The 57671-nt window shown below is 44.7% G+C and carries 55 protein-coding genes (2 of these 55 only partly in view); 23 read left to right on the forward strand and 32 right to left on the reverse strand.

Annotated features, from left to right (window positions below; translation table 11 throughout):
• From AC07M6_RS17710 to gcvH, 4 genes are all read right to left on the reverse strand, one after another.
• A protein-coding gene (locus AC07M6_RS17710) for an outer membrane beta-barrel protein (RefSeq protein ID WP_494891697.1) crosses the window boundary here: on the reverse strand, nucleotides 1-2718 show its 5' portion. It extends 111 nt beyond the left edge of the window; 2718 of the gene's 2829 nt are visible here — the first part of the coding sequence; its start codon is at nucleotides 2716-2718; its stop codon lies beyond the left edge, outside the window.
• Nucleotides 2719-3109: 391 nt separating this feature from the next.
• Nucleotides 3110-3247: a hypothetical protein gene (locus tag AC07M6_RS17715; RefSeq protein WP_494891699.1), complete on the reverse strand. Its 138-nt coding sequence runs from the start codon at nucleotides 3245-3247 to the stop codon at nucleotides 3110-3112.
• The gene (locus tag AC07M6_RS17720) at nucleotides 3234-3632 is read right to left on the reverse strand and encodes a VanZ family protein (protein ID WP_494891701.1); all 399 of its coding nucleotides are present in this window, start codon (nucleotides 3630-3632) and stop codon (nucleotides 3234-3236) included. Before AC07M6_RS17720 ends, AC07M6_RS17715 begins: the two co-directional genes overlap by 14 nt.
• Before the next feature lie 6 nt (nucleotides 3633-3638).
• A complete protein-coding gene (gcvH, locus tag AC07M6_RS17725) occupies nucleotides 3639-4019 on the reverse strand; it encodes a glycine cleavage system protein GcvH (RefSeq protein WP_494891703.1) in 381 nt (126 codons plus the stop codon).
• 300 nt (nucleotides 4020-4319) lie between these two features.
• On the opposite strand from gcvH, the gene AC07M6_RS17730 reads away from it, so the two are divergent.
• The 3 genes from AC07M6_RS17730 (at nucleotide 4320) to AC07M6_RS17740 (ending at nucleotide 6815) form a co-directional block, all read left to right on the forward strand.
• Nucleotides 4320-4916 carry a DUF4142 domain-containing protein gene (locus AC07M6_RS17730; protein WP_494891705.1) on the forward strand — a complete coding sequence of 199 codons (597 nt, stop codon included), beginning with the start codon at nucleotides 4320-4322 and terminating at the stop codon, nucleotides 4914-4916.
• Between the two features lie 264 nt (nucleotides 4917-5180).
• Nucleotides 5181-6197, forward strand: coding sequence for a Gfo/Idh/MocA family oxidoreductase (locus tag AC07M6_RS17735; protein ID WP_494891707.1), 1017 nt, complete (start codon nucleotides 5181-5183; stop codon nucleotides 6195-6197).
• Between the two features lie 42 nt (nucleotides 6198-6239).
• Nucleotides 6240-6815: a thioredoxin fold domain-containing protein gene (locus AC07M6_RS17740; RefSeq protein WP_494891709.1), complete on the forward strand. Its 576-nt coding sequence runs from the start codon at nucleotides 6240-6242 to the stop codon at nucleotides 6813-6815.
• Nucleotides 6816-6848: 33 nt separating this feature from the next.
• On the opposite strand, the gene AC07M6_RS17745 is transcribed toward AC07M6_RS17740, so the two are convergent.
• The 10 genes from AC07M6_RS17745 to AC07M6_RS17790 all read right to left on the reverse strand — a co-directional run bounded on the left by AC07M6_RS17745 (nucleotide 6849) and on the right by AC07M6_RS17790 (nucleotide 14422).
• Entirely contained in the window at nucleotides 6849-7112 is a 264-nt protein-coding gene (locus tag AC07M6_RS17745; protein WP_494891711.1) for a phosphopantetheine-binding protein, read from the reverse strand.
• A 7-nt stretch (nucleotides 7113-7119) separates the two neighbouring features.
• Nucleotides 7120-8403 (reverse strand): ABC transporter permease, encoded by a 1284-nt coding sequence (locus AC07M6_RS17750; RefSeq protein WP_494891713.1) that lies wholly within the window; start codon nucleotides 8401-8403, stop codon nucleotides 7120-7122.
• Nucleotides 8393-9154 (reverse strand): ABC transporter ATP-binding protein, encoded by a 762-nt coding sequence (locus AC07M6_RS17755; protein WP_494891715.1) that lies wholly within the window; start codon nucleotides 9152-9154, stop codon nucleotides 8393-8395. The genes AC07M6_RS17750 and AC07M6_RS17755 overlap by 11 nt, the downstream gene beginning before the upstream one ends.
• Nucleotides 9142-10158: a BtrH-related acyltransferase DarH gene (gene darH / locus AC07M6_RS17760; protein ID WP_494891716.1), complete on the reverse strand. Its 1017-nt coding sequence runs from the start codon at nucleotides 10156-10158 to the stop codon at nucleotides 9142-9144. The genes AC07M6_RS17755 and darH overlap by 13 nt, the downstream gene beginning before the upstream one ends.
• Nucleotides 10148-10555 (reverse strand): flexirubin biosynthesis protein DarG, encoded by a 408-nt coding sequence (gene DarG, locus AC07M6_RS17765; protein ID WP_494891717.1) that lies wholly within the window; start codon nucleotides 10553-10555, stop codon nucleotides 10148-10150. Before DarG ends, darH begins: the two co-directional genes overlap by 11 nt.
• Before the next feature lie 149 nt (nucleotides 10556-10704).
• The gene (darB, locus tag AC07M6_RS17770) at nucleotides 10705-11853 is read right to left on the reverse strand and encodes a dialkylresorcinol biosynthesis protein DarB (protein WP_494891718.1); all 1149 of its coding nucleotides are present in this window, start codon (nucleotides 11851-11853) and stop codon (nucleotides 10705-10707) included.
• 15 nt (nucleotides 11854-11868) lie between these two features.
• Nucleotides 11869-12768, reverse strand: coding sequence for a hypothetical protein (locus tag AC07M6_RS17775; RefSeq protein ID WP_494891719.1), 900 nt, complete (start codon nucleotides 12766-12768; stop codon nucleotides 11869-11871).
• A gap of 15 nt (nucleotides 12769-12783) precedes the next feature.
• Nucleotides 12784-13428 carry a nucleotidyl transferase AbiEii/AbiGii toxin family protein gene (locus AC07M6_RS17780; RefSeq protein ID WP_494891720.1) on the reverse strand — a complete coding sequence of 215 codons (645 nt, stop codon included), beginning with the start codon at nucleotides 13426-13428 and terminating at the stop codon, nucleotides 12784-12786.
• A gap of 6 nt (nucleotides 13429-13434) precedes the next feature.
• Nucleotides 13435-13740, reverse strand: coding sequence for a DUF6922 domain-containing protein (locus tag AC07M6_RS17785; protein ID WP_494891722.1), 306 nt, complete (start codon nucleotides 13738-13740; stop codon nucleotides 13435-13437).
• Between the two features lie 196 nt (nucleotides 13741-13936).
• The gene (locus AC07M6_RS17790; protein WP_494891723.1) at nucleotides 13937-14422 is read right to left on the reverse strand and encodes a hypothetical protein; all 486 of its coding nucleotides are present in this window, start codon (nucleotides 14420-14422) and stop codon (nucleotides 13937-13939) included.
• A 368-nt stretch (nucleotides 14423-14790) separates the two neighbouring features.
• On the opposite strand from AC07M6_RS17790, the gene AC07M6_RS17795 reads away from it, so the two are divergent.
• The 6 genes from AC07M6_RS17795 to AC07M6_RS17820 all read left to right on the forward strand — a co-directional run bounded on the left by AC07M6_RS17795 (nucleotide 14791) and on the right by AC07M6_RS17820 (nucleotide 19133).
• Nucleotides 14791-15603, forward strand: coding sequence for an SDR family oxidoreductase (locus AC07M6_RS17795; protein WP_494891724.1), 813 nt, complete (start codon nucleotides 14791-14793; stop codon nucleotides 15601-15603).
• Nucleotides 15604-15619: 16 nt separating this feature from the next.
• Nucleotides 15620-16081, forward strand: a complete 462-nt coding sequence (locus AC07M6_RS17800) for a 3-hydroxyacyl-ACP dehydratase FabZ family protein (protein ID WP_494891726.1) — start codon at nucleotides 15620-15622, stop codon at nucleotides 16079-16081.
• Nucleotides 16078-17346, forward strand: coding sequence for a beta-ketoacyl-[acyl-carrier-protein] synthase family protein (locus AC07M6_RS17805; RefSeq protein ID WP_494891728.1), 1269 nt, complete (start codon nucleotides 16078-16080; stop codon nucleotides 17344-17346). Before AC07M6_RS17800 ends, AC07M6_RS17805 begins: the two co-directional genes overlap by 4 nt.
• Before the next feature lie 3 nt (nucleotides 17347-17349).
• Nucleotides 17350-17604 (forward strand): acyl carrier protein, encoded by a 255-nt coding sequence (locus AC07M6_RS17810; protein WP_494891730.1) that lies wholly within the window; start codon nucleotides 17350-17352, stop codon nucleotides 17602-17604.
• Nucleotides 17601-18263, forward strand: a complete 663-nt coding sequence (locus AC07M6_RS17815; protein ID WP_494891732.1) for a 4'-phosphopantetheinyl transferase family protein — start codon at nucleotides 17601-17603, stop codon at nucleotides 18261-18263. The genes AC07M6_RS17810 and AC07M6_RS17815 overlap by 4 nt, the downstream gene beginning before the upstream one ends.
• 108 nt (nucleotides 18264-18371) lie before the next feature.
• On the forward strand, nucleotides 18372-19133 hold the full coding sequence (locus AC07M6_RS17820; protein WP_494891734.1) for a hypothetical protein: 762 nt from the start codon (nucleotides 18372-18374) through the stop codon (nucleotides 19131-19133).
• A 54-nt stretch (nucleotides 19134-19187) separates the two neighbouring features.
• Here AC07M6_RS17820 and AC07M6_RS17825 read toward each other — a convergent pair whose 3' ends face one another.
• From AC07M6_RS17825 to AC07M6_RS17860, 8 genes are all read right to left on the reverse strand, one after another.
• Nucleotides 19188-20561 carry a DUF418 domain-containing protein gene (locus AC07M6_RS17825; RefSeq protein ID WP_494891736.1) on the reverse strand — a complete coding sequence of 458 codons (1374 nt, stop codon included), beginning with the start codon at nucleotides 20559-20561 and terminating at the stop codon, nucleotides 19188-19190.
• A gap of 74 nt (nucleotides 20562-20635) precedes the next feature.
• On the reverse strand, nucleotides 20636-21277 hold the full coding sequence (locus tag AC07M6_RS17830) for a response regulator transcription factor (RefSeq protein ID WP_494891738.1): 642 nt from the start codon (nucleotides 21275-21277) through the stop codon (nucleotides 20636-20638).
• A 6-nt stretch (nucleotides 21278-21283) separates the two neighbouring features.
• On the reverse strand, nucleotides 21284-22075 hold the full coding sequence (locus tag AC07M6_RS17835; protein ID WP_494891740.1) for a sensor histidine kinase: 792 nt from the start codon (nucleotides 22073-22075) through the stop codon (nucleotides 21284-21286).
• Nucleotides 22076-22085: 10 nt separating this feature from the next.
• Complete coding sequence (locus AC07M6_RS17840) at nucleotides 22086-22739, reverse strand: hypothetical protein (protein ID WP_494891742.1); 654 nt, start codon at nucleotides 22737-22739, stop codon at nucleotides 22086-22088.
• 1 nt (nucleotide 22740) lies between these two features.
• Nucleotides 22741-23361 (reverse strand): hypothetical protein, encoded by a 621-nt coding sequence (locus AC07M6_RS17845; RefSeq protein ID WP_494891743.1) that lies wholly within the window; start codon nucleotides 23359-23361, stop codon nucleotides 22741-22743.
• Between the two features lie 185 nt (nucleotides 23362-23546).
• Complete coding sequence (locus tag AC07M6_RS17850; RefSeq protein ID WP_494891744.1) at nucleotides 23547-24749, reverse strand: Gfo/Idh/MocA family protein; 1203 nt, start codon at nucleotides 24747-24749, stop codon at nucleotides 23547-23549.
• Entirely contained in the window at nucleotides 24750-25769 is a 1020-nt protein-coding gene (locus tag AC07M6_RS17855) for an FAD:protein FMN transferase (protein ID WP_494891746.1), read from the reverse strand.
• A 138-nt stretch (nucleotides 25770-25907) separates the two neighbouring features.
• On the reverse strand, nucleotides 25908-26648 hold the full coding sequence (locus tag AC07M6_RS17860) for a 3-keto-disaccharide hydrolase (protein ID WP_494891747.1): 741 nt from the start codon (nucleotides 26646-26648) through the stop codon (nucleotides 25908-25910).
• Between the two features lie 312 nt (nucleotides 26649-26960).
• On the opposite strand from AC07M6_RS17860, the gene AC07M6_RS17865 reads away from it, so the two are divergent.
• Nucleotides 26961-30272 (forward strand): vitamin B12-dependent ribonucleotide reductase, encoded by a 3312-nt coding sequence (locus tag AC07M6_RS17865; RefSeq protein WP_494891748.1) that lies wholly within the window; start codon nucleotides 26961-26963, stop codon nucleotides 30270-30272.
• Nucleotides 30273-30412: 140 nt separating this feature from the next.
• On the opposite strand, the gene AC07M6_RS17870 is transcribed toward AC07M6_RS17865, so the two are convergent.
• Complete coding sequence (locus tag AC07M6_RS17870; protein WP_494891749.1) at nucleotides 30413-30844, reverse strand: SPW repeat domain-containing protein; 432 nt, start codon at nucleotides 30842-30844, stop codon at nucleotides 30413-30415.
• 169 nt (nucleotides 30845-31013) lie between these two features.
• Here AC07M6_RS17870 and AC07M6_RS17875 point away from each other — a divergent pair, with 169 nt between their 5' ends.
• Nucleotides 31014-31814 (forward strand): DUF3108 domain-containing protein, encoded by an 801-nt coding sequence (locus tag AC07M6_RS17875; protein WP_494891751.1) that lies wholly within the window; start codon nucleotides 31014-31016, stop codon nucleotides 31812-31814.
• Nucleotides 31815-31935: 121 nt separating this feature from the next.
• Here the strand turns inward: AC07M6_RS17875 and AC07M6_RS17880 are convergent, their stop codons facing one another.
• The 3 genes from AC07M6_RS17880 to AC07M6_RS17890 form a co-directional block, all read right to left on the reverse strand.
• Nucleotides 31936-32487 (reverse strand): NADPH-dependent FMN reductase, encoded by a 552-nt coding sequence (locus AC07M6_RS17880; protein WP_494891753.1) that lies wholly within the window; start codon nucleotides 32485-32487, stop codon nucleotides 31936-31938.
• A gap of 154 nt (nucleotides 32488-32641) precedes the next feature.
• Complete coding sequence (locus AC07M6_RS17885; protein ID WP_494891755.1) at nucleotides 32642-32797, reverse strand: lmo0937 family membrane protein; 156 nt, start codon at nucleotides 32795-32797, stop codon at nucleotides 32642-32644.
• A gap of 296 nt (nucleotides 32798-33093) precedes the next feature.
• Nucleotides 33094-34848, reverse strand: a complete 1755-nt coding sequence (locus AC07M6_RS17890; protein ID WP_494891757.1) for a M61 family metallopeptidase — start codon at nucleotides 34846-34848, stop codon at nucleotides 33094-33096.
• A gap of 249 nt (nucleotides 34849-35097) precedes the next feature.
• Here AC07M6_RS17890 and AC07M6_RS17895 point away from each other — a divergent pair, with 249 nt between their 5' ends.
• The 4 genes from AC07M6_RS17895 to AC07M6_RS17910 all read left to right on the forward strand — a co-directional run bounded on the left by AC07M6_RS17895 (nucleotide 35098) and on the right by AC07M6_RS17910 (nucleotide 38595).
• Nucleotides 35098-35919 carry an alpha/beta fold hydrolase gene (locus AC07M6_RS17895; protein ID WP_494891759.1) on the forward strand — a complete coding sequence of 274 codons (822 nt, stop codon included), beginning with the start codon at nucleotides 35098-35100 and terminating at the stop codon, nucleotides 35917-35919.
• 80 nt (nucleotides 35920-35999) lie between these two features.
• The gene (locus AC07M6_RS17900; protein ID WP_494891761.1) at nucleotides 36000-36539 is read left to right on the forward strand and encodes a 1-acyl-sn-glycerol-3-phosphate acyltransferase; all 540 of its coding nucleotides are present in this window, start codon (nucleotides 36000-36002) and stop codon (nucleotides 36537-36539) included.
• A gap of 42 nt (nucleotides 36540-36581) precedes the next feature.
• Nucleotides 36582-37670 carry a glycosyltransferase family 2 protein gene (locus tag AC07M6_RS17905; RefSeq protein WP_494891763.1) on the forward strand — a complete coding sequence of 363 codons (1089 nt, stop codon included), beginning with the start codon at nucleotides 36582-36584 and terminating at the stop codon, nucleotides 37668-37670.
• Between the two features lie 73 nt (nucleotides 37671-37743).
• The gene (locus tag AC07M6_RS17910) at nucleotides 37744-38595 is read left to right on the forward strand and encodes a 4-hydroxy-3-methylbut-2-enyl diphosphate reductase (RefSeq protein WP_494891764.1); all 852 of its coding nucleotides are present in this window, start codon (nucleotides 37744-37746) and stop codon (nucleotides 38593-38595) included.
• Between the two features lie 134 nt (nucleotides 38596-38729).
• Here the strand turns inward: AC07M6_RS17910 and AC07M6_RS17915 are convergent, their stop codons facing one another.
• Together AC07M6_RS17915 and amaB are read right to left on the reverse strand one after the other, a co-directional pair.
• Nucleotides 38730-40406, reverse strand: coding sequence for a S8 family serine peptidase (locus AC07M6_RS17915; protein ID WP_494891766.1), 1677 nt, complete (start codon nucleotides 40404-40406; stop codon nucleotides 38730-38732).
• A 108-nt stretch (nucleotides 40407-40514) separates the two neighbouring features.
• Nucleotides 40515-42056, reverse strand: a complete 1542-nt coding sequence (gene amaB / locus AC07M6_RS17920) for an L-piperidine-6-carboxylate dehydrogenase (protein WP_494891768.1) — start codon at nucleotides 42054-42056, stop codon at nucleotides 40515-40517.
• A gap of 232 nt (nucleotides 42057-42288) precedes the next feature.
• On the opposite strand from amaB, the gene AC07M6_RS17925 reads away from it, so the two are divergent.
• Entirely contained in the window at nucleotides 42289-43695 is a 1407-nt protein-coding gene (locus AC07M6_RS17925; protein ID WP_494891770.1) for a tetratricopeptide repeat protein, read from the forward strand.
• Nucleotides 43696-43807: 112 nt separating this feature from the next.
• A complete protein-coding gene (locus AC07M6_RS17930; RefSeq protein ID WP_494891772.1) occupies nucleotides 43808-44572 on the forward strand; it encodes a phosphosulfolactate synthase in 765 nt (254 codons plus the stop codon).
• Nucleotides 44573-44970: 398 nt separating this feature from the next.
• Here the strand turns inward: AC07M6_RS17930 and AC07M6_RS17935 are convergent, their stop codons facing one another.
• Entirely contained in the window at nucleotides 44971-45405 is a 435-nt protein-coding gene (locus AC07M6_RS17935; RefSeq protein WP_494891774.1) for a hypothetical protein, read from the reverse strand.
• Between the two features lie 26 nt (nucleotides 45406-45431).
• The gene (panC, locus tag AC07M6_RS17940) at nucleotides 45432-46265 is read right to left on the reverse strand and encodes a pantoate--beta-alanine ligase (RefSeq protein WP_494891776.1); all 834 of its coding nucleotides are present in this window, start codon (nucleotides 46263-46265) and stop codon (nucleotides 45432-45434) included.
• A 155-nt stretch (nucleotides 46266-46420) separates the two neighbouring features.
• On the opposite strand from panC, the gene AC07M6_RS17945 reads away from it, so the two are divergent.
• The 3 genes from AC07M6_RS17945 to glmS all read left to right on the forward strand — a co-directional run bounded on the left by AC07M6_RS17945 (nucleotide 46421) and on the right by glmS (nucleotide 50591).
• Entirely contained in the window at nucleotides 46421-47245 is an 825-nt protein-coding gene (locus AC07M6_RS17945) for a glycogen/starch synthase (protein WP_494891778.1), read from the forward strand.
• A 15-nt stretch (nucleotides 47246-47260) separates the two neighbouring features.
• Nucleotides 47261-48652, forward strand: coding sequence for a DUF4270 family protein (locus tag AC07M6_RS17950; RefSeq protein ID WP_494891780.1), 1392 nt, complete (start codon nucleotides 47261-47263; stop codon nucleotides 48650-48652).
• 103 nt (nucleotides 48653-48755) lie between these two features.
• Complete coding sequence (glmS, locus tag AC07M6_RS17955) at nucleotides 48756-50591, forward strand: glutamine--fructose-6-phosphate transaminase (isomerizing) (protein WP_494891782.1); 1836 nt, start codon at nucleotides 48756-48758, stop codon at nucleotides 50589-50591.
• Nucleotides 50592-50687: 96 nt separating this feature from the next.
• Here the strand turns inward: glmS and AC07M6_RS17960 are convergent, their stop codons facing one another.
• Complete coding sequence (locus AC07M6_RS17960) at nucleotides 50688-52178, reverse strand: catalase (RefSeq protein ID WP_494891784.1); 1491 nt, start codon at nucleotides 52176-52178, stop codon at nucleotides 50688-50690.
• Nucleotides 52179-52284: 106 nt separating this feature from the next.
• Here AC07M6_RS17960 and AC07M6_RS17965 point away from each other — a divergent pair, with 106 nt between their 5' ends.
• Together AC07M6_RS17965 and AC07M6_RS17970 are read left to right on the forward strand one after the other, a co-directional pair.
• A complete protein-coding gene (locus tag AC07M6_RS17965; RefSeq protein ID WP_494891786.1) occupies nucleotides 52285-53220 on the forward strand; it encodes a hydrogen peroxide-inducible genes activator in 936 nt (311 codons plus the stop codon).
• A gap of 172 nt (nucleotides 53221-53392) precedes the next feature.
• On the forward strand, nucleotides 53393-56287 hold the full coding sequence (locus AC07M6_RS17970) for a DEAD/DEAH box helicase (protein WP_494891788.1): 2895 nt from the start codon (nucleotides 53393-53395) through the stop codon (nucleotides 56285-56287).
• A 21-nt stretch (nucleotides 56288-56308) separates the two neighbouring features.
• Here AC07M6_RS17970 and AC07M6_RS17975 read toward each other — a convergent pair whose 3' ends face one another.
• Nucleotides 56309-56695: a hypothetical protein gene (locus AC07M6_RS17975; protein ID WP_494891790.1), complete on the reverse strand. Its 387-nt coding sequence runs from the start codon at nucleotides 56693-56695 to the stop codon at nucleotides 56309-56311.
• A gap of 267 nt (nucleotides 56696-56962) precedes the next feature.
• Here AC07M6_RS17975 and AC07M6_RS17980 point away from each other — a divergent pair, with 267 nt between their 5' ends.
• On the forward strand, nucleotides 56963-57671 hold the 5' portion of the coding sequence (locus AC07M6_RS17980) for a lysylphosphatidylglycerol synthase domain-containing protein (RefSeq protein WP_494891973.1). Its footprint extends 263 nt past the window's final position; 709 of the gene's 972 nt are visible here — the first part of the coding sequence; the start codon lies at nucleotides 56963-56965; its stop codon lies off the right edge, out of view.

A 57671-nucleotide genomic window follows, 5' to 3' on the forward strand; every position in this document is an offset into this window, starting at 1 on the left:
AGTAATAATACCCGTTGTACTTATGGAGCGATTTATGCCCGAATTTTGATCAAGCAAATCAAACGCATTTAGGGATGCGGTCAGGTTTTTGTTCTGTAATAAATAATGCTCAATACCGGCATTCCATAAATAGTACGATGTATTTGCGCTGGCTGGCTGGCCGCGGTAAAGGTTTTGGTTAACATCGGTAAATATGCGCCAGGTTTTAACCGGCAATACGCTTACGCTGGCATTGTTGTTAAAACTAAAGTAATTCCTGTCGGCCAGGTGCTGGAACGAGTTTTTGGCCGTATTGTAATTTCCGTAAAAGCGCAGGCTAAACTGCAGCGTTTCCCTGTCGTAACTACCGCCAATGTTGGCCCCTGGTGTTATGCGGGTCACGGCGTTACGGTTGCCGTTAATAAAGTTAATAGTGCGGTTAATAGACGAATATGAACCCACACTATATTTCAGGCCTTTAATTTTGGTAGGCTTACCAATGTTAAAGCCCAGGCTGCCGCTGTAATTACCATCTACATTGATAGGCTTTGAGGTAGTAATACCATTGGCATCAACCGTGCTGATGGTAGAAAAACCGTTTTGCGTAGTGTTAAAATTGCTGTAAAGGTTAATGTAATTATTATTCTTAAAATCGAAATAATTATAATTAAGGTTTACATAATAAGAGCGGGATTGAACCAGGTCGGGATTCCCTTGCCTGATATATAATGGGTTGGTATTATTAAACACCGTTTGCAGATCGGTTGCCGAGGGCAGCGCCACATTGGTGCTTACACTGAAGTTAAGGCTGCGGCCATTTTTTTTGCGATAATTAAAGCTGGCATTAGGTACAAAAGCCCAGGCATTGCGGCTTACATCGTTAACAATATTATTGGCAATTGAGGTGCCGTGCAGCCCAAGTTGCGCCAATGCCATATTAAACGATAGCGTATAGCTTTCGCCCGATTTGCTGATGCCGGCCGTGGTGGTATAACGGTGGTTGCGATTATCGGAATTACCGCTGTACAGCGGATTAAAGATCTCGTAATTACCGGTAACGGCATTATAATCTACCGTATACTGGTTGGCGTTTTGCTTGCGCAGATCGGCCGTTTCGCTCAGGTTAAAGCTTATCCTTTTAGCCTTGCTTAACTGGCGCACAAACGATGCCGTACTGGTTAAAAAGCTGGCATTATTATCCTGCGATGCCTGCTGGTTGATATTGGTATTTGGCTGGCTGCCCACATAATACCGGGTAAGCGACTGGTTGTTATAATCGGCGTTATTGGCCGAGTAATTTCCGTTTGTATAAAAGTTGATAGAGCCCTTGCCCTGATGAAAGCGGTGGTTAATAGTAAACTGGCCGCCAAAAGCCGGGCTATGGGTAGTTTGATCAAGCAGTTGGCGGATGTTGTTAACACTATCGGCTGTTTGGTTTAGCGTACCCGATGCCGACCGGGAGAAGTTCTTTTTATAGCTGAATGATACATTTGGCTTAAAGCTTAAATTATTTAAGCTGTCTATTTTATACTCGAAATTGGCAGCGAAGCGATAGCTGTTACTGGTATTGTTACCATTGCTAAACTGGTTGGTGAACAGGCTATTGGGTACATCCTGCAAATTGGATGAACGGGTGATGGTGTTATTAGATATCACCGTTACAAAGCTGCTGTTAAATTTTAATTTACCGGCCTTGCCTAACTCATCCGAATAATTGATACCCGCGGTATGGTTGGTGATCAGGCCGCCGCTTACACCAGAAAATGCGCCGTTAACATCGGCCCGGCCATTAGCGCTGATATTGATATTGTTTGAACCATCTGATGAACCAAAAGCGCTGAAGGCGTTCCCGCCGGCAAAATTGTTAATATCATCGAACGAGAAGCCACTCTCGTTAACATTATTGCTGAGGGATAGCAGCGATATCTGTTTTTTGTTATCAAAACGGTTCATATTAAACTGCCCCAGGTAGCGCTCGCTGTTGCCGCCCGCGGCCGACATATTACCAAACCAACCCTTCTTTTTGTCGGCTTTAAGCGTAACATTCATAATCTTGTTACGGTCGCCATCATCAATGCCGGTGTTTTTGGCTTTATCGGTTTTATCATCTATAATCTGTACTTTATCTATAGCATCGGCAGGCAGGTTTTTGGTTACGGCTTTGGGGTCGTTACCAAAAAACTCCTTTCCATCTACCAAAACTTTAGTGATCTCTTTCCCCTGCGCGGTAATTTTACCATCCTTATCCACATCCACACCCGGGATCTTTTTAAACAACTGCTCAACGTTATCATTCTTTTGGGTTTTGTACGATCCGGCGTTAAACTCAATGGTATCCTTTTTAATGGTTACAGGGGGCTTTTCGGCTACAATATCCACTTGCTTTAAGGTGCGTACTTCTACCTCCATCATTAAAGTGCCTAAATCAACAAATGGCTTTGCCGATGTTACTGTAAAATGTACCACCTTTGTTTTCAGGCCCAGTTGCGCTATCAGGATGCGGTAGTTGCCATTGCCGATATTGGGAATTTCAACCATGCCATTTTTATCGGTAACCGTACTGCCCACAACCGACGAATCGGGGCCGTTTAAAATAACCGAGGCGGTTGCAAATTCAACAGGTTGCTCCTTGCTATCAATAATATGGGCTTTAACCATGCGTTTTTGCGATTGGCCCAAAGCTGCTGATGTTAATAAGGTAAACAGGAAAAAAAATGTGATGTAAAATTGTTTCTTCATATACAGGATAAAGTGTTAATAGGTGCGCCAAGATAACTAAATAGTTAGTTAAGCCAAAAAGCCTTAACATAATTTAACACTCAATTGTTAAAATGGTACGGGTTAAGAGACGTAGCAGAAAATGAAGTGTTACAGTTTGGGTGGAGATATTTACTGTATCGTTAAGAATGTTACAATGACAGATGGGGCAGGATTTGGGCGTTATGGTTTGGCTAAAGCCAATACTTTGCCCTGTTATTCTGCTTCATCAATGGAGAGGCAATGAATTTGGGATGACGATAAAGTAGTGTTTCGCCGAAGTATGGGTATCTTACTATTTATTGCCGTTGGCTTTAGCCAACGGATTAGCCATCGTTTCAATAAGGCTTTAGCCTAAATCACTCATTAGTAATCAGCTTAAATAAGCCACGTTGCTCAACGTACTTTTCACCTTGCCAAAATGAGGGCAGCCGCAGTCTTTTTTAAAGATACCGCATGAGGTAAGGCCCAGGCAGGCCATGATGATCATCAAATATTTAATCTTTCTCATTTACTGATGCATATAACGTTACCAATATACCAAATATTGCCATACCGGTGCCTACGCTATCGCAAAACAGATCTGCCCATTCGGCACCGCGCCAGGTGAAAACATAAAGCTGCAGTAATTCAATAATGCCGCCATAAATAACCGCAACTATGAAAATCTTTGTAGCTACATACAAAGTAAACTGGCGTTTGCCGTATTGCCTGATGATGCCACTGCCTATAAAAATACTTAGCACAAAAAACAGCCCGCAATGGGTCAGCTTATCAAAACCGGGAAAAAATAAACCCGATTTCCCTACCGAGGGACTGAAATAAATATTGCACAGTACAAAAATAAATAAGGCCCACCATATAGCGGGCCTTTGATATTTTAAAGCTTGTTTCATTTAATATTATGCGCCAACAATAGCCTGGTAGGCATCAGCGGTAAGCAAACCGTCCACATCAGCAGGGTTTTGCAGACTGATCTTTACCATCCAGCCATCGCCGTAAGGGTCGGTGTTTACTAACTCGGGCTGGCTGTCCAGCATTTTATTTACTTCTACCACGGTGCCCGTTACCGGCATAAACAGGTCGGATACGGTTTTAACAGCTTCAACTGTACCAAAAACATCCTCGCTGGCCACTTCCTTACCTACCGAAGTAATATCTACATAAACAATGTCGCCCAGTTCGCGCTGTGCAAACTCGGTAATGCCAATATAAGCTTCGCTGCCTTCAAGGCGTATCCACTCGTGGTCTTTGGTGTATTTTAATTCGGCGGGAAAAGTCATAGTATGTGTTTAGTTTTTTGTCCGCTCAAAAATAATAAAAGTTGCGATTATTTAACCACGAATATCTGAGTATTTATCGGTGAGGTAAGTGACGATTTAATCACAAAGTTCACGAAGAGGGGGCCCACAAAGGACACAGAGATTTAATTGGCAGAAATAGGTTTTATATTTATTACTATGCCTCCGTGACCTCCGTGCAAATCTATGCGAACCCTGTGGTTAAATAACCACAATGGTTAAATAACTTTAATTAAAACTTAAAATAATCTGTTTGTAGTTAATAAATAACAAACATTAACCATGAAAAAACTAAGTTATTTAATGATGACGCTTGCCGCCGCCTGGATGATACAGGGCTGCGGAGGCGCAAAAACCAGCACCGACAAAGCCGACAGCGCCAATACGGCCAAGGCAGACAGTAGCAAAATGAGCGACAGCAGCGCTGTAAGCCCGGCCATTACGGTAACCAAAGATGACGCCGAATTTGCGGTTAAAGCAGCCGATGGCGGTATGGCCGAAGTGGCCCTGGCTAAATTAGCACAAACAAAAGCCACGAGCGCTAAAGTAAAGGAGTTTGCCGATATGATGGTGACCGACCACGGCAAGGCTAACGATGAGCTGACGGCCCTGGCCAAAGCCAAAAACATTACCCTGCCGGCTACCGTAAGCGCCGATAAGCAAAAGGAACTGGAAGACCTGAACAAAAAATCGGGCACCGATTTTGACAAGGCTTATGTAGATGCGATGGTGGACGGACACAAGAAAACCGTCGATCTGTTCAGCGATGAATCTAAAAACGCGAAAGATCCCGATCTGAAGGCCTTTGTTGATAAAACCCTGCCTACCATAAAAATGCACCTGGAGCATATACAGGGTATTAAGGCGGGTATGAAATAATAACGATCTCTGCAACCTATACTGGTTTAACGGGACGCTTTGCAAGAGGTGTCCCGTTTTCTTTTATACTCACCCGGTCGTTGCTTCGCCCGACCACCCTCTCTTCGGCTTCGCCGGAAAGAGGGTGCAAGGTTATTCGGTATTATTCCTGCCCTCTTTCCGCACAGCGAAGAGAGGACCGACCAGCGAAGGGTAGTCGGGGCGAGTAAACCGTTTGCTGAATTTTTTTTCTGCGCAAACGTAAAATCGTATAATTGCATATCTATGGCAACACCTATTGTAACTGGTTTAATGGCCTACGGTATGTCCGGCAGGATATTCCACGCCCCTTTTTTAAGCACGCACCCGGGCTTCAAATTAAAGGCAGTGGCCGAGCGCAGCAAAAAAGTGATGAGCGCCCATTACCCTGATATTGTTAGCTATGATAGTATTGATGAATTGCTGAATGATGAAGAGATCGAACTGATAATTGTTAATACCCCCAATCATACTCATTTTGACCTGGCGCAGCGCGCCCTGAAAGCCGGCAAACATGTGCTGATAGAAAAACCAGCCGCGCGCACCGTAGCCGAAGTACAGGCATTATATGATATAGCCCGCCAAATCGGCCTTAAAGTAATGGTATACCAAAACCGCCGCTGGGATAGCGACTTTTTAGCCGTGAAGCAGGTAATAGAGAGCGGCCGTTTGGGTAAACTGGTAGAGATCAGCTTCCGGTTCGACAGGTATAAGCCTATATTAAGCCCGAAGAAGTTTAAGGAGGATGCCACTTTAGGTACCAACGGTTTAGTGTATGATCTGGGCCCGCATTTGATAGATCAGGTGATCAGTTTGTTTGGCAGGCCTTTGTCTTTTCATAAAGTAACGGCTAACCATCGCGAAGATTCTGATGTAATTGATTATTTTAGCTTCCACATGGCTTATCCTAACCAGCTGAATGTATACTTAACATCGGGCTTGCTGATACCCGAACCGCTGCCGTCGTTTGTGGTGCATGGCAGCTTAGGTAGTTTTATTAAAGACCGTGTTGATGTGCAGGAAGAGCAACTGGATAAAGCGATGCTGCCCACTGATGCAAACTATGGCCGCGAGCGGGCAGGCTATGAAGGCAAACTGACACTGGCCGATACCGACGGTAACAAGCATACCGAACTGGTGCCGGCTATAAAAGGAGATTACACGCATTTGTTTGAGGCCGCTTACCAGGCCATCCGCAATAATGCTTTATACCCGATAACAGAAGAACATATAGCTTGGCAAACCGAATTGCTGGAGGCGTAATTTAATACCATGAGTACCCTTATTAAAAACGATATAAAAACCATGAAACGAATATTCCTTTTTTTACTGACACTGGCTGTTACCGTAAGCTGTACCAACGCTCAAAAAAGCAATAATGGCGCTAAGTCCAAAACTGATAGCGGCAACAAGCAAAATGCCGATGCCAGCATCCCGCCGCCCCAAACCGTTAAACCAAAACCTATACCAGCCTATCGTATTTTAACTACCGACAGCGTTTGGGCAACCCCCGCTAATTTGAAAAAAGGCGCGCCTGTAATGATCGTCTATTTCTCGCCCGATTGCAGCCACTGCCAGCGCATGATGTACGAATTAAAGCCCAATATGAAAGAATTGAGCAATATCAGGATAGTGATGATCACCTGGTCCCTGAATTATGATATCCGTGGCATCCGTGAGTTTAAACGCGATTATGGACTGAAGGACTATCCTAATTTCACCATCGGTACCGAAGGCTATACCAAAAAAGTACAGGACTATTTCGAAATTAAGACCACGCCATTTATTGCCATGTACGATAGTAAGGGCCAATGGGTAAAGTACTTTGATAAAGTTCCCGAAACCAAGGATATCTTAGCGGCGGCAAAGAAATTGAAATAACAGTATTCTTAGCCGAATAATAAAGCAGGGATGTTATTTAGCACTGTGCGCTGCAATATAATCGGCCATGGTATTTACGTCCACTAATATCTTGCGGCCATCTTTAGGGTCCTGGATGGTAATGCCATATTCTTTTTTCAGCAGCACAATCAGTTCAAGCGAGTCGATAGAATCCAATCCCAGGCCGTCGCCGAACAAGGGTTCGTCGTCCTTAATGTCTTCGGGGGTTAATTCTGTTAAGTTTAAGAATTGTATGATCTGGACTTTTAGCTGTTGCTTCAGTTCTTCTTTTTCCATGCTGTAATTATATCAAATTTTTTCGTTTCAAACCAATCACTGTTATTACTTGCAGCAATAGGGTAATGCCAATTAAGGGTATAATGTTTGTTACCACATCGGTAAATTTCCCGCCCTCTAAAAACAAGCCGTAGTAAGCCTCTATACACCAGTGCAGCGGCGAAAAGTTAACCAATGCCTTCATCGGCCCCGAAACCACATAGCTGGGCACCATCAAGCCGCCGATAGCGGCCAGTATCACAATAGATACGGCGCCAAAGCCGTTTGCCTGCTCCTGGGTTTTGGAAAATACGCCTACGCAAATGGCATAGCTTACCGCGCACCAACCGGTTAAGATGGTTACCAATATCAATCCCGCCACATCGGCCGGGATATTCAGCGCCGGCAAATTCATAAAGGGGAATAGCCATACACCTATGGTAAATATCACAAGGGCTTGTATCATGGTAACCCCCAGGTAAACAATTTGCTTGGATAATAGCCCTACCATATAATTAGTAGGCATGGTTTTCAGGCGGATAAAGCTGCCGCTTACTTTTTCCCTTACCACGCTGCCACCCAGGCTCATGATGATAAAAAACATAGCGAATATCGTCCAGGCTGGTACATTATGCTGTGTGGCGTTAGGTATCAGTCTATCGCCATTACGGGTGGTGGGGATTTGGTTAATGACGGTTTTACTGCTCAGCATTTCGTTTTCCAGCTTAGCTGGCAGAGGCTTATCGTTGATAGAAAAATACAGGTTGCGCAGTGTTTCGCGGCTTTCTACCAGTTGCAGCGCGCTGCGTAAAGCCCCTTGTACCGATAGCCTTAACGACTCCTGCAATACCGGGTTATAATACATGCTGAGGGGATTGGTTTCGCCAGTGTTTGTCTTAACCGAATCGCCCTCTAACCCAAAACTTTTTAACGCCTTATTAGCCGATGCCTTTGCACGCTCACTCACCTTTGCCGAAAAATCAGCAGGGATGATAATAGCCAGTTCGGCTTCTTTGGAATGTAGTTTGATGTTGATGGCCGCCGCATCCGTACCCTTAGGTAATTCGGATACCCTGAACATGCCGATATTGTTAATGGACTGTATGAGTTGCGGACTCAACTTACCCGTATCCTGGTTGCTGACTAATAGCATCAGCTTGTTTTTGTTCATCAGTTGGAACGTGCTGTTCTGGATACTGGTAACTACAATCACCAGCGCCACGGGCATGATAAACATCAGCAGGATGCCTACCTTATCGCGCAGCAGCACGCGGATATCCTTTATAATGGTGGCCCAAAGCTTAAATATCATCCCTAAAGTGTTTGCCGGTTAAATTCAAAAACAATTCCTCCAGGTTATCATGCTGATGCTGGCGCAGCAGCGTATCCAACGGGCCTTGTGCCATAATTTTGCCGTTATCCATCAGGGCTACCTCGTTGCACAGATCCTCGGCTTCGGTTAATTGGTGCGAGGTATAAATAAGCGTGGTGCCATTTTTATTCAGCTCTATCAAATAGTTAATGATAGCATGGCGGGTCTGCACATCCACCCCAACAGTAGGCTCATCCAAAAACAGGATCCCGGGGTTATGGATCACCCCAATGGCCAGGTTTACCCGGCGTTTCATCCCGCCGCTAAATTGCTGCACCTGCTTATCGCGCACATCTTCCAAACCCATGATCTGTAAAAGCTCGTCAGTTTTTTGTTTAATCTTGCGGCTGTTTAAACCGTACCAGGCACCAAAAAACTCCAGGTTTTCCTTCGGACTTAACTCCTGGTAAAATGAAAAATCCTGCGGAACAAAGCCAAACAGACGGTTTACCCGGTACTTATGCCGGCCAACTTTTACGCCCGATAAAGCGATGCTTCCCTCATCCGATTTCAGCAAGCCCGTCATCAAATTCATCAGCGTGGTTTTACCGGCCCCGTTCGGCCCAAACAGCCCGAAGCGGTCGCCTTTGCCAATCTTTAAATTCAGGTTCGTAAAGGAGGGTTCCTCGTTCCCCGGATATTGGAAACTCAGGTTATTAATATCAACAGCCGGGTAAGTTACGTTCGCCATTTTATGTTCTTCAAAGCTATAAAAGCTTTCTTTTCTAATTCGGCTATTTCCAGCAGATAGTTGCCCATGGTATCAAAATCTTCCTGACTGCCCAGCCGGCCCTTGTAAATCCCCGCCGCGTGCACGGCCGCCGTGCGCCATTTATCGCCGGCTTCGGTAAACAGTTTGGAGATCTCTAACAGGTCATCCTGCGGCAGGTAGGCGTGGGCCTCCTGCAAAAACGCCGCATAAATATAACGAAATCCACCACCACCGGTGCCAATTTCTTCCTGCATCCGTACCAGTTGGGCCAGATACAGTTTAGCTTTATCCAAGCCCAGCTTATCGCGCCAGTTTTTGATCTTGTTGCCGGTATATTTAATGCCATTTACCCCTGTAAACGGCCCGGGTAAGATGATCATATTTAATACCGTTCTTTTAATCCCGCTTTTAATCGCTTCGCGGATACGGTCGTCGGATATTTCACCTGCATATTTGGTATAGTACACCTGCCCCTTGGGCGCCAGGGCGCCTTTGGCAAAGCGTACGCGCTCTAACTCGTAACTGGTTAGCGTGGTCGGCGTTTCCATGATCGGGTCGCTGATGAGATAGTTATCGCCCTCCTTGCCGTAAACGATGAGGTTATGGGCATTGAAATGGAAACGGTATTCCTTTGGGAAATAGGAGAGGTAGTAAACCCCGACCTGGCAGCCTACAGGCTGACCGGCATTTAATTGCTCCATTAAAAAAGCCTCGGCGCTCTCTTTCGAGCTAAATTTTTTTCGGATAACCGGGATACCCAGCGAACGGCAGGTGCGTTTAAAGATCCACCCCGGCATGGTGCGGAACGCGATGGCCGGCCCGTTATTTATTTTAATAAAAGGGATATATACATAAAACAAACCCGCCCCAATACCAAAGGCCAGCGGCTCGGTGATCTTCCCGCCCGATGCTTCCCTCAATAAGTTGCTGGTAACGCCCGATTCGCAATGTGCCGACTGACGGTGTTCAAAATCAATTTTCATGCACGGTCAGGGTTTTCAGGTCGGCTATGCTGGTGTTAAAAGCTTCGGCGTATTTTTGCAATTTCTTTTCGGATAGGTTATTAAAAACTCCGGGGTTCAGGTGGCGTTTAATCTGCCATTGCCAAAAGCCGGTATAATCGGCCAGTATTTTTAAGTCCATCAGGCGGTATTCCATAAAAAACAGGATGGGGCTGGCTTCACCATTCAGTACCCGCTCGCGGGCTTTGGCTACCCGTTCCTTAATATCGTCCCAGGCCACATCCAGCGCGCTGATCTTTACATCCCAGCCATCACTGAGCTGGGTAACGTACTTACCGGATTCATCAGTGGCATAGCAAACCTCTTTGGTGAGTTTGCCAAGCGCGCTTAGGTCCTGTGGTACGTTTTCTTTTTTCATTTTAATTATTTCATTTGTCATTGCGAGCGATAGCGCGGCAATCCCATAGGACAAGCAACGAGGACCTGCCTATGAGATTGCCACGTCGCGCCACTTCACAGTCTCCCCACTTGCTCCTCGCAATGACAAGGGGATGAGGGGGCTGGTATCTACACCACCGTCAACATCGCATACATATAGCTGAACCTTGAACTCTCCGGCACCAGCAACAACAGTTTTTCTCCTTTTTTCAACTTCCCGCTGCGGAATAGCTCATTGATCATTAAATAGATGGATGCCGCGCCTACGTTACCTACGGTGTACAGGTTAATAAACCATTTCTCGTAAGGGATGCCGCCGCCGTATTCTTCTATCATATCAAAGATCTTGCCTTTGAAAAAGTTGCTGGAAATATGCGGCAGAAAATGGTCGATATCATCAACGGTTAAGCCCTTTTTCTCAAATATCTCCCTGATCTTTTTGCCGCCCAGCGGAACAATATTATCACTCAACAAAGCGATATCCTGCTTTACGCTGAAGATAGATTTGGTCATGATCTCTTCGGGCGTATAATCCATAAAGCCTTTAAAGCTGCCGTCAAGTTCCTTTTCGGCACCCATATACATACAGGGTTCCATCTCGTTAGCGTAGGATACACCCTCGATCCACTCAATACGCAGACTGATACCGTCCGGATTTGGCTGGTCGGACAATAAAAATGCCGAGGCGCCGTCGGATAACATCCAGCGCAGAAAATCTTTAGAGAAAGCGATGTAAGGGTTCTCGTTTAGTTCTATCAGCTTTTGTGCTTCTTCTTCAAACACATCGGCTACCAATAAGCCCGAAAATCTTTCAGATCCGGTGGCAACCGCTGTTTTTATTTCGCCTGCTTTTATAGCCAAATAAGCAAATTTTAACGCGTGCATTCCGGCGCAGCAAACGCCCGCGGGCGATACTACTTCTATACCACCGGCTTCGGGCAGCCAGCCGTGTGTCATTACACCGTGGCTGGGCATCATCTGATCGGGCGATGAGGTGCCGCAGCTTAACAATTCTATTTCCTTTAGCTTATCGGCATCGTTATTAAACAATGCGCGTACCGCCAGGGCTGTCATTTGGGCATTGGTATGAGTGGCTTTGCCGCCTTTTTCCAGCGCGTAATAGCGGTTGGTAATGGCATTATTGCGCAGAACGATCTTTTTTGACTTGGATGGTTTACCATTGATATAGCCCAGGTATTCCTCCATCTCGTCGTTAGCTACGGGGTTGTTGGGGAAATAAGCCGAGGTACTATTGATATAAACCTGGTGCAAAGACATATATTTAGATTAGTTTTAGTTTAACAATAAATAGTGCTGCTTTTTGGCCCGGATACCCTTCTGGGTGAACGGACGCAGAAAAATCGCATCTAAAGTAAGCAGTATTGGCGCGCCCAAAAACAATGCTATAAACAAGTAATACTTAAAAGCTGATATCCAGGGTATTTTGTTTTGCCGTTTTGAAATAAATTTTGCCCAAACCTTAAAAATCACTCCGGCCTTGCCTTCAATTACCATTAACGGGTATTTAATTTTAACAGCTCCGGCATCAACCAATTCCTGCTGCAGGCCATCCCAGTTGCCGGGTTCAAGCCGCCTGGCCAGCACTTCGCCGTACACGCCGGTGTGTTTAATATCATCGTCGGACACACCCGGTTTGGGAAACACGTTTAAATAACGTTCTTTTTTGCCGGTGAGCATCCAGTAAAATATGGTGATAAAGCTTACAAAGTTAGGGTTGGTATCAACCAGGGCTACGTTGCCTATAAACTTGGCACCGGCATCGGCCAGCAATAGCTTTATTTTATCGAAGGCGTTTAGCCACATATTGCGCCCTGCCGATATTGTCACCACTGGGGTATCCTTTACCACCGCCCTGAATTTGGGGTGCTGAATAATGGAGTTAGATGGGATACTTGGCGAAAGGAACCATGGCTGATAACCCAGGATAATGAGATCATAGCTATCATGCTTTAATTCAAATTCCTGCAACTCGGTAGGTACACCTAACTGGCAATCGGGCATTACGCTAAAAAAACGACTGCCGGTCCAGGGGAAATTATAATCAACCACCGGCTTCACCGAAATCAGGTCGACATCGGCGCCGCCTGCAATCAGGGGGGCCGTAAAATTCTCCATAATGTCGGTCATCTGCCCCGATTGGGTATAATAAATGGCTAATACCTTTTTACTCATCCGTTTTTCAGTTAATTAGTAATGGTTATTTAAGGCCTCTACCAAGTCAAGTTTTATAATTTCCCAGTATTTTCCGTTTAAACAAATCGGGTCAAAATCGTTGTCTGCTTTATCAAAGCTTTTTAAATTATTTAAAATAAGATCAGCATCATGGTTATACGGATGGCGTTCTGCATGAAGTAATAACATCTGTTTCAATGGATATTTATCCAATAATTCATGCAAATCCCAGAAATCCTTTTTTCGACCGCCTCTTTGTATCACATCTATTTTCATGGCAATCACATCTTCTATTGTTGCCATCCGAATGCCTTGAACATTTAATGCTTCGCGGATAAATGTATCGGCATAATACACATCCAATTTTACCGCTTCGCGATTGCTATTGCCAACAGCATAGGATTTGCCCATACCTACCGGCTCAATATTAGAGAACTCCGTATATGGGAAAATCTCTTTTAAGTAGCTATCAATCATTTTAAAATCAATACTCCCATAAGCTGCATCGGTAAACAAATCTATGTCATCCGACATCCGATGGCCGAGCTGCAAACTTAAAGAAGTGCCGCCAACTAACCTGAAAGCAGCAAAAACATCTGCATCCATTATTGTTTCGAGTGCCGTTTTTAATGCCGGGCTTACTGTGTTAAAATACAACATCAAACACTATTTATTAAGTAAAGCAGCGTTAATGCTTTCCTTACCGTAAAACCGCTCAATCTCTTTTCTTTCTTCTTCGTTTCCCCGTTCTAAAACACGCGCGATAACAGCCCTTTTTTGATCTACCCAATCAATTTTATCCATTTTTGTATCCCAAAAAAGCACTGGCCTAAGTTTAGACAAATCGGGGTGTATATTAAGGTGTTGCCGATGCTTTTCCTGTTTAATATCGTAAAACAATTGCAGCATCATTAAGTAGCCTTCTTCTAAACCCAAGGCCTGTTCTATTTTAAGCGCCAGGGGTATATTCATTTTTCTTTTTCCCTTGGTAATTTCTCCCAGTACTTGGGGGTATTCCTGTAAGGAAAGGGCAAAACGGCTTTTTGCAAGCTTTCTTTTTTTAAGCTCGCGCTCCAGTATTATTCCCGGATGTATACCTTTTATAATGTTTAAATTATCTAACACAATTCAAAAGTAAACAATTTTGTTTATTTATTATTGTTTATAATTATAAATCTTCGGGTCTTAATATCTTCGAATCCTTGCTGTAATCCTTTATGGCACGCTGTACTACAAGCGATAGCTTGTCAAAATGTTTGACAACAAATGCTTTATCGGTTTGCAGGTCGGCTTTATACTTTACAATTTTAGGAGAATGTTCCTGTATGCTGAGGCGCAAAAAGTGCAGTTCGGGGTTATCAGGATCGTTAGCCAGGGCAGCTTCCAGTTTGGCTTTTCCTTCCTTAAAAAGTTTTAACCGCGCTTTAACCTTTGGCAAACCGGCTTTACGGATCAGTAAGGCCCCGGCATAGCCTTGTTCATTATCGGTTAAAACGGCCAGCTCCCGCTCAATATCATCAATTTTACCCGAAGCCATGGTAGCATAAAAGGCGCTTTTGTCCATTTTTTGTGCAAAAACGCAATTTGCGGTAGTCCGGGCCGTCATCAGGATAAGCGTTATCACTGCCGCCTTCCAAATTCTCTTCATTTTCATAAGCAATCAAACATAATAAAAAAACATTAACCGCTACACCCATAATACAGTCGCTCGGCTCCAGCCGAGTGACACGGTATTACCCGGCCTCCGGCCGAAGTAAACCATAACCATATTCAACAGCGGCCGGAGGCCGGGAAATAGGCATCACTCGGCTGGAGCCGAGCGATTGCGGTTGTTTTTAATAAATCAACACATAAAACAATAAGGCCCGTAAATTGATTTATTATTTCAATAATATATCCGTTGCAACGTTTAGCCGGTATCATACACTAAAAATCAATTTATTTTGTTTATTTTGAGGTTATTTAATTAAGCATCCGGTAAGTATGACGGATGTTAACAGATATAGTTTAAAACGCTGCTGAGTGAATAAACAACTACCTTTTGGGGATTTATGGGCAATAATATTAGGCGGATCGAGCGGGTTTGGCCTGGCTGCGGTTGAAAAACTGGCGGCTAATGGCATGAATATCGCCGTGCTTTTCCGTGAACCATCTGCTACGGCAAGGAAGGCTACAGACACTTTTACCAAAATAGCAGCCGAAAATTCTGTCAGCATTTTACCCTTCAATTTAAATGTACTCGATATGGCATCGCGGCAAGCATTTGTCAACGATTTCAGCACACCCGATAAAGCCGGTAAGGTTAAACTGCTGCTGCATTCGGTAGCGCGGGGTAATCTGAAGCCCCTGGTGGCAGATCCGGATTCGGCTATGGAACAATCCCTGCTGAGTGTAGAAGATATCCAGATGACCACCTACGCCATGAGCAATAGCCTGCTGGACTGGGCCCGCGATATTTTAGCTGCCGGCTTGTTCCATACCGATGCCCGTATTGTAGGCCTCACCAGCGAGGGCGCTAATAAACATTGGGATGCCTACGCTGCAGTGGCCATTGCCAAAGCATCGCTGCAAAGCCTTACTACTTATATGGCGGTAGAGTTTGCGCCATACGGCATTAAAACAAATTTGATACAGGCTGGTATTACTAACACCGCGGCCCTGCAAAAAATACCGGGAAGCGAAAAACTGTTGGAAATAGCCCAAACACGCAACCCCTTAAAACGGATGACCGTGCCGCGGGATGTAGCCAACGTAATTTATTTACTATGTACCGATGAGGCCGCCTGGATAAACGGCAGCCTGATCCATGTTGATGGCGGCGAGCATTGCCGTTAAGCATTTAAAATACCGAATGAAGAACCATATATTAAACCATCTGCCCTATAAATCGTCTTTCCGTTTTGTGGATAATATATCCCGGCTAACCGAAGATGAAGTGATTGGCGATTTTACCCCCAAAGAGGACGCGTTTTTTTACGAAGACCATTTTGCAGGAAACCCGATAACACCGGGCGTGATCATTACCGAAATTATGGCGCAAATTGGCCTGGTGGTAATGGGTATATTTTTAATATTGAAAGATACCGAACTGAATTTTAGCGAGGATACCGATCTGTTTCCCTTGTTAACATCAACCGACGTGTCGTTTTTTAAAATGGTGCTGCCGGGGCAAAAAGTAACGGTAGTATCCAAAAAGCAATACTTCCGTTTTGGGAAGCTGAAATGCTATGTAGAGATGCTGGACAGCAGTGGGGAACTGGTGGCCAAGGGCATGTTCAGCGGGATTATTAAACATGTGGACGCATTAAAATGAACAGGCGCGTTGTAGTTACCGGTATAGGTGTAGTATCGCCCAACGGCGTAGGGGCGCCCGCGTTTTTAAATGCAATACAAAACGGCGTTTCGGGCATAAGGTTTATACCACAATACCAGGAACTGAATTTTAGTTGCCAGGTAGCGGGTGTACCCGCTTTTGAGTGGGACAGTTTGAAGAAATATATTTCGGAAGTTACTTTCCACGGCCTAAAGGGCACTAACATCGGCTACGGCATTACCGCCGCGCTGGATGCCTGGGCCGATGCAGGTTTTGAATACGATACCGATGAACCGCGCTGGGATACCGGCTGCATTTTTGGTAACAGCGTGGCCGATACCGAGGCCATGAAAAACGTGATCATCCGGGTAGATAATAAAGAGGCCCGCAAATTAGGGTCGCGGGTGGTGGAGCAGGCCATGAACAGCGGGGTAACCAGCTATATAGCCGGCCGCCTGGGTTTGGGGAACATGATCACCACCAACTCGGCCGCCTGTGCTACGGGTACACAGGCCATTTTAATGGGATACGAATATATTAAGCATGGATCGGCCAGGCGGATGCTGGTAGGCAGCAGCGAATATGTTGACCCTTACGTTTATGGCGCGTTCGATAGTATGCGGGTATTATCGCGTAAGTTTAATGACGAGCCTGAAAAAGCATCGCGGCCAATGAGTGCCACTGCCGGCGGCTTTGTACCCGGTTCGGGCGCGGCGGCTTTGATATTGGAAGATCTGGATTTTGCGTTGGGGCGCGGCGCCACTATTTATGCCGAGATATTGGGTGGCAGCAGCAACTCGGGCGGGCAGCGTGGCGGCGGCAGCATGACAGCGCCAAACCCAACAGGCGTGATAAAAAGTATTACCGACGCCATAATTTCATCTGGTATTCATGGCGATGATATAGATTTGGTGAGCGGGCATTTAACAGCAACCATGGCCGATAAGCAGGAGGTGCAAAACTGGGCTACGGCGTTAAAGCGCGAGGGTAAAGATTTCCCGCTGATCAATTCGTTAAAATCGATGATTGGGCATTGTTTAAGCGCGGCAGGGTCGATAGAATCGGTGGCGGCTATTTTGCAAATAAAGCATAACTTTGCCCACCCAAATATCAACCTGGAAGATCCGAACCCCGGGATAACACAATTGATAGATATGGATTGTATACCACTTACACAGGTTAATAAAGATATTAATATATTAGCAAAGGCTAATTTTGGATTTGGAGATGTTAACACCTGCTTAATATTTTCAAAATATAAATAACAAATGAACAGAACAGAAATTTTAGACGAGTTAAAAAAAATACTGGCACCTTATACCCTTGATAAAGAACAGTTGGCAGGCATTAACGAAAATACCGACCTGATAAAAGACTTGAAAATTAACTCGGCTAACCTGGTTGATATCATCATAGACGCGGAAGAAAAGTATAACGTAGAGATTGATTACGATGATGCCGAAAAAATGATAAACGTTGGCAGCTGCATTGATGTAATTGCCGAAAGGTTAAATGGAAAATGAGCAGCATCGGCAACGATATTATTGCTTTAAAAACCATTGATAAGATCCGTACCAATACTTCAGCGTTTTATTCTAAAATATTAGCTATTACCGAGCAGGAGCTTTACCTGGATCATTTTAATACCCTCCCGTTCGAATACTTTGTCTGGCTGCTATGGTCGGTTAAAGAATCGGCCTATAAATGCCTGCAAAGGCACCAGCCCGGCCTCATTTTTTCGCCGGTAAATACGGTGATCACCCATATTGAGCCGCCCGAAACTGACGTGTATATTTTCCCCGCCACTCTGGAACTGCATGGTTTTTATGATGTAGCCTGTTTTAAAAGCGAAGTGGTTTTCCATTCCCAAACTTTATATGCGCGGTCTATAATAGACCGCGACGAGTTGGTTTGCACCATAGCTTCTTTAGACCCCACTTTTAAAGATGTGTACTGGGGGGTAAAGCATATCGGCGTTAGCGATCCGGAAAGCCAGTCGGCTGCTGTTCGCGCTTTTTTAATGGACAGATTAAAAATGATGTATCCCGAAAAGGAATTTACCATAGGCAAAAGTACGCACGGCTGGCCCTATCTTATGGCTGGCGGGCAGGATATGGATATGCCGCTTTCTTTATCGCACCATGGCGAGTGGGTGGGGTATGGCATTACTGTTTCGGAATAATTACTGTTTTAAAATCCTGTGCGCAAGCTTCATCGTATGTATAAGTAGTACGATAATCAAAACAAAAAGTATGGGGTTATTATTAACCGTATAAATACCCGATTAACCATGATGAAAAAACTGACATTAACGCTATGTGCCCTTGCTGTTTTAACTGTAGCCCAGGCCCAAACCGAGAAAACCAAAAGCGAAGGCTGGTTTAAAAAGAGTATTGCCGGCGCGGCGCAAATACAGGTAACCTACCGCCAAAGCAATTTGGGACAATTAAATGCCATCCTGAATAAAAATTTGATCCCATCATTGCCTGATAATAATGTATGGCTTAACTTAGGTATGAGCCATGTACATAAAAACTGGCTTTTTGAAGATGGCTTAGGCGGCACATTTACGTCGACCGGCGATCGCAATGCGACTAACGGCATCAGAGCAAAGTATAATCAGTTTCAGTTTTATACCCGGGCTGCTTACAACGTTTCAAAAAACGAGAATGTGCGTTTGTATCCTTTTGTTGGTTTAAACCTATCCGAAGGGATGCTGCGGATCCAGGATGATAACCGTACGCAAAGCACATCCGATTTTTCGACCGAGATATTAAATACCACGGCCAGTAAAACGATTTGGAACGCTAATTTGGGTTTTGAATTTGGTGGCGGTTTTGATTATTTAATTAAATTAAAGCCTAAGCAAATGGACTGCTACACTATCCAGCGTAATATCCCAATTGGGGTTAGGGTTGGTTACTATCTGCAGGCCACCAGTACCAAATGGAAAATTGGTAATAACTACAATTTAAACAATGGGCCAACTAACAAGCAAAGCGCGGTTTTTGTAAGCTTAAATATTGGGCTGGGCTATGCGATAAAGAAGTAATTTTGTACAGCATTATAAAAAAGGAGTGGCTATTATCAGCCACTCCTTTTTTTGTTACAAGTTTGCTACAGTTCCCGACACACTATCGGGTGTTACATCCTCTTTTACCCGCTTTATGGGCTGTAATTTCATATAGGTTAGGCTACGCCATAACCACTCAAACGGCCCGAACAGGTAATACCTTAACCAGATATTGCTGGTAATGATCTGAAAGATCCAGATGCAGGCCACAATCTCGTAAACCTGGTACCGCTGAAAATGCCCGAACCAACCCATAGCATAAAATATAATTGCCGCGAATATGGATTGGGACAGGTAGTTGGTAAATGCCATTTGCCCAACCGGCGCAAATAGGTGAAACACCCCACGCAGAGCGTTTGCTTTGTAAAGTAATATCAGCAGGCTTAAATAGCCCATAGTTTGTATTAAACGCCTTATTTGATATATTTCAAAAGGTGCACTCTCAGTGAGTTTTACACCATCAAAGCGGGCATGGTACATTGCTTTTAAACCCATATAATTAATGGCCAGGCCAAGGCCAATACCTAAAACGGCTATCAGTACGTAAAGCCAGGTGGGACTACTTCCTATTAAAAAGCCCGACTTATACACCGCCATGCCAATAAAAAAGAACAACAGCATATCCCACCAGCCATTATAAAGGCCAACGCTCTCTAACTCCATATTAACATCGCGCAGGTAGGCAAATAGTTTAGGATAGGTGGCGGTTTGTATTTTAACCGTTTCTTCTGCAGCTTGCTTCATAAAGCCTTTGCTATCGTTCTTATCACGAAAGCTGTTCCATTTTTCCAGGTCGGCGGTTTGCTCTTTGCTTAGTTTTTTATGTTGCTTTTTCAACACTTCAGCTTGCCTGCCTTTGGTAATAGTTTCCTTACGGTTATACAAGGCGGCAGTATCGCGGTAAGTGCCAAATGCCAGCATTAGGAATACGCCTATCCACAAATTACGGGGCGACATTTTACGGAAAGGGAACAACACCAGCCCGCACATGGCATAGAAATATAAAATATCTCCCGGCCACAGGAATATAAAGGCGTTAATCAGGCCAAATACCAGCAGCCATAATATACGGCGGTAATAAATATCGGCAGCATCAATGTGCCCTCGGGTCTTCTCTAAACGCTCAATTAGCAATATAGTGCCTGCGCCAAATAATATCGAAAATAAGCCGCGCATGGTCCCTTCAAAAACACCCATCTCAATTACCCAGGCCCAAAAGTTTTTACCGGTTATAGGCTGGTTTAAATTCATAAATGCATAAAACCAGTGCGATTGGCTTTGCGCCATACTATTCATCAGCAATATACCCAACAGGGCTATACCGCGGATGGAATCGATAAACAGGATACGTTCTTTCTTTTTTAATGGCGATGCGATGGGCGCATCTGTGGCAGCTAAAGCAGACATGTGATAATGATTTTTGTGTTTAACAATAGTAATTAACACTAAGCTACCATCTATCACTCACATTATCAAGCACTTTAAAACTTAAAGATCTCGTTTTGTATAGCATATAATACGATTCCCGTACGCGATTTCAGGTTTAGCTTTTGGAACAGCGATTCGCGGTAGTTATCAACTGTGCGGGGACTTACATACATTTTGTCAGCAATTTCCTTATAGGTCAGTTCTGAACAGGCCAGTTTTAAAAACTCCAGTTCCTTAGCTGTCAATTCGGGCTCATCATCTTTCCCGCCTACCGAGCGGATTAATTTCCCCGAAACCAATTCGTTAATATATACGCCCTTAGTCACAATGGTTTTAATGGCTTCCAATAGCTCCCTTGGTTTCGATTCTTTCAGCACATAGCCACTGGCCCCGCTGCGGATCATGCGTATCACGGCTTTATCATCTTCAAACATACTAAGCGCCAGTACTTTTATTTGCGGATAATTTGCTCTTAGCCAGGCAGTAGTATCGTAACCATCCATTAGGGGCATATTGATATCCATCAGTACCACCTGCGGTATAGGATGCGTTAGCAGTAATTGCTGTAATTGCTTGCCGTTATCTGCCTCAAATACCACTTTCAGTTCGTCAAACTCGCTCATTAAGGCGTTAACGCCATTACGGAAAAGCGTATGGTCATCAACTATGGCAATTAAAATTGGTTCTGTCTCCATGATATTTTAAGGATATGGAATGATAATAGTTATACCGGTGCCCTCGCCGGGGTTCGATCGGATCAATACCTCGCCCCCGATAATACCTGCCCGCTTATGGATATTATGCAGGCCCATGCCCTGCTTTTCGGCAGATAGGTTAGCGGTATCAAAACCTATTCCGTTATCATTAATATGCAAATGCAGCAGGGTGCCGTGATACTCTAACCTGATATTGATATGGCTGGCCGATGCGTGTTTGATGATATTATTCAGCGCCTCCTGCAAAATACGGAAGATGATGAGGTCTTTATCCGCGTTCCCGATCTTGGGTATATCTCCTTCATCAATATAAGTTACCTGGAATTTACCCGCCCGTTCTACCCAGTCAATTTCATGCCGGATAGCCTCGGCCAGGCCTATGGCTATCAGCTGATCGCCCTGTAACAGCTTACCTAATTGCCGCAGTTCTTTTATCGACCGCAGGGTAAGATCGATAGCGGCATCTACCTTCTTTTTGGCTTTGGGCTGCCCCTCCAGCTCCACCGAGTTTAAGGTGAGCGAAGTAAGACTGAGCAATTGGCCAATATTATCGTGCAGGTCGGCGCCAATGGTTTGCATGGTTTGTTCCTGGATTTCGATTTGAGTATTTAACAACTCCTGTTGAAACCTTACTGCAAGTTTTTCCCGTTCTATTAAATGCAATACCTGCTTTTTACGGTATAATACTAAAAAATAAATAATAAAGCCCGTTAAGCCCGTCAGCAAAATAATTACTGCTAAAAGTATCAAATAGATATCTACCCCTAATTGAATCATATTTTAACGGTTATACCAAAGTAACCACGTATTCATTATGTTTTTTGTCAAGATAAATAGCGTAACCTAAAGTTGCGTAGTAAACAAAGGCTGTGTATTCTATAAAATCCTGTAAAATTCCGGTATTTAGATGTTGTTTGATCAGGTAATTTAATACGCCAAAACATACAGGGATCAAAATGGAATACACCAGCATAGCGCAGTTGAACCAAAATACCCCCTGTTTAACAATGTTTATTTCTTTAGGTGCATCAAGCATTTGCATAAATAAAATGAGCGCAAATACGATAAACAACAGATAGGTTAACATAATGATGTTTGAGGGGAAATTAAAAAACGTCTGGAAAAAAATGGTATTAATCAGGGCTAAAATGGTGAATGGAATGGCTGACGCACGAACCATTTTTTTTAACAATTTACCATTTAACAAACTGCTAAAAACAAGTGTAAACCCAATATACTGCAGTATGCAAAGCACATGATAAGTAGGGTTGTTATTTTTTATAGTTATAGCCAGTATCCTTGAAGCAATCTCACTAAGCCAAATAATAGCTATAGTTAATGTTAGATATTTAAATGGATTGGTGAGTTTTTTAAACCCAACCAACCCATATAAAGTAATAACGCTTAATAACGAGATATAAAAAACCAGATCTAAAGACATATTATTTTTTTGTTTTAGGCGAAGCTGCTACGCCGCTGCCGCCTCCCAAAAAGTTTCCGCAAGCATCCGGGCAGGGTTTTACAAAGTCGAATCCCAGCGTATCTTCCGTTCCAGATCTTAAAGTTCTGGGCACTAAACGGTCGTTTGTAATATCTTTTTTAAGTGTTTTGTTTTTGTAGCGTCCGCCCATATAAACAAGTGTGTAAATCCGCTTATTAGGGAAACGGATTGATGCCACGCTGTCTTTTGCAAAATAAACACTAACACCATCCCAGCTTTTATCTGCTAAAATCTCATCTAAATGTTTCCTGTCAACAAAATAACCATTTAGTAAATCCTGCTTTATATTTCTTAACCTGAATAACGAGCCTCCATTTTGATTTTGAAATTCTTTAATCAGCTTTCTTGCCATTCCATTTGATATAGGGCGGGACTCTTCGGGAGGGTCAACTAAAGTAAACGAACTATCAGCATACAGTTTTGAAATGAATGCCTTGTCGTCATCTGTTAGATTTTTGGCATCGGTAAAACCTGCTTTTCCGCCTGTTGATTTTCCCCAATAGTAACCGCCGAGCAGGCCAATTACTACGCCAATTAAAATTGATAGTACTGAAATTTTCATGATGTGTGGTTTTAAGTTTAACGTGAATATAAAATTAATTAGTGCTAATGTCCTTATTAATCCATAAAATGATTTGCGCAGTTATGCCCTTTTCCATACCGTAAAATCGCCTTTTTTAAAAGAGCATTAAACAGAAAAGCCGCCCCGGTTATAGGGGCGGCTTATATTATTTCGCTATCGGGCTGTTAAACCGAATACTCCTTTTTCCAGTAAGTGATCTGCTTGTTATAAAGAGCCTGGTTAGCCAGGGCAACGCATACCGCGGTTTTAGCCCCGGTGTAAATATTACTGTCGGGCAGTTTGCCCGATCCTATTTTGCTGTAAAAATCGCCCAGGGCATACCATGTGCCATCTTTGGTTCGTTCGGGCAGTATAGGGGTGCCGCCTTCTTTATTCCATACAATGCGGGTAGCGCCGGTAACACCATCTACCACATCATTGCCTTTCAGCAATTCCTTTTCGGGATAAAACATGCCCTGGTCTGTCAGTAATGATACGGTGCCTTTGGTGCCTTTTATTTTAAACAGGTAGCCATCGCGCGAGTTGCCGCAGGTGGCGCCAAAATTGCCTATCATGCCTTGTTCGGGGTAACGCAGTACTACCTGCACGTTATCGTAAGTTTCGCGGCCATCTTTAAAAACATCAATACCGCCTGTAGCTATAAATTCCTCGGGGTGGGTATCAAAGGCCCAGTTTATAAAATCAATCTGGTGCGATAGCAGTTCGGCCACTAAGCCGCCCGAATACTCTTTGTACATGCGCCAGTTAATCTGCCGTTCCAGTCCGGGGCTTGGCACCGGCCGGCGCCAGTTGGCGTTGCGGTCCCACCGGCAATCAACCTGACTGATTTTGCCCAGGTAGCCCTTGGTTATCATTTCCTTCACCCGGTAATACAAAGGCGAGTAGCGGTATTGGTGACCCACCTGCACCACCTGTTTAGGCCGTGCTTTTACCATCTTCACCAAATCCAACGCCTGATCGATGTTGTAGGTCATGGTTTTTTCCAGGTACAAATGCTTGTCAGCCTTTAGCACGGCCACCGCAACCGGGTAGTGCATATTCAGCGGAGTGGCAACCACTACGGCATCCACATTTTTATCATCCATTAGCCGGTGATAATCGGTATAGCTTTTCCAGGTATCACCTGTTTTATTCAGTTTATTGGCTTCGGCTAAACGGAAATCCAGCACATCGCAAATAGCTGTTATCTTAAACTTATCGGGCAATTGCGCAATTACCTGCATAATGCCTTTGCCGCGGTCGCCGCAACCTACTATACCTACCTTCACTATCTCCGCAACGTCACTGCCAAAAATATTTTGTGTTTTATTAATGAGCAGTCCACCAGCCAGCATGCCGGTGTTTTTAATAAAGATCCGTCTTTCCATTTATCTGTCTGTCTGTTTATATCCTCTGAATCCGGCGGTAGCCGTATCCGCTATAGCGCCATTAGGTTTTTGGTAAATGATATAGGCCCCAATATCGGTTCTTTTCTGCAAAAACAGAAGCGTTCGCTTTAGTCCCATTGTAATAAAACCGTTATCGTACCCATCGGCCGTAATGCCATCCCGGGCCCAAACCGTAACGCTGATCATTTCGTTTTGGGTGGGATACCCTGTTTTAGGATCCATTATATGCGAGATTTGTTTTCCGCCGGCCGCTAAATGCTTACGGTAATTGCCCGATGTAGTTACAGCGCCATCACCCGGCGCTATCACCTTGCGCAAAGGGGCGGGGTTAATATCATCCCCGTCAATAGCTTCTATACCTACCTTAAACGGTTCGCCTCCGGGCTTATGGCCTTTTATGCGCAACTCGCCGCCTATTTCGGTCATGTAATTGTAAATGTGTTTTTGTTCTAAAAAATAGCCTAACAGGTCGGCAGCATAGCCCTGGGCTATGCCGTTTAAATCAATCTGTACACCCGGCAGGCGCTTATGCAGAAAACTACCGTCCAGCCAGATTTTATCAGGACCGATATTTTTTAGCAGAGCCTTTACCTGTGTCGAATCGGGGAAGTGCGCCGGCTTTTTTACCCCAAAGCCCCAGGCATCAACCAGGGGTTTAACGGTAATATCAACCAGGCCGCCGGTAGCCCGGTTTATTTCCAGCGCCTTTTGTACCAGTATTTTAAAATCATGGTCGATCATGATCCCTTTCGGGGATGCGTTAAATTTACAGATAAGTGAATTGGACTGATAAAGGGATACCGACCTATCCAGGCGGGCAAGGATGCTGTCGGTTTGCTTTTGGGTAACAGCACTATCTGCAGCATAATAAGTAACCTGGTAAGTGGTACCCTGCGAGTAACCCTGGATATGGAATTTTTTAAGCGGCTTAAACAAGGTGAAGCCTTGCAATATCAAACCCCACATCATTCCCCATCCAATAATACGCCTTATCTTCATTTTGTATTTTTACAATAATAGCGATGGGTAAAGTCCATCGCTATTAATAGGAAGTCACAGACTTTCTATATCCCGGCACAAGTTAAGCCATTGCACGGCCTGCCCGTAAACTTGCGCCAGCTTATTTTATTTAAAGCCTTATTTCAACACTTTTATCTTCATGTTTCTGTAAAACACCGTATTGCCATGGTCTTGCAATAGGATATGGCCTTTAGGCGCTTCGCCAAAGTTAGGCCATACTTTATATTTACTAATGGCTACCAGGTCTTTAAACGCTTTCGATCCGCGCTCGTATTCCAGCACTTTAACACCGTTTAACCAATGTTCTACATGGTTATTCGGGTAAACCCTGATCTCGCCCGAATTCCATTCGCCAATAGGTTTAATAACAGCCGCCGGTTTGTTTGATGGGATCAGATCGTACAGCGATGCCAGCTTACGGTCGCCGTCCCGGCCTAATTTAGCATCCGGGTGGCGCTCATCATCCAGCACCTGGTATTCCAGGCCAATGCCCGATTTTTCTGTCTTTTCCTGTTCGGTAACAAAGTATTTTACGCCGCTGTTAGCGCCTTCGGTCAGTTTAAAATCAAACTTAAATATAAAAGCCTGATACTCCTTAACGGTTACAATATCGCCGCCAAGGCCTTCTTCTTTCCCGTTAGATCCTTGTACGGTTAAAAGGCCGTCTTTCATTTCCCAGCCCTTATCGGGGAATTTATCTTTAAATATCCCGCGCCATCCCTCGCCGGTTTTGCCATCCCACAACAGTTTAAAGCCATCAGCTTTCTCTTTCGCGGTAAGGGTGTTCAGTTTTTGTGCAATGGCCGAAACAGCCGCTAACTGGAATAAAATAACACAGGTTAATCTTAAATTTTTCATTGAGGTATGTAGTTTTATAAATTGGTTATTGACAAATTACCGTCTAATTTAATATTAAATATTAAGTCAGGATAGCAAATTATGATAACTCATTAACATAATCAACAAACAATGTGTTAATAGCTGTTTCCGCAAGTTTTCAACAACATTAAATAACTCAAACTTAGTGCGCTATCCTATCCGATTTTAAATGGAGGCACATCCATGTTGATATGTGGAAAACTATGAATTGATATCGGTTGATGTGAAAGATAAATTTGGTTTAAAACCCCTTCACAATTTCTTAACGGCAAATTAATCGAATAGATACTTATGGGCAAAAAATTTACTAAAAAGAAAGCCGCTACAGATAGTAAAGGTTTAAAGTTAAACAGGTACTTTACTAAAGATGACATTTCTGTTTACGACCTGTTTAATTACGATAAACGCTCATCGGTTATCCGCAATCCATCTGGCGATGCCGTTTTTGAGATGAACGATGTTGAAGTGCCATCAACCTGGTCGCAGGTGGCTACGGATATTTTGGCGCAGAAATATTTTCGCAAGGCGGGCGTGCCGCAACCTAATGGTACACTCGGGTCCGAAAAAAGCATAAAACAAGTGGCCCACCGCATGGCCAACTGCTGGAAAGAGTGGGGCGTAAATTATAATTATTTCGCTTCCGCGGATGATGCGCAGGTTTTTTATGATGAGATAGTTTATACCATAGTCGGTCAGTTAGCGGCCCCCAATTCGCCGCAATGGTTTAATACCGGCTTGCATAGCAGTTACGGCATTACCGGTAAACCGCAGGGGCATTATTATGTAGACCCGGTAACCGAGAAACTCAGCAAATCAACCTCGGCTTATGAGCGCCCGCAACCGCACGCCTGCTTTATCCTTTCGGTGGATGACGACCTGGTGAACGATGGCGGTATTATGGACCTGTGGGTGCGCGAAGCCCGGATCTTTAAATATGGATCGGGTGTGGGCACCAACTTTAGCAAGATCCGCGGCGATAACGAAAAGCTTTCGGGCGGTGGTTACTCATCAGGCTTAATGTCTTTCCTTAAAATAGGTGACCGTGCCGCGGGGGCCATCAAATCGGGCGGGACAACCCGCAGGGCGGCCAAAATGGTATGCCTCGATCTGGACCACCCCGAGATAGAGAACTTTGTAAACTGGAAAGTTGAGGAGGAAAAGAAAGTGGCCGCGCTGATTGCTGCCGGTTACTCGTCTGATTATGAAGGGGAGGCTTATCGTACGGTATCTGGGCAAAACTCTAATAACTCGGTGCGGATCCCCAACGCGTTTTTTCACGCCTTAAAAGGTGGCAATGCCTGGGACCTGATCAGCCGCATGAGTGGTAAGGCTATCAAAACCGTGCCCTCACAAAAACTGTGGGATGATATCGCCTTCGCGGCCTGGGCCTGTGCCGATCCGGGCGTACAGTTTGATACCACCATAAACGAATGGCATACCTGCCCCGAAGGTGGCCGCATTAACGCATCTAACCCATGTTCGGAATATATGTTTTTGGATAATACGGCCTGTAACCTGGCCTCCATTAACCTCGAACATTTCTTTGATAAACAAACCCGCGCTTTTGATGTGGAAGGTTTTGAACATGCCTGCCGCATCTGGACCATCGTACTGGAAATTTCGGTATTGATGGCGCAATTCCCGTCAAAAGAAGTGGCGCAATTATCGTATGATTATCGTACGCTTGGCCTGGGCTATGCCAACTTAGGTTCGGCCCTGATGGTAAACGGTATCCCTTACGATAGCGACAAGGCCCGCGCCATTGGCGGCGCTATTACGGCGATAATGACCGGCACCGCCTACGCCACATCGGCCGAAATGGCTAAAGAGTTAGGCACTTTTAGCCGGTACGAAGAAAATAAGAAACATATGCTGCGTGTCATGCGCAACCATCGTTACGCGGCTTATAACTCAACCGAAAATTACGAGGGTTTAGAGATTGCCCCTCCGGGTATCGACCAAAAAGCTTGCCCTGATTACCTGCTCTCGGCTGCCTGTAATGCCTGGGATAAGGCATTGGAGATGGGTGAAAAATACGGCTACCGCAACGCCCAAACCACCGTTATCGCGCCTACCGGCACCATTGGTTTGGTGATGGATTGCGATACCACGGGTATTGAACCCGATTTTGCCTTGGTGAAATTCAAGAAGTTATCCGGCGGTGGTTACTTTAAAATTATTAACCAGGCGGTACCTGCTGCCCTGCGTAATTTGGGCTACGCCGAGCACGAGATCACTACTATTATCAACTATGCAAAAGGCAGCGCTACGTTAAGTAACGCGCCGCATATTAACCTGCAAAGCCTGAAGGCCAAAGGCTTTACCGATGCCGAACTGGATAAACTGGATAAAGCGATGGTATCGGCCTTTGAGATTAGTTTTGGCTTTAATGTTTGGACGGTAGGCGAAGATTGCCTGAAACGCCTGGGCTTTACACCCGAGCAATACAACAGTCACGATTTTAACCTGCTGCGTGGCTTAGGTTTCAGCCGTCAGCAAATTGCCGAGGCTAACGAGTTTATTTGCGGCACCATGACCATTGAGGGGGCGCCACACCTGAAACAGGAACACTACGAGATTTTTGACTGTGCCAATAAATGCGGCGCCAAAGGCGAACGCTACATCCACGCGCACGGGCATATTAAAATGATGGCAGCTGCGCAGCCATTCCTTTCGGGCGCTATATCCAAAACCATTAACCTGCCTAACGAGGCCAAGGTAGATGAGATTAAAGATTGCTACGAACTTTCGTGGGCGCTGGGCTTAAAGGCTAACGCGCTATATCGCGATGGTTGTAAATTATCGCAGCCACTGTCTACCAAATCGGATGTAAAAGAGGAAGCCGACGATAAGCTGGAAACCGTGGAGGAAGTATTAGGCGAAGCCGCCAACGTACGGTTAAGCGATTTAACACCCGAACAGGTGATCGAGGCCGCCATCGCCATCATGGAGAAATCAAAGGATACCAATTTTATGCGCGAGCTTTCGCGCGTGGTGCAAAAGAAGAGCCTGCCGGCCAAACGCAGGGGTTTTACCCAAAAAGCCAGTATAGACGGGCAAACCGTATTTGTGCGCACCGGCGAATATGAGGATGGTACCCTGGGCGAGATTTTTGTGGATATGCATAAGGAGGGCGCTACTTTCCGTTCGCTGATGAACTGCTTTGCTATTGCCGTTTCGGTTGGTTTGCAATATGGCGTTCCGCTGGAAGAATATGTGGAGAAATTCACCTTTACCCGCTTTGAACCCGCTGGTATGGTAATGGGGCATGCCAATATTAAAAGCGCTACTTCTATTATCGATTACATCTTTAGGATGCTGGGGTACGAGTACCAGAACCGCACCGACCTGGTGCATGTGCTTGACGGGCACAATGCCATTACCGGCAACCCCCAGCTAAGCGATGATGATTTTAATCCTGATGAAACCAATGTTTATGAACCTGTAGTTGCGGGCAATACGGTTAAAAAGCAGCTGAGTTTTGATGTAAGCATGGGTGTGCAAAGTGATGCGCCGGCTTGTAATGTGTGCGGGCATACTACCGTGCGCTCGGGTACCTGTTATAAATGTTTGAACTGCGGCAGTTCTATGGGATGCTCCTGATAAACTGTCCCGATGGCTCGGGACAGCTCTCTGTTTATATTTTAGTTTAATGTTTAAAGGCCACGGGGTACCGTGGCCTTTTTATCTTTAAAAATGTGCGCAAGGGCTTTATGCCTTCCGCTTTAGTCTTTTAGCTTAAATTAAACCATCATGCGGCCTTCGTGCGCATCGGTTGATTGGATACCGCGCTCAGGCACCATTTCGTGCGGCTGGTTAGTAAGCGGAGAATTTTTGGTGTAGATACCTAAAATCAGGATAATCAAACCAAAAATTACATGCGGTAACCAAACACCTTTATGGGCAAAACCGTACATCCATGGGGTGCAAAGTAATACAAAGCCCGAGATGGTATCTAAAAACAAATGCATTTGGATAGGGAAGATACCTACCATGCCACCTTTTGCGCGGCTGAAAATAGCCATAAGCAATTGGTGCCAGCCAAACATAAACGGAAAGAACAATGCCGCGCCGCCCATATGCACAAAGCCAAACAGCCATGGCGATGCCATCATAACAACGGCCAGCAGGTAATTAAAATATCCAAAAAATGTATTTGAAATAAAGCCTTTCATATGCAAGTATAAATTTGTGATCCTATTTTTTACAAAAATATAATTTTGATTTGATTTGTTTCAGATTGAATTGATTTTATTGGGGCAATTCCAATTAATTATTTTTAAGCAATGTGCTTGTAACAAAGTAATGCGTAAATAATCTTACAGTAACAAACCACCGATCGTTATGCGCAATTACTTTTACTCCGTTACTACCACTGTGCTTATTGTTGCGGGCATTGCAACCGCCAATGCTCAGGCTGTAGATACTATTAACTTTAAAAAGGGACATCAGTTGAATACAGCCAATTTAAAACCCGGCTTAAAGCAATATCTTATTTACTTTCAGCAACCGGCACAAAAACGGACATTGCGGTTTTGGTTTTGGCTGCGCGATATTAAAACCGGCACGCGCGATGGGCAAGCCGTATTCAACATCAGCCAGCATTGGTTTGGTGCCGATAGCTTAAGTTACCGTACTGTATATTCGGTAAATAAAGCCAGTGATTTCGCGCCGATATATCATGCCGAATCAAACGGTGATAAAAGCCGGGCCTATAACTGGTCGGCCATAAAAATAACCGGGGCTGATACGGTAGCTACCAATACCAAAAAAGACTTCACACTGGCTTTTACCGATCCCACCTTTAACTGGAACCTGGATATTGAAACGTTTGAGATGCTGCCGCTGGCCGCCGGGAAAACCTTTGCCATCAATTTTTACGATGCCGGCCAAACCCCGCCAAAATATACTTTATATAAAGTAACCGGCAGCGAAGTGATCACCCTGCTGGATAATACCAAAACCGATTGCTGGATACTGCGCCAGGAAGGCAAGGCGCCTAATGGCAGCACCTATTCACAAAGTTTTTGGATCAGTAAAAAAGGCCATGAGTTTTTAAAGGAAGAGGACGAGTTTAACGGATCATACCGCTACAAAATAAAAATGCCGGGTACTACGCCGGATATGATGGCAAGGTTTAAATAGGAGTTTCCCCTCTGGAGAGGGGATGCACCGGCCTATAAATTGCACAATCTTTCATCGGGGTGTGTCATTCCATCAAGATATCGTAGAAAGGACACACCCCTAACCCCTCTCAAGAGGGGAATTATAACGTTTTAAGGTGAACTCGCTCGGCCAGCCATAAAAACTCGTGGGCGAAGGTATCTATACTGGCTTGAAATGATTCATCGAGCAGGTTGCCATCGCCATCAAATTTTTTGTCGACAAACGGGGTAACCAGCATATTAGGCGAGGCAATGCCAAACAAGCCGCCCATTAACAACAATAATTGCTGCGCGGCGCGCATACCACCCAAGGCGCCAACCGATGCGGTAACCAACCCGAAGGCTTTATGCATTTGTTTTGGGAAATGATCGAACAGGTTTTTCATAGCAGGTGAATAGCTGCTGTTATACTCGGGGGTTACAATGATAAAAGCATCGGCTGCAAACATGCGTTCGGCCAGTTCGCGGAATTGCTCGGGCGCTTTTTCGGGCGATGAAAAAACGGATTGCACCATGGGCAATTCATGCTCGCGCATATCTATCAGGCCAATACTATGTTCGGTTTTATCGGTAAAAAATTGATGAAGATGGGTAGCCACTCTTTTAGTTACGCTTACGTGGCGTGGGCTGCCCGAAATAATTTCGATACGCATGTTTTAATAGTTTGGGCAAATGTGCCGATATCAGGTCAAAACGAAGCATTTTATTTTATAATTTGACGTTGATCAAACGGATTTATATGATTAGCCGGGACCTGATTAAACAAAAAACCCGGCTGTTAGCCGGGTCATGTAAAAATCTATCTGGTTATATAGCCGCCGACCTTCGGATAAGGCCCAACAGCAGGGCGATAATCGCAATAACCAATAATACGTGGATTAGGCCACCTGCCGAATACATGAATACGCCCAACGCCCATCCAATGATGAGGATGATGGCGATGATATACAATAATGATCTCATAGTAGATTGTTTTAGTTAAAAAAATGTTTTTCTACTATAATAATATCAAAAAGGAAGAAAAGGTTTTAGTATAGGTAAAAAAACAAAAGCCCCCTGAGCGCTCGCCGCCAGGGGACTTTCAACCTAAACCTTATCACAATTAGGCCGATGAGGACACCGGCCCATATAATAAGTTGCCAAATTACTATTTTTTTCATGAAAAAATAATGAATTTGGAATTTTTTTAACTTCAAATGAACTATATATTCAGTTATGGTAATAATAATAATATTTAATATAGTTATTAAATACGCGTATTATTGCTTTAACCATTGATCGCGCACAGCTATTTGCCGGGCCGATGGGTTAGCAATACTGGTTATGCGATATTTTACCTGCCTGTTTTTTAATAAGGTTACCGGCAATGTTAAAGGCAGGCCATCGCGGGTTACATTTACCATTATTTTATCCCCTGGTTTTTTGCCGGCCATAGCATTAGGCAGATCTGTAAATGGTTGCCCATTTATCGTGTTTAGCTCATCATTTACATTAATGCCATCCATCCAGGCGCTGCCGTTCCTTACTACGGTTGCTACCAATGTGCGGCCACCCGGGCCGGCAACCGTAGTAATACCCAATGATGGATCGTTATTTTTTTCCAGATCGTTGGTTAGCTCTAAGCCGGCATAGCCCAGGTATTTGTTGTAATCTACATCGTCCAGGCCGTAAATGTATTTTTTATAAAACCCGTCCAGGTTTTTACCGGCAAATTTTTCAAGACCGTGCTTAAATTCGTCGTCGGTATAGCCACGTTTTTTGGTTTTGTAATACTCGTTATACATGTACTTCATCACATCATCAAGCGAGTATTTGCCTTTGCTATCCTGTATAATTTCCAAATCAAGCATCATCGCTACTACCGATCCCTTGCTGTAGTAAGACACGCTGGTATTGGTGCTATTCTCGTTAGGGCGATAGTATTTTATCCAGGCATCAAAGCTGGCCTCGTATAATGGCTGTACTTTATTTCCGGGTGTATTTTCAATCAGGTTGATATCCCCGCAAAGGGTGGTTAAATAGTTTTCGGTAGTATATAAACCTAAACGGTGTATCACCAGGTTATCAAAATAATTGGTGAAGCCTTCGGCTATCCAAAGGTTGGTTGTATAGTTTTCTGTATCGTAATCAAACGGACCTAAGGCAATGGGGCGCAAACGCTTTACATTCCACAGGTGAAAATGCTCGTGTGCGGCCAGTCCCAAAAAGCGTTGGTAACCAGCTTCAGAGGCATAACCATCGCGCGCAGCGCCCAATACGGTCGAACTTAAATGTTCTAAACCACCGCCGCCTTTGGCGTAGTTATGTACAATAAATACGTAGCGTTTGTTAGGGTTTTCGCCAAATATTTCGGTTTCTTTCTCTACCAGTTTTTTCAGGTCTTTTTTCAGGCGCTCTTTATCATAGTTACCGCCCAGGCACATGGCCACTTCGTATTTTACACCGGCAGCGTCAAAGCCAAATACATCCTGGTTACCCACTTCAATGGGCGAATCGTACAGGATATCAAAATTAGGCGCGTGCAGGGTAAAAGGGTCATTCCCAACCATATCTAAACTGGTAGAAACTTTATCCCAGCCTTTGTAAGGTTTAATGTGGATGGTAGACGGATTATTGAGCTTCCCAGCGGGATACAAAAACGTCCCCGCGCTGGAAACAAAGCCATGCGCCACGTTAATAAAGCTGGTACGCACCGATATTTCAAAACAATAAATACGGTATTTTACCTTTACAGCATGTGCCCCGTTGGTTAATACATGCCAGGTGTTTTTATTGCTCTTTTTAGCAGATAAAGCATTATTGCCGCTCCAGGCCGTTAGCGATTCTACATTTTTGGCGTACTCCCTAACCAGGTACGATCCCGGCGTCCAAACCGGCATTTTCAAATCAATAAATGGCTGCGTAATCCCGCTGATGTCCATCTCCACCTCCATATAATGTGCCTGCGCTTCAGGAAAAGAAAGGTTATAGCTGATCTGTAAATTGCCCGCGGCGTCACTTTTTTGGCTCATCATTATACTTAGTAAACAGGTTGTAAAAAATAACAAGTGTTTTTTCATAAGCGCAATTTAGAAAAATATGGGGATTTTATTGTTTAACCACAAAGGGCACAAAGAGGGAAAAACACAAAGGCTCGGTTTAATATCATTTATTAGGATGAATGGCACTTATAGCTTTGTGCTCTTTGTGAAAAACCTTTGTGCCCTTTGTGGTTAAATGGCCACATCACTTCTAAATCCCAAATATTCATTAATATTGCCCCAATGGGCTTTTTACAACTCCCCGGTTTGGGTAAGGTACACTTTCATGAATATGGCACCGGGGCAAAGCCTATGCTGGCCTTCCACGGCTATGGCATGACCGGGCGGCAATTTAACGTGCTGGAAAAATCGGTGCTGGGCAAATATCATGTTTATGGTTTCGATCACTTTTTTCATGGGGAAAGTACCCTTAACGGCTGGACTGAAAAAGAGATTGTAGCCGGTATGCCCCGCGCAATGGTGAAATTGTATTTGCAGGAATGGTTTAATATATACGGCCAGCAAAAAGTATCGTTAATGGCCTATTCTATCGGGGCGGATATTGCTTTGATACTGCTGGAGGAATTTCCCGAATGGATAGACGAACTGATACTCATGGCCCCCGACGGGCTGGCACCATATAAAGGCTTTGAATTTATACAGCACCACCCGGCAGGCCGGCAAATATTTCGGCGGGCCACTAAAAGCAAGTGGCTGGCGCCTTCGGCATTAAAAAGTTTAAAAAAGCTGCGGGTGATAAACCAGGAGTTGTATACCATAGCTTATAACGAGATAGATACCCCTAAAAAAAGGCAAGATGTATACTACAGCCTCAATTTGATTAAACAACTAAAACCCGATACCAGCAAATTGGTTGATATTATTAATGAGCGGGGCATCAAATGCACATTTATTTTTGGCAAGGACGACCTACTATTCCCTAAAAGCGCGGCTATGCCCTTCCTCAGCCGATTAAAAAAGGCTGAAATACACGAAGTGCCGATGGGGCATTGGCTGGTTACGCCGCAATTAGACGAATATCTGCTAAATTGCGATATCATATGATTCCGCAACGCCGAAATAAATTTATACAAAACTGCTTTCACCGGTATGTGAATTACCGCATAAGTAAGGCATTTAACGTCATGCACTTTAACCAGGTTGATGTAAAACCCGGGCACTCTATCCTGCTGTTATGCAACCATTTTAGCTGGTGGGATGGCTTTTGGGCGGGCTGGTTAAGGTGGCGGTTTTTTGATCGTATTTTTTATATTATGATGCAGGAAGATCACCTGAAACAACGGATGTGGCTACGCTATATGGGCGGCTTTTCTATCAACCGGCAATCGAAAGAGGTGATCAGCTCATTAAATTATGCTTCGGAGTTATTGAACGATCCTAACAACCTCGTGACGGTATTTCCACAGGGCGAACTGGTATCTAACCATGCCACCGATATTCATATTGAGCGGGGAATAGCGCATATTGTAAAAAAGGTAAAAGGCAATTGCCAGATTATTTACTACAGCGCCTTTGTTGAATATTTTGAGAGCCTGAAACCATCCATATATCTCCACCTGCTGGATTGCGGCACCAATCACGATTTTGATTTTGAACGTTTAAAAACGCAGATCAACGAGCATCACCGCAAGGCTTTAAAAGACCAGGTGGATGTAAAGCACTAAAGATGATAAATACCCCGTTTTAAAATCTGTAATTTATTTAAGGTGTTTATAATTCTTTCGGCCATATTTTTTTTCATTATCCTGCGCTTTGTGGTCAGCCTGTTTAATTTCTTGTCCGATCCTAAACTACGGCGTGTGGTTAAGTTGCATCAGGATATGGTGTCTATCCTGGTACCCGCCCGTAACGAGGAAGCAAATATCATAACCCTCCTGCAATCTATCCGGCAGCAAGGCTATCTAAATTACGAGGTAATTGTGCTGGATGACAACTCTACTGATAATACTTACGCGCTATGCCAGGAATTTGCCGACAATAATCCCCGTTTCAGTGTAATAAAAGGTAAAGCCCTGCCGCCCGGCTGGCTGGGGAAAAACTATGCCTGTTACCAGTTAGCCAAAAAAGCTACAGGCGCCTACCTGTTGTTTGTAGATGCCGACGAGCAGGTGGCCGACGGACTGATCAACAGCGCACTGCACCGCATGCATTTAAAAAACCTGGGACTACTTAGTCTGTTCACCAACCAGGAAATGCGTACCCCCGGCGAGCAAATGGTGGTGCCGCTGATGCATTATATATTACTGAACCTGCTGCCGCTGCAACTGGTATACCTGCTGCGTAACCGGAGGATAGCTGCCGCCAGCGGGCAGTTTATGATGTTTGAGGCTACGGCCTACCACCAGCACCAGTGGCACCGCGAAGTAAAGCAAAGCGTGGTAGAAGATGTAGAAATTATGCGCCAGGTAAAAGCCGCCGGCTTTAATGCCGAAACCTTATTAGCTAATAAACTGATTACCTGCCGCGCCTATAAAGGGTATTTTGAAGCGGTAAATGGCTTTAGCCGAGATATGCTGGCAGCCTTTAATTATAATGTACTGTCGTTATTGATCTATCTCGTCATCCTGCTGGGTGGTCCGCTCATTATCATCGCCACGCTTAATATCAACCTTATTGCATTTATGTGCGGCCTGATCATCTTAAGCCGGATCATGATCTCCCTTACCGCCGGGCAAAGCGCCTGGAGGAATGTGCTGCTGCACCCCCTGCAAATGCTGAGTTTAATGCTGATCGCTTTTTTATCGATACAAAGGCATTTAACCAGGACGACGGTATGGAAGGGTAGGCGGGTGTGATTGCGGAACTGATTGGTACACTCGTATTTCTGCTATCATATTATAAACTTTTCTCCGTATTTTTACAGCCAATATGGGCGAGTACAATTTACAGGTTACTATTGATGCCGATTCGGGCTTTTGCTTTGGCGTGGTTTACGCTATTGATATGGCCGAAGATATTTTGGCCGAAGACGGCTACCTGTACTGCCTGGGCGATATTGTGCATAACGATGAAGAGGTAGAGCGCCTGAAAGCCAAAGGACTGCGTATTATTGACCATAGTCAGTTAAACGAACTGCATAACGAAAAAGTGCTGATCCGCGCGCATGGCGAAGCGCCCGAAACCTACCGCCTGGCCATGGAGCATAATATCACGTTGATTGATGCATCGTGCCCGGTGGTGTTGAAACTGCAGAACCGTATTAAAACATCGCACGATAACGACGAGCAGATCGTCATTTTTGGCAAGCATGGCCATGCCGAAGTAATTGGCCTGCAAGGACAAACCAATGGCGAGGCCATGGTTTTTCAGGATATCGCCGAGTTGGATGCTATGGACCTGCCACAAAAATTTACCCTGTACAGCCAAACTACCAAAAGCACCGATAAATTTTATCATATTAAAGACCAATTGCTGGCTAAAGGATTTGAGGTGAAAGCCAACGATACCATTTGCCGCCAGGTATCTAACCGGGACAAAGATTTGCCCGCCTTTGCTACCAAATTCGATCAGGTGATCTTCGTATCCGGCAAAAAATCATCAAACGGGAAGGTTTTATTTGAGGTTTGCCGAAAGCACAACCCCAACACACATTTTGTATCATCGGTTGATGAACTGCATATTGAAATGTTTAAACCCGGGCAAACCATTGGCATAGCCGGCGCAACATCAACCCCCATGTGGCTGATGGAGTTGGTAAAAGCCAAACTGGAAAGTTATTAAACCCCCTAACCCCCTGAAGGGGGAATAGAATTGAAAAGGCCATTGGTTTTGCTACCAATGGCCTTTTCTTCATTTGCATATCTGCACATTCGCATATTTGCACATTAATTCCCCCTTCAGGGGGTTAGGGGCTTCTACTTCGATGCCGGCGACGAATTAATGGTCATGCTTTTAACAACCTTACGCTCGCCTTTCATTTTTGAGGCAATTACCAGGGCATCATAAGCATTGGCAATACCACCTGTTTTGCTTAGGCTGGTAAAGTCTACCTTCTCGGTTTTGCTGCCGGGTTTGTATACCATTAAACCGGTTAGCGGTTTAGCCGATTGCAGGATGGCTTGTTTAATTTGTCTTGAACTTAAGGTAGGATAATGCTCTAATATCAGCGCGGCAATACCGGCAGTAATGGGCGATGCAAAGCTGGTACCATCCTCGGTATTTACTTCGGCATCCATAGTAACCGATGTTACCTTTACGCCCGGTGCAAAAATATCTACATTCTTTTTACCGTAATTGCTAAAATCAGCTGCCAGGTTCTCGTTTTTGCGCGGACCCGATGCGCCTACGTTGATCACGTTATCCGCATCCGTTGCCGAACCATCTTCAAAAGTATCGTTAGGATAATCAGCCTTGGTGTCCACATTCTGGTTATCATTGCCCGCGGCCGATACCAGCAACACATCGTGTGCGGCGGCGTATTTATAGGCGGCATCTACCCAATCCTTATGGGGCGAGATCTTTTTGCCGAAGCTCATATTGATAATCTGCGCGCCGTTATCCACCGCGTAGCGGATGGCGTTGGCGATATCCTTATCGTATTCATCGCCGTTAGGTACGGCTTTAATAGCCATAATGCGTACGTTATCAGCTATGCCGTCCATCCCGTAACCGTTGCCGCGGATAGCGCCAATAAAGCCGGCCACCATGGTACCGTGCATGGCATCATCAAACTTCAGTAGGTTATTGCCATACTTTTTATCGCTAAAATCGTCGGGGTTATCGCCTACAATACGTTTACGGGCTTCCAGGTCGGGGTTAACATCATTATTCAGTTTGGTCAGGTATTCGGTCAGCTCTTTAATAACTTTAGCATTGTTTGTTGTTGGGCCACCTTCCTGCTCAAAAAATGATGTCCATACGTTTTTACTTTCTTTAACCGTATCGTTTACACTTTTAATGGCTTGCAGGTCCTTTAAATTAAATGTGTCGTTTGGTTTTAAACGCAGTTCTCGCTTTACATAACCGCTGGTGATCATCAATACATTCATCAGGGGCGAAAGCTGCTGGATCTCGGCTGATGATTTAGCGATGGTAGAATCGTGCGTGGCTTTAACCTTTAGCCAGTAAGCGTATTCTTTAGTATTATCGGGAGCAGTAGTGCTTAAATATTTATTCTTCAGTTTATTATACTCGCGCACTTCTTCGGTGGTTTCGGTAAAATCGCATTTGCCATTGGGGCCGCCTAAAAAATTCCAGCCGTGTATATCATCTATATAACCGTTGTGGTCATCATCAATTCCGTTGCCGGGGATTTCTTTGGTGTTGGTCCACAAAATACTTTTCAGGTCTTTTTGCAGGGTATCAACACCGCTGTCAATAGTGGCTACAACAACAGTTTTACCTTTCTTTCCTTTTAAAAACTCATAAGCCTTGTTTAAGCTTACGCCATAGTAGCCATCGGCTGTCAGGTCCATAGCATGCCAGTTTTTCGGCGATGGCGGCGGTGCGGGCATTTGCTGCGCCTTGATAGTTATATTTAAAGTTAATACCGCAGCAACCGTGCAGGCCGTAATGGTTTTTATAATATTCATTTATTTTATTTTCAGTTATTATTAATAGTTAACGGAAATATATTCCGGTAAAAATAAAGGGTATTTCAATATTCACTATCACCCTATACAGGTGAATTTTATGATCAGTTATAAATCAAACTTAATTCCCTGAGCCAGTGGCAAAGTGGTGGAATAGTTGATGGTATTGGTTTGCCTGCGCATATATACCTTCCACGCGTCCGATCCTGATTCCCGGCCACCACCCGTTTCCTTTTCGCCGCCGAAGGCCCCGCCAATCTCGGCGCCAGAGGTGCCGATGTTCACGTTCGCTATCCCGCAATCCGAACCCGCGTACGACAAAAACTGTTCGGCCTCGCGGAGGTTATTGGTCATAATAGCCGACGATAAACCTTGCGGAACGCCATTTTGTAAAGCAATAGCCTCGTCTAATGTTTTATATTTAATCAGGTATAATATCGGCGCAAATGTTTCGTGCTGTACAATGGCAAAATGGTTTTCCACTTCGGCAATGCAGGGCTTCACATAACAACCTGATTCATATCCTTCGCCTTCTAAAACGCCGCCATCAACCACAAATTGCCCACCCTCGGCTTTGCATTTAATAATAGATTCCTGGTATAGTTTAACGGCGTCCTTATCAATCAGTGGACCAATATGGTTATGTTCATCCAGCGGGTTGCCAATGCGCAGCTGCCCGTAGGCCTTAACCAGTTTAGCCTTAAAGCTATCATAAACACTTTCGTGGATGATGAGCCGGCGGGTACTGGTACACCGTTGCCCGGCGGTACCGACAGCGCCAAACACAGCGCCTATGAGCGACATATCCAGATCGGCATCCTTACTGATAATAATGGCGTTATTACCGCCCAGTTCAAGCAAACTTTTACCCAGGCGCCCCGCCACAGCCGTAGCCACAGCCTTACCCATGCGGGTAGATCCCGTGGCTGATATTAAAGGTACACGTACATCATTAGCCATCAGTTCGCCAATTTCGCGGTCGCCTATCACTAAGCAGGATACGCCATCGGGCACGCCGTTAGCCTTAAAAACTTCCTGCGCAATATGCTGGCAGGCAATGGCAGTTAATGGCGTTTTTTCGGATGGTTTCCAGATGCACACATTGCCGCAAACCCAGGCCAGCGCGGCATTCCAGCTCCACACCGCAACGGGGAAGTTAAAGGCCGATATAATACCCACCACACCCAGGGGATGATATTGTTCGTACATGCGGTGCTGCGGCCGTTCCGAGTGCATGGTTAATCCGTATAACTGGCGGCTTTGCCCAACGGCAAAATCGCAAATGTCAATCATTTCCTGTACTTCGCCCAGGCCCTCCTGCAGGCTTTTGCCCATTTCGTACGATACCAGCTGACCCAAATCGGCTTTGTATTTGCGCAGGGCATCGCCAAACTGGCGCACTATCTCGCCGCGTTTGGGGGCAGGCATGGTGCGCCATACCGGGAAAGCTTGCTGCGCCGCGCTAACTACCCGGTCGTAATCGGCAGGGGTAGCCATTTTTACCGAAGCAATCAGCTTACCGTCAACGGGCGAGTGGATGTTTTTCACGGCAGTGTCATTACTGCTGCCACGGGTGTTTCCGATACTAAAAGCGTCGTTTAAATCGTTTATATTTAAACGATCCAGAATGGTAGATATGTTAAAGCTCATCGCGGTCAATTTATCAATTTATAATCTTACCCGCAAATTACCGGCCGTTTGCACCATAATATGATGAAATACTTTGCATTTATTATCAATTAGTTACCAAAATATCGTGTTAAAAACGTTGGTATGTTGAAAACTTATTCATCAATTTGAAACTTAAATAGGTAATTTAATCACAGGGAAAGCTACAGGATACCCTGATTTCCGGGATAGTTTTTACATCAAATTGCGTTGAATGGAAGAAGAATTTGAATTTGATTTTAACGAGGATCCGAAGTTCTCTGTCGAACGTTACGAAGAGATGATCCGCAATCATGATCAGTACTTTTTCGATGCACAGGCGTTCGAGAATATTATTGATTATTATATTGAAAAGAACGATCCGGCCCGTGCCCTGCAGGTTACAGAATATGCCCGCAATCAGCACCCCTTTGCTGCCGTTTTCCTGATCAAACAAGCCCAGCTGCTGGTGGTGAACAACCGCATTGCCGAGGCATTAACCTGTTTGGAAAAAGCCGAAATGCTGGAAGCCAGCGATGCGGATATTTACATCATCCGCGGTAACCTGTTCGAGAACCTGGAGCGCTTTAGCGAGGCTTTAGAGAACTACGAAAAGGCCCTTTCGTTGGCCGAAGAGACCGACGATATTTTACTGCATATGGCCTATGTGCATCAAAACATGGGCGATTATGATACCGCTATTACCTACCTGAAACTGTGTTTAGAGCAGAATATGGAAAACCAGGACGCTTTATACGAGCTGGCTTTCTGTTACGATGTGATGGACAATCAGGAAGAAAGCGTACAGTTTTATCAGCAGTATATTGATAACGAGCCTTACAGTTACGCCGCCTGGTATAATTTAGGCAATGCCTTTACCAAGCTAAGCTTGTTTGAAAAGGCTATTGACGCTTACGATTATGCCATCCTGATTAAGGATAGTTTTGCATCGGCTTATTTTAATAAAGGCAACGCGCTGGTTAACCTGGAAAAATACCAGGAAGCTATTGACGTTTACCGCCAAACCTTTGAGTACGAGCAACCCAACGCCGATACCTATTGTGCTATTGGCGAATGTTACGAGAAACTGGAGCAAATGGACGAGGCCCGCGGTTTTTACAAAAAAGCTGTGAAAATGGACAGTAAATTAGGCGATGCCTGGTTTGGCATAGGGGTAACACTCGACTTTGAAGAGCGCTATTTTGAAGCCCTGCACTTTTATAAAAAAGCTTTAGACCTGGATATTGCCAATGCCGACTACTGGTTTGCCATTGCCGATGCCGAATACAAGCTGGGTCACCTGCCCGAAGCCGAAGCGGCTTATGAAAAGGTGGTAGAATTGAACCCGCTGGATGTAGATGCCTGGCTGGATTATTCATCTATACTATACGAGCAGGCGCGCCTAACGGATGCGATTGAAATTATTGCTCAGGCCATAAAAAACAACCCCGAGGCTGCCGAATTATATTACCGCATGGTAGCTTACCTGTTTGCCAAAGGCGAGTATAACGAAGCTTTAAGTCAACTGGAGCTGGCCCTGGCTTCCGACCCGGAAAAGTATCATATTTTGTTTGATTATTTGCCGCAATTGCAGCAAAACAAGGTGATACTGGATATTATTAACAGGTACGCCAATAAATAGGCTGCCTTAGTAGATTGTAAAGGCTTCCGAAATTTCGGGGGCCTTTTTGTTTTGCTATCAGATTTATTATCTAAATTTGCGCCATTAAAACTTATTGTTATAGCTTATAACTATGAATTATATCATAAACGATCTTCCCACCCGCACTGCAAAACCCCGTAATAACGGCATGACCATGGTAATGGATAAAGGCCTTAGCCTGCGTGGTGTAGAGGACCTGATAGAAACGGCCGGCGCCAATACCGATATTGTAAAGCTGGGCTGGGCAACATCCTACGTTAGCCCTAATTTAGATGCCAAGCTGAAATTATATAAAGATGCCGGCATACCGGTTTATTTTGGCGGTACTTTGTTTGAAGCCTTTATTATGCGTAACCAGTTTGACGATTACTGCCGCCTGCTGGATAAATATCAGTTGGAGTTTGCCGAAGTATCTGATGGCTCTATTACTATTCCGCATGATGTAAAGTGCGAATATATCCACAAGCTAAAAAACCAGGTGACGGTAATATCCGAAGTTGGATCAAAAGATGTGCAGAAGATCTTTGCCCCTTATAAATGGATCCAGCTAATGAAGGCCGAACTGGAAGCCGGCAGCTGGAAGGTGATTGCCGAAGCCCGCGAAAGTGGTAACGTTGGCATCTACCGCGATTCGGGCGAGGTGCGCCAGGGTTTGGTAGACGAGATCCTGACCCAGATCCCCGAAGAGCAAATTATTTGGGAGGCCCCGCAAAAACCGCAGCAGGTTTGGTTTATTAAGCTATTAGGCGCTAATGTAAACCTGGGCAATATAGCCCCAGCCGATATGATCCCGCTGGAAACCATTCGCCTTGGGTTAAGGAGCGATACCTTTGATCATTTTTTGAATCAGCAGTAGTATATCGCGTTTGTTGCCCCAGCTTGTCAGGCCTCGTTGGACTTAAAAGAATTGTCATTGCGAGGAGCGGCGTTGGGCTGTGCGATAGGGCGACGTGGCAATCCCATAGGCAGGTAGTGTGCTTTATGATTGCCAATTTGCCGCACGACCTATTACTTTTTCCTTGATGAAAAAGTAACAAAAAATCAAGACAGCAAAAATGCTTCCTTTGCCGCACATGGCCTTTGCCCTGCAAACCGGGCAGAACCCGGCTACGCTTATTTGCCCCGCTGTCGCGCCCGCTTACCCTTGCTGCTGCAAAACGCTGATGCCCTCCCGCCGCACAGGCCACCATCGTTCTGCCCGCTTTCACCCGGAAGCTTATTTGCTGTCGTCCAGAAGCGGGCACCTACCTATACCTATTTGCTCACCGCTTTCATCCGTGAAAACGGAAACCCGTTACATCCTTTTTTAGGGTGTTCCCTGTCGGCACTGGCGGCAGCTTCGGCTTCGGCGTCAGTTTTGGCATTGTAAACAGTTAGGCAATAGCCCCAGCGCCAGGGTTCCATATTGTTAAACTGCATAAAATCTATCCGGGTATATAAGCCGCCCTCGCCCGGATTGCGCCCGTCATTACGGGCTATCAGATATTGTTTAGCCAGGTTCCACCTGATGATATGGAAGCGTGTACGCGGCAACTGCATCCACAAAGTATCGCTAACGGTATAAGCAATGCCGTAATCGTCGGTAAAGTTTCCCAGCAGCATGGCCGGTATTTGTTGGGCATGCTTGGTTTGCCCGTAGGCACTGGTCAGTATGAAAAGAAACAGCAACAGGATGATCGGTTTTTTCATAAAATAAAAGAGTGACTAACCAAAAACTATAAAATTACATTATCAATCAGCCTTGTTTTACCTGCACGGGCAGCTACCAGGGCAACAAATTGGCGCGTGTGTTGGTTAGCCGGGTGTAAGGTTTCGCCATCGGCTATTTCCAGGTATTCCAGCTCAACGCCTTCCTGCCGACGGATCATGCCTGCGGCCTGTTCCTGTAATTGGGCCATTTTGTTTTTATCGAAATGATCCTTCAGCCAAAATAACGCTTTAGATAATACCAGCGCCTGCTGCCGCTCGGTTGCTGACAGATGGATATTGCGCGAACTCATAGCCAGCCCGTCGTCGTCGCGCAAAATGGGGCACATCAACAGCTTAACCGGCAAGTGAAGTAACTCAACCATTTTGCTGATCACCATAAACTGCTGGTAATCTTTTTGGCCAAATAAGGCTATATCTGGTTTTACAATATCAAACAGCTTAAAAACCACCTGTGTAACCCCCTGGTAATGCCCGGGCCTGAATTTGCCTTCCAGTAAAAACTCCAGTTCGCCAATATTTAAATGCCATTGCTCATTGCCGGCATACATCTCGGTCACCTCCGGGTTAAACAAAACATCGCAGCCCGCCTGCTCCAGTTTTTGGGTATCCAGTTCAATAGGGCGGGGATATTTTTCCAGGTCTTTAGGGTCGTTAAACTGGGTAGGGTTAACAAAAATGCTGCTCACCACTACATCGGCATTTTGCCGTGCCTGTGCTAATAACGAGAGATGGCCCTTGTGCAGCGCGCCCATTGTTGGTACAAGTCCAATTGTTTTACCATCGGCGCGCAGGCTATCCAGGTATTGCTGTAATTCTTTTTTTAGCTTAAAAACCTTCAAATCAACCAAAATTTAAAAAAGTGGGCTAAGTTGTACAATTACAACAAATAAACCAAAAGTAACTTGCATAATCCGTTGTTAATTGTTAGAATAATGATTATATTTGCAGACTCAAATTTTTTGAGTTCTTACATAAATTAAAACACTGATAAAAGATGGGTAAATCTAAGCTTCTGTTTATAACTCATGAAATGTCACCTTTTCTCGATCTCACAAAAATTTCTGAAATAACCCGCCAGTTGCCGCAAGCAATGCAGGATAAGGGTTTTGAGATCCGCATACTGATGCCCCGTTTTGGAAACATTAATGAAAGGCGTAACCGTTTGCACGAAGTGATCCGTTTATCAGGGATGAACATCATTATTAACGATAATGATAATCCGCTGATTATAAAGGTTGCCTCTATCCCTTCGGCACGTATGCAGGTGTACTTTTTGGATAATGATGAATATTTTCAGCGCAAGCAGGTATTTACAGACAAGGACGGTAAGTTTTATGCCGATAACGACGAGCGGATGATCTTCTTCTGCAAAGGCGCTATCGAAACGGTAAAAAAACTGGGCTGGTCGCCTGATATTGTACATTGCCACGGATGGATGAGCGCGCTTGTGCCTGTTTATTTAAAAACAACCTACAAAGACGACCCTACCTTTAAAAATTCGAAGGTAATCTATTCTGTTTACGAGAGTGATTTTAAAGAGTCTTTAAGTCCCGAATTTGCTAACAAAGCCATTATGGCAGATATGACTGAAGAGCATACCGAAGCATTTAAACCCGGCACTAACGCCGCGCTTGATGCCGGTGCTATCAAATACTCGGACGGGATAGTTTTGGGAAGTGCAGAAATTGACGCTGAAACGTTAAATAATGTTAAAAACAGCCATAAATCGGTTTTAGAGTTTGATTATACCTCTGATTTCGAAAATTATTACAATTTTTACGACGAAATCACCAACGAAGAATTGGTGCATGTTGCATAAGTTTTTAACGCGCGTATGAAATTTTTAAGAATAGACTTATTGACCCTGTTAATAAGTCTTTTTATTTTAAGCAGTTGTAAAAATCAGGATGGCATTGGCCTTAATCCTGATCAATCGCTGAATGGTACTTTACTGGTAAACGATAATATAGTTGTAAATACGGTACCCGAGGATTCTACTTATACCAACGGGCTTTCCAAAACCCCGATGGGTTATTTTAACGATCCGCAGATCGGTACAACCGAATCTAATATAGCCATGGCTATCAGCCTGCCTGCAAGTTCGGCTTATACCATACCTTCGGGCACGATAACCATCGATTCGGCCGTATTGGTTTTAAGGTATGCCGAAGGTTTTTACGGCGACTCGCTAAATTCAAAATACAAAGTAAATGTATACCAGTTAACCGAAAAGCCATCGGCAACGCTAAACTATTATAATACCCGCAAATGGAATTATAACAGCAGTGTATTGCTGGGTACTAAATCATTTAGTTCGCGCACACATACCAAGTTTAAAATAACAGATATTGTTACCGGCGCTAAGGATACATTAAAATTGGTTTCGCCGCAGGTAAGGGTACCTATAAGTTCGGCTTTTATACAAAACAATCTGTTTGGGGCTTCAAGTACCGTACTGGCATCAAACACACTTTTTCAGGATGCAGTAAAAGGCTTGTTTATTACGATGGATAAAAACCAGGTGGGCGCCGGCGGTAACTTTATGATGGCGCTCGACTCCAGCAGTGTAGCTATTTATTATCGTGCAAATAATGGTACAACTACCGATACGGCCCTGGTATCATTACCCATTGCCCAGCACGTGGCCGAAATTAAGCATACCTACACAGCAAGCGTACAGGCAGTACTTAATAACCAAACCACATCAAGCAATAGCTTTTATGTACAGGGCTTACTGGGTTTAAGAACAAAGATCAGTTTCCCGGGGCTTAAAAATATTATTACCCAGGCAGGCAGCGATATTGTGATTAACCGTGCCGAACTGGTTATAACGCCAAACACCGGGACAATAATACCTTTCCCGGCGCAAACTAAATTATCGATGTATCAGCTGGATATAGCTAAGCAGCGCATACTGTTGCAGGATGCTACAACTTCCGACCCCCGTTATATGGGTGTTAGTATATTTGGAGGATATTATACCACTAACAACGCTTATCATTTTATTATTACGGGCTACATACAGGACCTGATGCTGGGTAAAACCAAGGATTATGGTACTTACATTGGCGCTGTTGATTATACCAATGCGCAAAGCATTGATTATATAGCCACACCGCAAACAGCCGGGCGGCTTATAGCGGCCGGTACCATAACCAATACATCGGCAGCCGATTATCCTTATCGCATTAAATTAAACTTAATTTATACTAAAGTTATTAAATAATTAAAATCCCCGCTAAGGGGATTTATTATTTATATACTTTAGCAAAATAATTTGCATGCTTTTTTGTTAATGCATTAGTTTAAAATTTAACGGTGATTTTTTTATGTGCGGAATTGTAGGTTACATAGGATACAGAGATGCTTACCCCATTATTATAAAAGGCTTGCGCCGCCTGGAATACCGCGGATATGACAGCGCCGGTATTGCCCTGCTGGATAAGGATCTTAAAGTTTATAAAAAAGCAGGCAAGGTTAGCGATCTGGAAAACTTTGTTAAGGATATAGGCGTTAAAGGCGCCATCGGTATGGGGCATACCCGCTGGGCCACTCATGGTGCACCAAGCGATCGTAACTCGCACCCGCACTCATCAGGCAACCGCAAATTAACCATTATCCATAATGGTATTATCGAAAACTATTCGGTAATAAAAGAAGCGTTATTAAGCAAAGGTCATGTTTTTAAAAGCGATACAGATACCGAGGTTTTAATACACCTGGTTGAAGATATCCAGCATGAAACCGGCCTTGATGTGCAGGAAGCCGTGCGTATAGCCTTAAATAAAGTGATAGGCGCCTACGCTATTGTAATTATGAGCCAGGACGACCCCGACCTGCTGATAGCTGCACGTAAAGGCAGCCCATTGGTAATAGGTGTTGGTAAAGGCGAATACTTTATCGCATCGGATGCTACGCCAATTGTAGAGTATACCAAAAATGTGATTTATTTGAATGATAACGAGATAGCTTACATTCACCGCGATGATCTGCTGATCAAAAACATTGATAATACCATACAGATCCCTTATATCCAAAAGCTGAACTTACAGCTGGAGATGCTGGAAAAAGGCGGTTACGACCACTTTATGCTGAAGGAAATATACGAGCAGCCACGCTCCATCCGCGATTGTATGCGTGGCCGTATCTATCCGGCCAGCGGTAAAGTGCAGCTTGGCGGCATTAAAGAGTATGTAGAGAAGCTGAAAAATATCGACCGTATTATTATTGTGGCCTGCGGTACATCATGGCATGCGGGTTTAGTAGGCGAATACCTGATTGAAGAATATGCCCGTGTACCTGTTGAAGTAGAATATGCTTCCGAATTCAGGTACCGTAACCCTATTATATCTGAAAAAGACCTGGTAATTGCCATTTCACAATCAGGCGAAACGGCTGATACCATGGCCGCTATTGAACTGGCCAAGGAAAAAGGCGCTACCATTTTTGGGATATGCAATGTGGTAGGGGCATCCATACCACGTACTACCCATGCCGGCGTTTATACCCATGCCGGCCCCGAGATAGGTGTGGCATCAACAAAAGCCTTCACGGCTCAGGTTACCGTACTTACGCTGATGGCTTTTTATATTGCACAGCAACGCGGTACTATTACACAAAGTAAAATGGTGGAATACCTGACAGAGCTGGACGAAATTCCTGAACTGGTAGAACGCGCGCTAAAATCAAGCGATCAGGTAAAAATAATTGCCGATAAGTTTAAAGATTCTACCAACTGCCTGTTCCTGGGCAGGGGCAGCTCGTTCCCGGTTGCGCTTGAGGGCGCTTTAAAGCTGAAAGAGATCTCCTATATCCATGCCGAAGGCTATCCCGCTGCCGAGATGAAACACGGCCCTATAGCCCTGATTGACGAGGATATGCCGGTGATATTTATCGCTACTAAACATTCATCGTATGAAAAAGTGGTGAGCAATATCCAGGAAGTTAAAGCCCGTGGGGGCCGCGTAATAGCCATTGTAACCGAAGGCGATACCACGGTTAGGGACATGGCCGAATACGTGATAGAAATACCGCAAACCGGCGAGGCGTTTGTGCCGTTGCTGGCTACCATACCGCTACAGCTATTATCTTATTACATTGCCGTTATGCGGGGCTGTAATGTAGATCAGCCACGCAATTTGGCAAAGTCGGTAACGGTGGAGTAAGTCTTAAGTTTAAAGTCAATAGTCCACCAAATATAAAGGCCTAAGTCCACAGCATTCATGCTTTAGACTTAGGCCTTTCGACTTTAAACTTAAGACTTAACCCGGCATATGCGCCATTGTTTCCTGTAGGTTCAAATCAAGGCCTTTGGCAATAGCCATACCCAGGCCCATATCGGCCCTAAACCAGTGGCAAAGCTGGCGGTTAGTGATCAATTCTTTCTTTGGCCCATCAATCCCTTTCATCGAATGGACAATGTTTTTGATCAGGTCGGCCTTTGCTTCGGGGCTCATCAACCGGTATAAATTGCCGGGCTGTGTGTAATGGTCATTTTCGCCTTCGGCATTCCGATCGTACCAATCGGCTACCTGGCTATTTAAATCCCGGGCCGGCTCTTTGTAACTGGCATCGGCTTCAATATCATCAAAGCTGTTAGGGAAATAGTTTGGCGCCGAACCATGATTGCCATTAACAGCCATTTGCCCGTCGCGCTGGTAGTTGTTTACCATAAAAGGGCACCTGTTTACCGGTATCTGCTCGTAATTACCACCCAGGCGGTAGCGGTGCGCGTCGGGGTAACTCAATATCCGGCCCTGCAGCATTTTATCAGGAGAGTAACCTATACCATCAACCACATGGGCGGGGGCAAAGGCAGCCTGCTCCACATGGGCAAAATAATTATCAGGATTTTCATTCAATTCCAGTATCCCAACATCAATCAGCGGGTAATCACCATGCGGCCAAACCTTGGTTAGGTCAAATGGGTTGATATGGTATGTTTGGGCGTCCGCCCCGGGCATTACCTGTATCTTCATGCTCCATTTCGGGAAATCGCCGTTATCAATATGGGTCAGCAGATCGTGCTGGGCAAAGTCGGGATTTTTACCGCGCATATCGCCGGCTTCCTCATCAGTAAAGTTTTTAATGCCTTGCTGTGTTTTAAAATGAAACTTCACCCAGAAGCGCTCGTTTTTTGCATTGATGAGCGAGAAGGTATGGCTGCCAAAGCCATCCATATGTCGGTAACCATAGGGTGTGCCGCGGTCGCTCATTAAAATAGTTACCTGGTGCAGGCTCTCCGGGTTAAGCGACCAAAAGTCCCACATCATGGTAGCGCTTTTGCAATTGGTATAAGGATCGCGTTTTTGGGTATGGATAAAATCGCCAAACTTCTTCGGGTCTTTCACAAAAAATACCGGGGTGTTATTGCCTACCAAATCCCAGTTGCCATCTTCGGTATAAAATTTAATGGCAAAACCGCGTGGGTCGCGCTCCGTATCGGCCGATCCCTTTTCGCCGCCTACCGTGCTGAAGCGCAGGAATAGCCTGGTTTGTTTACCCACCTGGCTAAATACTTTGGCCCGGGTATATTGGGTAATATCGTGTGTAATGGTTAGCGTACCATAAGCGCCCGACCCTTTGGCGTGTACTACCCGCTCGGGAATACGTTCGCGGTTAAAGTGCGCCATTTTTTCGTGCAGGATAAAGTCCTGTAACAATATCGGGCCGCGTGGGCCAACAGTCATACTGTTCTCGTTCTCGGCATAAGGAATACCCGATGCAGTGGTTAGCTTCTTTTTAGGTTCCATAGTAGTATTAATTTGTAGCTGGTTAAGTATATATCAAACTTCAGCATAAAAAAGTTATAGAAAAAATCAATAATAACTATCTTTGTATAGAGTAAAACTATATGATATGACACTTGTACAACTGGAATACATGGTGGCGGTGGATACTTACCGCAATTTTGTGCTGGCTGCCGAAAAATGTTTTGTAACCCAACCTACGCTTAGCATGCAATTGCAAAAACTGGAAGATACCCTGGGTGTAAAGGTTTTTGACCGCAGCAAGCAGCCCGTTGTACCTACCGAAATAGGTATAGAAATTATTGCCCAGGCCCGTGTGTTGCTGGCCGAGAGCCAAAAGATAAAGGAAATAGTAAGCGACCGGCAGAAGGAACTGTCGGGCGAATTAAAGATCGGTATTATACCCACGGTATCGCCTTACCTGCTGCCGCGTATTATCACCAAGTTTATAGACAAGTATCCCGCGGTAAAGCTGGTGGTGTGGGAGCAAACCACCGAGCAGATCATCCAGGAGTTAAAACTTGGGCTGATAGATTGTGGCATCCTGTCTACCCCGCTGCATGAGGCTAACCTGACCGAGATCCCCGTTTTTTACGAGAACTTTGTGGCCTACACTTCCAAAAGCAGTAAGCTGTATAAAAAGAAGCACATTATCCCCGATGATATCGACCCTGAAGAAATATGGGTATTGAACGAGGGCCATTGCATGCGCGAGCAGGTGCTGAATATTTGCCAGCGCCGCAAAACCACCCAAAGCTTTCTGCATTTTGAGTATAATACCGGCAGTGTGGAAACCCTGAAACGCATGGTTGATCAAAACAACGGCGCAACCATATTGCCCGAATTGGCCCTTTCGGAACTATCTGATAAACAGCTTGACCGGGTACGCTATTTTAAATCGCCCGAGCCGGCGCGCGAGGTAAGCCTGGTGATACAGCGTAATTTTTTAAAGCGCCGTATGATAGAGGCGTTGAAAAACGAGATCCTGGAATTTGTGCCCAAGCGGATGCGCAGCCGTAAGAAGAAAGAGATCATTGATATTTAGAACAGCTTAGGCCGATGTAAGGGCCGCCAGTGTTACCTCTAAACCAAATTGTTAATCAATGATGTGCATTGTTAACAATTTTTTAACGGCAAAAGCTTTTTATTGAAACAAATTCTGATTATGTTTGAATTTTTTGTTGATGTAGCTTCAATAAATTTTTTACCTGAAGCACATGTTACGCGTAGACAGCAGCAAACCTTGCCAAATTATTTATGCCATTGCCCGGCATGAATATCTGTCGTACGTGATTGAGCCTCACGTTGTTCAGTTAAACCCCAACGGCGAATTTTCCCTTACCCACCAGCGCTTATTCAGCAATACAGCCAAGGAATTTACCAGCTGCTTGGATGATACCGATATTAAATTAATTAAGATATTAGAAGAGCTGGAACAGGGTAATATCATTAAAAAATATTATAAAAAGCCTGTACGTCCCTTCGAGTTTTTTGGTAAGATCTTTAACGAACAACTGTTTGATACCATCCGCCCCAAAATGGAGAAGAAGATGGTAGAAGCGCTTAACCTGCTGCACGATAAGGAAATTTACCAGATGAGCAAGGAGGGTTATCCGGCAGGCAAAAAACTGCATATAGCCGCCGAAGCGGCATCGGTACTGTTCCATTTCCGCCGCGATGACGAGGAGATCCGGTACTTCCCCACTATTAAATACCAGGGCCTGCGAATAGAATTTATGTTCAAAAACGCCGAGATCATTTGTAACCACCCGGCCTGGATGATACTGGATGATACCCTGTATTATTTTGATAAGGAGATAGAGGGCAAAAAGCTGGTGCCGTTCCTCAACAAACGTTATATCGCCATCCCGCGATCGTCTGAACAATCATACTTCGAAAAATTTGTGGCCCCACTGATAGAAAAGCACTCGGTTTATGCCGAGGGCTTTACCATTAATACAGAGAAGTACGAAGCTGTGCCCATCCTTAAACCCATATATGTGCCGGGCGGTACATCGCAAATACAATTATGCTTTAAATACGCCGGTTATATTTTCCCTTATGGGGATGGCAGGCATGTATCGGTACGGATTGATAAGGATGGGGATGAGTATATTTTCCACCGGATTAAACGCTCGGTAACCTGGGAGAAGAATAAGCTGGCAGAACTGGAAGGACTGGGGCTGAAAACGGTTTCCTCGCTGTTTCAAAATCTGGAAGTGAATAATGGCGACGCGGATGCCGATCAATCGTTCTCCATTTTTGAATGGCTGAACCAGCATCACGACCAACTGGTACATGACGGATTTGAAATTGAGCAACCCGACGGACAAAAACGCTACCTGTTTGGCAACAGCAAAATAGACCTGGAAGTAACCGAGCGTAACGATTGGTTTGATATTTACGCCGTAGTACACTTCGGGCCCTATAAAATTCCGTTTATGGAATTGCGCAATCATATCCTTAACCACAAAAAGGAATTTATTTTGCCATCCGGCGAAATAGCGGTGATCCCCGAAAAATGGTTTTCGCAATATGGCAACCTGTTGCATTTTGCCGAGAGCGGGCACGAACTGAAACTGCGCAAGCACCATCTTGGCCTGATCACCGAGTTGGCCGAAGGCGAACTGGCCGGCATTGCCATGAACCGCAAACTGCAAAAGCTGAGCGAGTTTGAAGAAGTGGGCAACGTGCCTATGCCGGTTAATTTTTCGGGCAGTTTAAGGCCCTATCAGCAGGCGGGTTATAACTGGTTCCACTTTTTGCGGGAGTACCATTTTGGCGGCTGCTTAGCCGATGATATGGGCTTGGGCAAAACCATACAAACCCTGGCCCTGCTGCAAAAAAACAAAGAAGATACCGAAGCCGCGGGAGGCAAAAGCACATCGTTGCTGATTATGCCTACCTCGCTGATATATAACTGGATAAACGAGGCCAAAAAGTTTACGCCGCAGCTAAAAATGATGGTGCATACGGGCGCGTTCCGGTATAAAAGCCCCGAAGTATTTGGCAATTACGATGTGGTGGTTACCACTTACGGTATCAGTCGCATCGATATCGAGCTGTTTAAATCGTTCTTTTTTGATTATGTGATTTTAGATGAGAGCCAGAATATTAAAAACCCCTCATCCAAATCGTACCAGGCGGTTAAGCAATTAAAATCGCGCTTTAAACTGATCCTGAGCGGTACGCCGGTAGAGAATTCGGTAAATGATCTGTGGACACAAATGTCGTTTATTAACCCGGGCCTGTTGGGCAGCCAGCAGTTTTTCATGAACGAGTTTGTAACACCGATAGAGAAAAAGAAAGACGAGGATAAAGCCCGTAAGCTGCAGGCCATTATTAAACCCTTTGTACTGCGCCGCACCAAAGAGCAGGTGGCAACCGAACTGCCGCCAAAAACCGAGCACCTGTTCTACTCTAAAATGAGCGATGAGCAGGCATCTGTTTATGAAAAAGTAAAATCGGAATACCGAAACGAGTTACTGAAGAGTTTGGAGGACGGCACTTTTGCCCAGGCACAAATGCAGGTACTGCAGGGGTTGATTAAGCTACGCCAGATTGCTAATCATCCAAGTATGATTGACGAGGAATACGAAGGTGACAGTGGTAAGTTTGAAGACGTAGTGCACACCCTGAGCAACGTGCTTGATGGGGGCCACAAAGTGCTGATCTTCTCGCAATTTGTAAAACAGCTGCAAATCTACCGCCGCTATTTCGACGAGGAAAACATCAGCTATACTTACCTGGACGGCAGCACCCAAAACCGCGGCGAAATTGTTAAACGTTTCCAGGAAGATGAGAAAACCAAGGTGTTCCTGATATCGATAAAAGCCGGCGGCGTTGGCTTAAACCTAACCGAGGCCGATTACGTGTTTATCCTTGACCCATGGTGGAACCCTGCGGTTGAGCAACAGGCTATCGACCGCACGCACCGCATCGGGCAAACCAAAAACGTGTTTATCTATAAATTTATCACCAAAGATTCGGTAGAGGAAAAGATACTGGCCCTGCAGCAACGCAAACTTAGTGTAGCGCGTGCTTTGATCACTACCGAAGAAAGTTTTATTAAGACCCTGACGGCCGAAGATATCAGGGATATATTAGCCTGATTTCTGAAGGCGATTATTTCTTCAGTTTACAATTACAACATCGGTTACATATACCGGGCTGCTAATGGGGCCACTAATATAGCATTGGGGTACAGCGCAATTTGGGCCGGGTGAAACGTTTTCTGTAGTAATATTAAATGTAATCGTATCTCCGTTTTTTACATTTCTATCAACGATATAACAAAAGTTTTTTGCCGTTACGGCATTGTTGTAAGTGACGCCGCCGGATGTCCACACTACACCGCCGCCTGTGCCGGTTGCCCCTTCAATATCAATTGCAACTACGCCGCAGCCTATTAGCACAACCTTACCTTTAAAGATACCAACGGGCGTGGTTTTTCCTTTTTTGCAGGAGGTGCTTAAAATCATCAGGCATAAACAACCGGTAATCAATAAATAGTTACGCATAGTTAAAAGTATTAAATTATAAGTATTACGATGGTAACCTAATAAACGCTACAATGCCATGGTATTAACGGCCGGATCAGACAATTGTGTTTTGCCAAACAATTACCGGCTAATCCTTGTATTAATACCATGAAAATGATAAACCATTTAAAGCGGGAACAAAATCACCTGGAATAAAAGGCCAGCCATTGGCAAAAGTTTCAATTTAAACCAGCCAATCCCACGGTCTTTCATACTTTTCCCGTAACATTGCGCAAAATACCTGTGTTGAGTAGTACTACTAAAAAAATAATTTCCTATTTAATTAAGGCCGGCATTCTCCTGCTGGCTTTCGTGTTTATTTATCGCCGGCTAAATAACAATCACGACTTGCAGCAGTTTGAAGCCCTGATGGGCAATATTAACCGTGCCTGGGCCATTGGCATCATGACTGTTGTATTTTTGCTGATGCTGGTTAACTGGGTGCTGGAGGCCGCCAAATGGAAATACCTTGCCCAGCGGCTCGCGCACATTACCTTATGGAAAGCCATTGAAGCTGTTTTTTGCGGGCTTACCTGGGCAGTATTTACTCCCAACCGCATTGGCGAGTATGGCGGCCGGGTGATGTTTTTACCACAACGCAGGCGCATACACGGTGTATTTGCCATGGCGGTCGGCTCGTTCGGGCAAAATGTGATTACTAATGTGGTGGGGGCCGCCTCCCTGATGTGGTTCATCTGGTGTTTCCTGCATATGAATGCGTGGCTGTATATTGGCCTGGTGATCATCTCAGCAGTATTTATGCTGCTGATGCTGCTGTTCTATTTTAATATCAGGTGGATGGTTGCTTTGCTAAACAGTGTAAAGTTCCTGCACAAGTTCCACCGCTTTTTTGATATTATGGGGCGTTATCAGTTTACCGAATTGCTGCGTATTATGGGCTATTGCCTGGCGCGTTTCGCGGTATTCTCATTCCAGTACTATCTGGTGATCCACT

The organism is Mucilaginibacter sp. GW821-FHT07H05, assembly GCF_059418485.1.

Excerpts from the sequence above, each read along its gene's own strand:
- AC07M6_RS17715 (WP_494891699.1), bottom strand. The coding sequence starts at position 3,247 with ATGAGAAAGATTAAATATTTGATGATCATCATGGCCTGCCTGGGCCTT.
- AC07M6_RS17720 (WP_494891701.1), bottom strand. The coding sequence starts at position 3,632 with ATGAAACAAGCTTTAAAATATCAAAGGCCCGCTATATGGTGGGCCTTA.
- gcvH (WP_494891703.1), bottom strand. The coding sequence starts at position 4,019 with ATGACTTTTCCCGCCGAATTAAAATACACCAAAGACCACGAGTGGATA.
- AC07M6_RS17730 (WP_494891705.1), top strand. The coding sequence starts at position 4,320 with ATGAAAAAACTAAGTTATTTAATGATGACGCTTGCCGCCGCCTGGATG.
- AC07M6_RS17735 (WP_494891707.1), top strand. The coding sequence starts at position 5,181 with ATGGCAACACCTATTGTAACTGGTTTAATGGCCTACGGTATGTCCGGC.
- AC07M6_RS17740 (WP_494891709.1), top strand. The coding sequence starts at position 6,240 with ATGAAACGAATATTCCTTTTTTTACTGACACTGGCTGTTACCGTAAGC.
- AC07M6_RS17745 (WP_494891711.1), bottom strand. The coding sequence starts at position 7,112 with ATGGAAAAAGAAGAACTGAAGCAACAGCTAAAAGTCCAGATCATACAA.
- AC07M6_RS17750 (WP_494891713.1), bottom strand. The coding sequence starts at position 8,403 with ATGATATTTAAGCTTTGGGCCACCATTATAAAGGATATCCGCGTGCTG.
- AC07M6_RS17755 (WP_494891715.1), bottom strand. The coding sequence starts at position 9,154 with ATGGCGAACGTAACTTACCCGGCTGTTGATATTAATAACCTGAGTTTC.
- darH (WP_494891716.1), bottom strand. The coding sequence starts at position 10,158 with ATGAAAATTGATTTTGAACACCGTCAGTCGGCACATTGCGAATCGGGC.
- DarG (WP_494891717.1), bottom strand. The coding sequence starts at position 10,555 with ATGAAAAAAGAAAACGTACCACAGGACCTAAGCGCGCTTGGCAAACTC.
- darB (WP_494891718.1), bottom strand. The coding sequence starts at position 11,853 with ATGTCTTTGCACCAGGTTTATATCAATAGTACCTCGGCTTATTTCCCC.
- AC07M6_RS17775 (WP_494891719.1), bottom strand. The coding sequence starts at position 12,768 with ATGAGTAAAAAGGTATTAGCCATTTATTATACCCAATCGGGGCAGATG.
- AC07M6_RS17780 (WP_494891720.1), bottom strand. The coding sequence starts at position 13,428 with ATGTTGTATTTTAACACAGTAAGCCCGGCATTAAAAACGGCACTCGAA.
- AC07M6_RS17785 (WP_494891722.1), bottom strand. The coding sequence starts at position 13,740 with ATGAATATACCCCTGGCGCTTAAAATAGAACAGGCCTTGGGTTTAGAA.
- AC07M6_RS17790 (WP_494891723.1), bottom strand. The coding sequence starts at position 14,422 with ATGAAAATGAAGAGAATTTGGAAGGCGGCAGTGATAACGCTTATCCTG.
- AC07M6_RS17800 (WP_494891726.1), top strand. The coding sequence starts at position 15,620 with ATGAAGAACCATATATTAAACCATCTGCCCTATAAATCGTCTTTCCGT.
- AC07M6_RS17805 (WP_494891728.1), top strand. The coding sequence starts at position 16,078 with ATGAACAGGCGCGTTGTAGTTACCGGTATAGGTGTAGTATCGCCCAAC.
- AC07M6_RS17810 (WP_494891730.1), top strand. The coding sequence starts at position 17,350 with ATGAACAGAACAGAAATTTTAGACGAGTTAAAAAAAATACTGGCACCT.
- AC07M6_RS17815 (WP_494891732.1), top strand. The coding sequence starts at position 17,601 with ATGAGCAGCATCGGCAACGATATTATTGCTTTAAAAACCATTGATAAG.
- AC07M6_RS17820 (WP_494891734.1), top strand. The coding sequence starts at position 18,372 with ATGATGAAAAAACTGACATTAACGCTATGTGCCCTTGCTGTTTTAACT.
- AC07M6_RS17825 (WP_494891736.1), bottom strand. The coding sequence starts at position 20,561 with ATGTCTGCTTTAGCTGCCACAGATGCGCCCATCGCATCGCCATTAAAA.
- AC07M6_RS17830 (WP_494891738.1), bottom strand. The coding sequence starts at position 21,277 with ATGGAGACAGAACCAATTTTAATTGCCATAGTTGATGACCATACGCTT.
- AC07M6_RS17835 (WP_494891740.1), bottom strand. The coding sequence starts at position 22,075 with ATGATTCAATTAGGGGTAGATATCTATTTGATACTTTTAGCAGTAATT.
- AC07M6_RS17840 (WP_494891742.1), bottom strand. The coding sequence starts at position 22,739 with ATGTCTTTAGATCTGGTTTTTTATATCTCGTTATTAAGCGTTATTACT.
- AC07M6_RS17845 (WP_494891743.1), bottom strand. The coding sequence starts at position 23,361 with ATGAAAATTTCAGTACTATCAATTTTAATTGGCGTAGTAATTGGCCTG.
- AC07M6_RS17850 (WP_494891744.1), bottom strand. The coding sequence starts at position 24,749 with ATGGAAAGACGGATCTTTATTAAAAACACCGGCATGCTGGCTGGTGGA.
- AC07M6_RS17855 (WP_494891746.1), bottom strand. The coding sequence starts at position 25,769 with ATGAAGATAAGGCGTATTATTGGATGGGGAATGATGTGGGGTTTGATA.
- AC07M6_RS17860 (WP_494891747.1), bottom strand. The coding sequence starts at position 26,648 with ATGAAAAATTTAAGATTAACCTGTGTTATTTTATTCCAGTTAGCGGCT.
- AC07M6_RS17865 (WP_494891748.1), top strand. The coding sequence starts at position 26,961 with ATGGGCAAAAAATTTACTAAAAAGAAAGCCGCTACAGATAGTAAAGGT.
- AC07M6_RS17870 (WP_494891749.1), bottom strand. The coding sequence starts at position 30,844 with ATGAAAGGCTTTATTTCAAATACATTTTTTGGATATTTTAATTACCTG.
- AC07M6_RS17875 (WP_494891751.1), top strand. The coding sequence starts at position 31,014 with ATGCGCAATTACTTTTACTCCGTTACTACCACTGTGCTTATTGTTGCG.
- AC07M6_RS17880 (WP_494891753.1), bottom strand. The coding sequence starts at position 32,487 with ATGCGTATCGAAATTATTTCGGGCAGCCCACGCCACGTAAGCGTAACT.
- AC07M6_RS17885 (WP_494891755.1), bottom strand. The coding sequence starts at position 32,797 with ATGAGATCATTATTGTATATCATCGCCATCATCCTCATCATTGGATGG.
- AC07M6_RS17890 (WP_494891757.1), bottom strand. The coding sequence starts at position 34,848 with ATGATGAGCCAAAAAAGTGACGCCGCGGGCAATTTACAGATCAGCTAT.
- AC07M6_RS17895 (WP_494891759.1), top strand. The coding sequence starts at position 35,098 with ATGGGCTTTTTACAACTCCCCGGTTTGGGTAAGGTACACTTTCATGAA.
- AC07M6_RS17900 (WP_494891761.1), top strand. The coding sequence starts at position 36,000 with ATGCACTTTAACCAGGTTGATGTAAAACCCGGGCACTCTATCCTGCTG.
- AC07M6_RS17910 (WP_494891764.1), top strand. The coding sequence starts at position 37,744 with ATGGGCGAGTACAATTTACAGGTTACTATTGATGCCGATTCGGGCTTT.
- AC07M6_RS17915 (WP_494891766.1), bottom strand. The coding sequence starts at position 40,406 with ATGAATATTATAAAAACCATTACGGCCTGCACGGTTGCTGCGGTATTA.
- amaB (WP_494891768.1), bottom strand. The coding sequence starts at position 42,056 with ATGAGCTTTAACATATCTACCATTCTGGATCGTTTAAATATAAACGAT.
- AC07M6_RS17925 (WP_494891770.1), top strand. The coding sequence starts at position 42,289 with ATGGAAGAAGAATTTGAATTTGATTTTAACGAGGATCCGAAGTTCTCT.
- AC07M6_RS17930 (WP_494891772.1), top strand. The coding sequence starts at position 43,808 with ATGAATTATATCATAAACGATCTTCCCACCCGCACTGCAAAACCCCGT.
- AC07M6_RS17935 (WP_494891774.1), bottom strand. The coding sequence starts at position 45,405 with ATGAAAAAACCGATCATCCTGTTGCTGTTTCTTTTCATACTGACCAGT.
- AC07M6_RS17945 (WP_494891778.1), top strand. The coding sequence starts at position 46,421 with ATGGGTAAATCTAAGCTTCTGTTTATAACTCATGAAATGTCACCTTTT.
- AC07M6_RS17950 (WP_494891780.1), top strand. The coding sequence starts at position 47,261 with ATGAAATTTTTAAGAATAGACTTATTGACCCTGTTAATAAGTCTTTTT.
- glmS (WP_494891782.1), top strand. The coding sequence starts at position 48,756 with ATGTGCGGAATTGTAGGTTACATAGGATACAGAGATGCTTACCCCATT.
- AC07M6_RS17960 (WP_494891784.1), bottom strand. The coding sequence starts at position 52,178 with ATGGAACCTAAAAAGAAGCTAACCACTGCATCGGGTATTCCTTATGCC.
- AC07M6_RS17965 (WP_494891786.1), top strand. The coding sequence starts at position 52,285 with ATGACACTTGTACAACTGGAATACATGGTGGCGGTGGATACTTACCGC.
- AC07M6_RS17970 (WP_494891788.1), top strand. The coding sequence starts at position 53,393 with ATGTTACGCGTAGACAGCAGCAAACCTTGCCAAATTATTTATGCCATT.
- AC07M6_RS17975 (WP_494891790.1), bottom strand. The coding sequence starts at position 56,695 with ATGCGTAACTATTTATTGATTACCGGTTGTTTATGCCTGATGATTTTA.